The sequence below is a fragment of the Streptomyces sp. NPDC055506 genome (genome assembly GCF_053643595.1).
Window position 1 is genome coordinate 1 of sequence record NZ_JBSHKH010000066.1, and the last position, 43,992, is coordinate 43,992.

At 65.2% G+C, this 43,992-nt stretch carries 38 protein-coding genes and 1 tRNA gene; 5 read left to right on the forward strand and 34 right to left on the reverse strand.

All coding sequences use genetic code 11. The features are described 5' to 3' along the window. Positions 1-9: 9 nt before the first annotated feature. The 7 genes from rho to ACWIF2_RS23935 all read right to left on the reverse strand — a co-directional run bounded on the left by rho (position 10) and on the right by ACWIF2_RS23935 (position 9,419). The gene (rho, locus tag ACWIF2_RS23905; protein ID WP_454362672.1) at positions 10-2,022 is read right to left on the reverse strand and encodes a transcription termination factor Rho; all 2,013 of its coding nucleotides are present in this window, start codon (positions 2,020-2,022) and stop codon (positions 10-12) included. Positions 2,023-2,421: 399 nt separating this feature from the next. Beyond that, positions 2,422-3,351: a homoserine kinase gene (gene thrB, locus ACWIF2_RS23910; protein ID WP_454362673.1), complete on the reverse strand. Its 930-nt coding sequence runs from the start codon at positions 3,349-3,351 to the stop codon at positions 2,422-2,424. A gap of 340 nt (positions 3,352-3,691) precedes the next feature. Continuing rightward, positions 3,692-4,750: a threonine synthase gene (gene thrC / locus ACWIF2_RS23915; protein WP_432966503.1), complete on the reverse strand. Its 1,059-nt coding sequence runs from the start codon at positions 4,748-4,750 to the stop codon at positions 3,692-3,694. A 6-nt stretch (positions 4,751-4,756) separates the two neighbouring features. Further along, on the reverse strand, positions 4,757-6,049 hold the full coding sequence (locus ACWIF2_RS23920) for a homoserine dehydrogenase (protein WP_382583517.1): 1,293 nt from the start codon (positions 6,047-6,049) through the stop codon (positions 4,757-4,759). Between the two features lie 145 nt (positions 6,050-6,194). After that, positions 6,195-7,586, reverse strand: a complete 1,392-nt coding sequence (lysA, locus tag ACWIF2_RS23925) for a diaminopimelate decarboxylase (protein WP_454362674.1) — start codon at positions 7,584-7,586, stop codon at positions 6,195-6,197. A gap of 11 nt (positions 7,587-7,597) precedes the next feature. Beyond that, complete coding sequence (gene nrtL, locus ACWIF2_RS23930) at positions 7,598-8,800, reverse strand: ArgS-related anticodon-binding protein NrtL (RefSeq protein WP_454362675.1); 1,203 nt, start codon at positions 8,798-8,800, stop codon at positions 7,598-7,600. Between the two features lie 106 nt (positions 8,801-8,906). After that, the gene (locus ACWIF2_RS23935; protein WP_454362698.1) at positions 8,907-9,419 is read right to left on the reverse strand and encodes a response regulator; all 513 of its coding nucleotides are present in this window, start codon (positions 9,417-9,419) and stop codon (positions 8,907-8,909) included. A 116-nt stretch (positions 9,420-9,535) separates the two neighbouring features. Here ACWIF2_RS23935 and ACWIF2_RS23940 point away from each other — a divergent pair. Further along, a tRNA-Arg gene (locus ACWIF2_RS23940) sits at positions 9,536-9,607 on the forward strand. A gap of 694 nt (positions 9,608-10,301) precedes the next feature. Here the strand turns inward: ACWIF2_RS23940 and ACWIF2_RS23945 are convergent. The 10 genes from ACWIF2_RS23945 to ACWIF2_RS23990 all read right to left on the reverse strand — a co-directional run bounded on the left by ACWIF2_RS23945 (position 10,302) and on the right by ACWIF2_RS23990 (position 16,649). Next, a complete protein-coding gene (locus ACWIF2_RS23945) occupies positions 10,302-11,675 on the reverse strand; it encodes a tyrosine-type recombinase/integrase (protein WP_454362676.1) in 1,374 nt (457 codons plus the stop codon). Beyond that, a complete protein-coding gene (locus ACWIF2_RS23950) occupies positions 11,672-11,866 on the reverse strand; it encodes a helix-turn-helix transcriptional regulator (protein ID WP_030851903.1) in 195 nt (64 codons plus the stop codon). Before ACWIF2_RS23950 ends, ACWIF2_RS23945 begins: the two co-directional genes overlap by 4 nt. Continuing rightward, on the reverse strand, positions 11,842-13,161 hold the full coding sequence (locus ACWIF2_RS23955; protein ID WP_454362677.1) for a replication initiator: 1,320 nt from the start codon (positions 13,159-13,161) through the stop codon (positions 11,842-11,844). The genes ACWIF2_RS23950 and ACWIF2_RS23955 overlap by 25 nt, the downstream gene beginning before the upstream one ends. Positions 13,162-13,291: 130 nt before the next feature. Beyond that, positions 13,292-13,549, reverse strand: coding sequence for a SpdD protein (locus tag ACWIF2_RS23960; RefSeq protein WP_454362678.1), 258 nt, complete (start codon positions 13,547-13,549; stop codon positions 13,292-13,294). A 26-nt stretch (positions 13,550-13,575) separates the two neighbouring features. Further along, complete coding sequence (locus tag ACWIF2_RS23965; protein ID WP_185013164.1) at positions 13,576-13,770, reverse strand: hypothetical protein; 195 nt, start codon at positions 13,768-13,770, stop codon at positions 13,576-13,578. A gap of 9 nt (positions 13,771-13,779) precedes the next feature. Further along, the gene (locus tag ACWIF2_RS23970) at positions 13,780-13,971 is read right to left on the reverse strand and encodes a mobile element transfer protein (protein ID WP_454362679.1); all 192 of its coding nucleotides are present in this window, start codon (positions 13,969-13,971) and stop codon (positions 13,780-13,782) included. Then, the gene (locus ACWIF2_RS23975) at positions 13,971-14,162 is read right to left on the reverse strand and encodes an RING finger protein (protein ID WP_104783024.1); all 192 of its coding nucleotides are present in this window, start codon (positions 14,160-14,162) and stop codon (positions 13,971-13,973) included. The genes ACWIF2_RS23970 and ACWIF2_RS23975 overlap by 1 nt, the downstream gene beginning before the upstream one ends. 20 nt (positions 14,163-14,182) lie before the next feature. Further along, positions 14,183-14,839 carry a DUF2637 domain-containing protein gene (locus ACWIF2_RS23980; RefSeq protein ID WP_454362680.1) on the reverse strand — a complete coding sequence of 219 codons (657 nt, stop codon included), beginning with the start codon at positions 14,837-14,839 and terminating at the stop codon, positions 14,183-14,185. A gap of 80 nt (positions 14,840-14,919) precedes the next feature. Continuing rightward, positions 14,920-16,293 (reverse strand): FtsK/SpoIIIE domain-containing protein, encoded by a 1,374-nt coding sequence (locus tag ACWIF2_RS23985; protein ID WP_454362681.1) that lies wholly within the window; start codon positions 16,291-16,293, stop codon positions 14,920-14,922. A 5-nt stretch (positions 16,294-16,298) separates the two neighbouring features. Further along, complete coding sequence (locus ACWIF2_RS23990) at positions 16,299-16,649, reverse strand: SCO3933 family regulatory protein (protein WP_454362682.1); 351 nt, start codon at positions 16,647-16,649, stop codon at positions 16,299-16,301. A gap of 353 nt (positions 16,650-17,002) precedes the next feature. Here ACWIF2_RS23990 and ACWIF2_RS23995 point away from each other — a divergent pair, with 353 nt between their 5' ends. Then, entirely contained in the window at positions 17,003-17,233 is a 231-nt protein-coding gene (locus tag ACWIF2_RS23995) for a hypothetical protein (protein ID WP_329327806.1), read from the forward strand. A gap of 14 nt (positions 17,234-17,247) precedes the next feature. On the opposite strand, the gene ACWIF2_RS24000 is transcribed toward ACWIF2_RS23995, so the two are convergent. From ACWIF2_RS24000 to ACWIF2_RS24010, 3 genes are all read right to left on the reverse strand, one after another. Beyond that, on the reverse strand, positions 17,248-17,976 hold the full coding sequence (locus tag ACWIF2_RS24000) for a GntR family transcriptional regulator (RefSeq protein WP_454362683.1): 729 nt from the start codon (positions 17,974-17,976) through the stop codon (positions 17,248-17,250). A gap of 86 nt (positions 17,977-18,062) precedes the next feature. Next, complete coding sequence (locus ACWIF2_RS24005; protein WP_454362684.1) at positions 18,063-18,503, reverse strand: ATP-binding protein; 441 nt, start codon at positions 18,501-18,503, stop codon at positions 18,063-18,065. Between the two features lie 275 nt (positions 18,504-18,778). Continuing rightward, positions 18,779-19,519 (reverse strand): GntR family transcriptional regulator, encoded by a 741-nt coding sequence (locus ACWIF2_RS24010; RefSeq protein ID WP_454362685.1) that lies wholly within the window; start codon positions 19,517-19,519, stop codon positions 18,779-18,781. Between the two features lie 144 nt (positions 19,520-19,663). Here ACWIF2_RS24010 and ACWIF2_RS24015 point away from each other — a divergent pair, with 144 nt between their 5' ends. After that, the gene (locus ACWIF2_RS24015; protein ID WP_454362686.1) at positions 19,664-20,761 is read left to right on the forward strand and encodes a DUF1152 domain-containing protein; all 1,098 of its coding nucleotides are present in this window, start codon (positions 19,664-19,666) and stop codon (positions 20,759-20,761) included. A gap of 441 nt (positions 20,762-21,202) precedes the next feature. Here the strand turns inward: ACWIF2_RS24015 and ACWIF2_RS24020 are convergent, their stop codons facing one another. Next, on the reverse strand, positions 21,203-21,661 hold the full coding sequence (locus ACWIF2_RS24020; RefSeq protein ID WP_354710937.1) for an HNH endonuclease signature motif containing protein: 459 nt from the start codon (positions 21,659-21,661) through the stop codon (positions 21,203-21,205). A 39-nt stretch (positions 21,662-21,700) separates the two neighbouring features. Between ACWIF2_RS24020 and ACWIF2_RS24025 the strand changes: the two genes are divergently transcribed. Continuing rightward, positions 21,701-21,982, forward strand: coding sequence for a hypothetical protein (locus ACWIF2_RS24025; RefSeq protein ID WP_319229909.1), 282 nt, complete (start codon positions 21,701-21,703; stop codon positions 21,980-21,982). Positions 21,983-22,163: 181 nt separating this feature from the next. Here the strand turns inward: ACWIF2_RS24025 and ACWIF2_RS24030 are convergent, their stop codons facing one another. The 10 genes from ACWIF2_RS24030 to dndB form a co-directional block, all read right to left on the reverse strand. Next, a complete protein-coding gene (locus ACWIF2_RS24030; RefSeq protein ID WP_454362687.1) occupies positions 22,164-23,882 on the reverse strand; it encodes a hypothetical protein in 1,719 nt (572 codons plus the stop codon). A gap of 1,075 nt (positions 23,883-24,957) precedes the next feature. Next, entirely contained in the window at positions 24,958-25,425 is a 468-nt protein-coding gene (locus ACWIF2_RS24035; RefSeq protein WP_454362688.1) for a DNA phosphorothioation-associated protein 4, read from the reverse strand. Further along, positions 25,425-27,479: an AAA family ATPase gene (locus tag ACWIF2_RS24040; RefSeq protein ID WP_319229903.1), complete on the reverse strand. Its 2,055-nt coding sequence runs from the start codon at positions 27,477-27,479 to the stop codon at positions 25,425-25,427. The genes ACWIF2_RS24035 and ACWIF2_RS24040 overlap by 1 nt, the downstream gene beginning before the upstream one ends. Continuing rightward, positions 27,476-27,640, reverse strand: a complete 165-nt coding sequence (locus ACWIF2_RS24045; RefSeq protein ID WP_010984359.1) for a hypothetical protein — start codon at positions 27,638-27,640, stop codon at positions 27,476-27,478. The genes ACWIF2_RS24040 and ACWIF2_RS24045 overlap by 4 nt, the downstream gene beginning before the upstream one ends. A 27-nt stretch (positions 27,641-27,667) precedes the next feature. After that, entirely contained in the window at positions 27,668-29,812 is a 2,145-nt protein-coding gene (locus tag ACWIF2_RS24050; protein WP_454362689.1) for a DNA phosphorothioation system restriction enzyme, read from the reverse strand. Beyond that, positions 29,812-31,686, reverse strand: a complete 1,875-nt coding sequence (locus ACWIF2_RS24055; RefSeq protein WP_454362690.1) for an Lsr2 family DNA-binding protein — start codon at positions 31,684-31,686, stop codon at positions 29,812-29,814. The genes ACWIF2_RS24050 and ACWIF2_RS24055 overlap by 1 nt, the downstream gene beginning before the upstream one ends. Positions 31,687-33,170: 1,484 nt before the next feature. Next, entirely contained in the window at positions 33,171-33,551 is a 381-nt protein-coding gene (gene dndE, locus ACWIF2_RS24060; protein ID WP_454362691.1) for a DNA sulfur modification protein DndE, read from the reverse strand. Continuing rightward, positions 33,541-35,568, reverse strand: a complete 2,028-nt coding sequence (gene dndD / locus ACWIF2_RS24065; protein ID WP_454362692.1) for a DNA sulfur modification protein DndD — start codon at positions 35,566-35,568, stop codon at positions 33,541-33,543. The genes dndE and dndD overlap by 11 nt, the downstream gene beginning before the upstream one ends. Beyond that, entirely contained in the window at positions 35,555-37,135 is a 1,581-nt protein-coding gene (gene dndC / locus ACWIF2_RS24070; protein ID WP_454362693.1) for a DNA phosphorothioation system sulfurtransferase DndC, read from the reverse strand. Before dndC ends, dndD begins: the two co-directional genes overlap by 14 nt. Beyond that, positions 37,132-38,271 carry a DNA sulfur modification protein DndB gene (gene dndB / locus ACWIF2_RS24075; protein ID WP_454362694.1) on the reverse strand — a complete coding sequence of 380 codons (1,140 nt, stop codon included), beginning with the start codon at positions 38,269-38,271 and terminating at the stop codon, positions 37,132-37,134. Before dndB ends, dndC begins: the two co-directional genes overlap by 4 nt. A gap of 244 nt (positions 38,272-38,515) precedes the next feature. Here dndB and dndA point away from each other — a divergent pair, with 244 nt between their 5' ends. Continuing rightward, entirely contained in the window at positions 38,516-39,670 is a 1,155-nt protein-coding gene (gene dndA, locus ACWIF2_RS24080) for a cysteine desulfurase DndA (protein ID WP_454362695.1), read from the forward strand. 6 nt (positions 39,671-39,676) lie between these two features. Here the strand turns inward: dndA and ACWIF2_RS24085 are convergent, their stop codons facing one another. From ACWIF2_RS24085 to ACWIF2_RS24095, 3 genes are all read right to left on the reverse strand, one after another. Next, complete coding sequence (locus ACWIF2_RS24085; RefSeq protein ID WP_454362699.1) at positions 39,677-41,113, reverse strand: DNA phosphorothioation-associated putative methyltransferase; 1,437 nt, start codon at positions 41,111-41,113, stop codon at positions 39,677-39,679. A 232-nt stretch (positions 41,114-41,345) separates the two neighbouring features. Continuing rightward, positions 41,346-42,614 carry a restriction endonuclease gene (locus ACWIF2_RS24090; RefSeq protein WP_454362696.1) on the reverse strand — a complete coding sequence of 423 codons (1,269 nt, stop codon included), beginning with the start codon at positions 42,612-42,614 and terminating at the stop codon, positions 41,346-41,348. Between the two features lie 244 nt (positions 42,615-42,858). Continuing rightward, positions 42,859-43,257, reverse strand: coding sequence for a hypothetical protein (locus ACWIF2_RS24095; RefSeq protein ID WP_454362697.1), 399 nt, complete (start codon positions 43,255-43,257; stop codon positions 42,859-42,861). Positions 43,258-43,992 lie beyond the last annotated feature (735 nt).

A 43,992-nucleotide genomic window follows, 5' to 3' on the forward strand; every position in this document is an offset into this window, starting at 1 on the left:
GGACGGTGCCTAGTCGCCGTTGCCCGGCATCGGCGTCGTCTTCTGGATCTGCATCAGGAACTCGGCGTTCGACTTCGTCTGCTTCATCTTGTCCAGGAGCAGCTCGATCGCCTGCTGCTGGTCGAGCGCGTGCAGCACACGGCGCAGCTTCCAGGTGATGGCGAGCTCATCGCTGCCGAGCAGGATCTCTTCCTTGCGGGTACCGGACGCGTCCACGTCCACCGCCGGGAAGATGCGCTTGTCGGCGAGCTTGCGGTCGAGCTTGAGCTCCGCGTTGCCGGTGCCCTTGAACTCCTCGAAGATCACCTCGTCCATGCGGGACCCGGTGTCCACCAGCGCGGTGGCGAGGATGGTCAGCGAGCCGCCGTCCTCGATGTTGCGGGCCGCACCGAAGAAGCGCTTCGGCGGGTACAGGGCGGTCGAGTCGACACCACCGGACAGGATGCGGCCGGAGGCGGGCGCGGCCAGGTTGTAGGCACGGCCCAGACGCGTGATGGAGTCCAGCAGGACGACCACGTCGTGCCCGAGCTCGACCAGTCGCTTGGCGCGCTCGATGGCGAGCTCGGCGACGGTCGTGTGGTCCTCGGCCGGGCGGTCGAAGGTCGAGGAGATGACCTCGCCCTTCACCGACCGCTGCATGTCGGTGACCTCTTCCGGGCGCTCGTCGACCAGGACGACCATCAGGTGGCACTCGGGGTTGTTGTGCGTGATCGCGTTGGCGATCGCCTGCATGATCATGGTCTTGCCGGTCTTCGGCGGGGCCACGATCAGACCGCGCTGGCCCTTACCGATCGGCGACACGAGGTCGATGATGCGGGTGGTCAGCACGCCCGGGTCGGTCTCCAGGCGGAGCCGGTCCTGCGGGTACAGCGGCGTCAGCTTGTTGAACTCCGGCCGCCCGCGCCCGGATTCGGGCGCCATGCCGTTGACGGAGTCCAGACGGACCAGCGCGTTGAACTTCTCGCGGCGCTCGCCCTCCTTCGGCTGACGGACGGCACCGGTGATGTGGTCACCCTTGCGCAGGCCGTTCTTACGGACCTGGGCGAGGGAGACGTACACGTCGTTCGGGCCGGGCAGGTAGCCGGACGTGCGGATGAAGGCGTAGTTGTCGAGGATGTCCAGGATGCCCGCGACGGGGATCAGGACGTCGTCCTCGGTGATCTGCGGCTCCTGCACGTCGTCGCGGCCGCGACGGCCACGGCGGTCACGGTAGCGCCCGCGACGGCCACGGCGGCCGCCCTCGAAGTCGTCGTCATCCTGCTGCTGGCCACGGTCCTGACGACCGCCACCGCCGCCCTGCTGCTGGCCCTGCTGCTGGCCGCGCTGGCCGCCCTGCTGGTCGTCGCCCTTGCCCCGGCCGCCGCGGTCACGGTCCCGGCCGCGGTCACGGCGGTCGCGGCGGCGGCCCTCGCCACCGTCGCCGGAGTCGGACTTGGCGTCGTTCTGGGACTGCTGCGACTGCTGCGCCGGCGCCTCGGCCTTGGCGTCGTTCTTCGCCTCGGCGGTGACCGTCTCGGCGGCGGAGGCCGGGGATCCGGCGTCGGCGGTGGCACGGCGACGGCGGCGCTCGGCGGGCTCGTCGTTGCTGGCGGGCTGGCCGGGAATCTCGATCTGCTGCTGGGCCACGGCCTTCTCGGCCTTGTCGGCGGGGGCCTCGGAGGCCTGCTTCGCGTCCGCCTTCTTCTCCGCCTTCTCGGCGTTGTCCCCCGTACGGGTCCGGGAGGTGGCGCGGCGCTTCGGCTTGGTCTCGGCGGGGGCGTCGGCCTTCGCGGCCGGAGCGGCGCCGCCGGACGCCTGCGCCTCCTTGATGACCTCGATCAGCTGGCTCTTGCGCATACGCGCCGTGCCCTTGATGCCGAGGCCGGATGCGACCTGCTGCAGCTCGGCCAGCACCATGCCCTCGAGGCCGGTACCGCGGCGCCGCCGGGAGCCGGCACCGGTGGCAGGCGCGGAGGCGTCCGTGGCGGGCGCGGCAGCGGTCTCCTCGACACGTGCGCCCATCAGATCGGTGGTGTCGCTCACGAAGGGTCCTTCCCTGGAGCGGACGTCGGCCTGTCTGGCTCGGCGACCGGTTGTGCTGTCCGACTTCGGTCCGTGTGGTGTGAACCGTGCCGGGGCGGTGGTCCGCCTAAGCGGCGGAGGAATCTGGTGATGGCGCTTCCTTGAGCCGTGGCACCCAGTGTCAGTGTCACGCGGCGTGGTCGCACCGGTTCCGGAGCGTGCCCTGCGCCCCGCTCAGTGTTCGCGTACGGCGTACGGTCCGACGTACGAAACACAGTGCGGCTTGGGGGGCTCCCGGAAGAATGTCTGTCCCGGACGGGGACACGAGGCACCTCGCCATGGTGGGGTCGGGTGCAGACTTGAGGTTAACACTACCGGATCCAACAAACATTCCCCCTCTCCAAATCCGGCAACCGAGTGCTAAAAGTCGCCGGGTGCCGCGAGCGGAAGAACGCTCGCGCCCTGTGCGTCGAGGCTCAGCCGGTTCGCGGCCCAGTCCGCGCCCGCCAGGGCCTCGACCTTGTCGGCGGTGCCCTCGTCGGTCAGTGCCATGACCGTCGGTCCGGCGCCGGAGATGACCGCCGGGACACCCTCGGCCCGCAGCCGCTCCACCAGCGCCGCGCTCTCGGGCATGGCGGGGGCGCGGTACTCCTGGTGCAGGCGGTCCTCGGTGGCGGGCAGCAGCAGTTCGGGGCGCCGCGTCAGGGCCTCGACCAGCAGGGCGGCCCGGCCCGCGTTGACGGCGGCGTCGATGTGCGGGACGGAGCGCGGGAGCAGTCCGCGCGCCGTCTCCGTCAGAACCGGCTTTCCTGGCACGAAAACCACCGGAACGATGGAATCGGCGGGCTCCATCCTGATCGCGCGGGCCGCTCCGCCCTCCATCCAGGACAGGGTGAAGCCGCCCAGCAGACACGCCGCGACGTTGTCGGGGTGGCCCTCGATCTCGGTGGCGAGCTCGAGCAGCGCGGTGTCGTCGAGCTTGGCGTCGGCGCCTATGGTCACGGCGCGGGCGGCGACGATCCCGGCGCAGATGGCGGCCGAGGAGGAGCCCAGGCCCCGGCCGTGCGGAATGCGGTTGGCGCAGACGATCTCCAGGCCGCGCGGCTGTCCGCCGAGCAGGTCGAAGGCCGTGCGCAGGGAACGGACGAGGAGGTGCTTCTCGTCGCGCGGGAGCGTCTCGCTGCCCTCACCCGCGATGTCGATGTGCAGCCCGGAGTCGGCCACCCGGACGACGACGTCGTCGTACAAGCCCAGCGCGAGGCCGAGGGCGTCGAAGCCCGGGCCGAGGTTGGCGCTGGTGGCGGGGACGCGCACCCGGACGGCGGCGGCGCGGAACGCTGGACCGGCCATCGCTCGATGACTCTCCTTGAGCTGCGTGATTGTCGAATGACGTTCGATGGACATTCGATGCGTACGAGAACCCTGGGGGCCGCTGCCGACCGGGATGGCCGGCCGCTGTCCCGGCCGCGGAGACGGCGCGGCACCGTGCTCTATGCGGAGGCATATGCGGCGGGCGGGTTCAGTACAGCCTATCGAAAGAAGGTTCTGTGGCGACATAGGGCGCACAGGAGGCGCACGATGCGTGTCGTATGAGCCCTGTGCACCCCCTGTGGGGTACTTCCCCGGGCAAGCGCCGTCTTACGCCGGACCGTGCCGAGCGCTACACCGGCGCTCGGCACGTCCGCGCAGGTCAGGCGAGTCCGAGGCGCTCCGCCGCGGCCGCCGAGTCGACGGGGACGGTGACCGGCTGCGGGGCGCCGGCGACGGCCCAGTCGGGGTCCTTCAGGCCGTTGCCGGTGACGGTGCACACGATCCGCTGCCCCGGGTCGACCTTGCCCTGCTCGGCGGCCTTCAGCAGACCGGCGACGGACGCGGCGGACGCGGGCTCGACGAAGACGCCCTCCTGGGAGGCCAACAGCCGGTAGGCGCGCAGGATCTCACGGTCCGTCACCTCGTCGATGAAGCCGCCGGACTCGTCCCGCGCGGCGATCGCGTGGTTCCACGACGCCGGGTTGCCGATGCGGATGGCGGTGGCGACGGTCGACGGGTCCTTGACGATCTCGCCGCGCACGATCGGGGCGCTGCCGGAGGCCTGGAAGCCCCACATCCGGGGGGTCCGGGCGGAGACGCCGTCGGCGGCGTACTCCTTGTAGCCCTTCCAATAGGCCGTGATGTTGCCCGCGTTGCCCACCGGCAGGACGTGGATGTCGGGCGCGTCGCCGAGCATGTCCACGATCTCGAAGGCGGCCGTCTTCTGGCCCTCGATACGTACCGGGTTGACCGAATTGACCAGCGCGACGGGGTAGTTGTCGCTCAGGGCGCGCGCGAGGGTGAGGCAGTCGTCGAAGTTGCCGTCGACCTGGAGGATCTTCGCGCCGTGCACGAGGGCCTGGCCCATCTTGCCGAGCGCGATCTTGCCCTGCGGCACGAGCACGGCGCAGACCATCCCGGCCCGCACGGCGTACGCGGCGGCGGAGGCCGACGTATTGCCGGTGGAGGCGCAGATGACGGCCTTGGCCCCTTCCTCCTTGGCCCGGGTGATGGCCATGGTCATGCCGCGGTCCTTGAAGGACCCGGTGGGGTTCGCGCCCTCCACCTTCAGGTGGACCTCGCAGCCCGTGCGCTCGGAGAGCACCTGCGCGGGCACGAGCGGTGTGCCGCCCTCGCGGAGCGTCACGACCGGCGTGGTGTCGGATACCGGCAGCCGGTCCCGGTACTCCTCGATGATTCCGCGCCACTGGTGGGTCATTGCTGGTTACTCTCCTTCAACCCGCATGATGCTGGCGACACCACGCACGGTGTCGAGCTTGCGCAACGCCTCGACGGTCCCGGTGAGGGCGGCGTCGGACGCACGGTGCGTGACGACGACGAGGGAGGCCTCGCCGTCCTTCCCCGACTGGCGAACCGTATCGATCGAGACTCCGTGCTCGGCGAACACGGTCGCGACCTGGGCGAGAACACCCGGTTTGTCGGCCACGTCGAGGCTGATGTGGTAGCGCGTGACCACGTCGCCCATCGGCGACACCGGCAGGGCGGCGTAGGCGGACTCGCCCGGTCCGGTCGCGCCGCTGAGCCGGTTGCGGCAGACGGCGACGAGGTCGCCGAGCACGGCGGAGGCGGTCGGGGAACCGCCCGCTCCGGGGCCGTAGAACATGAGCTGCCCGGCGGCGTCGGACTCGACGAACACGGCGTTGTAGGCACCGCGGACGGAGGCCAGTGGGTGGCTCAGCGGGATCATGGCCGGGTGCACGCGCGCGGTGACAGACGCACCGTCAGCGGCCCGCTCACAGATGGCGAGCAGCTTGATGGTGCAGCCCATCTCCCTGGCGGAGGCGAAGTCGGCGGCGGTGACCTCGGTCATGCCCTCGCGGTAGACGTCGTCGAGACGCACGCGCGTATGGAAGGCGATGCCGGCGAGGATGGCGGCCTTGGCGGCGGCGTCGAAGCCCTCGACGTCGGCGGTGGGGTCGGCCTCCGCGTACCCCAGGGCGGTGGCCTCGTCGAGGGCCTCCTGGTAGCCGGCCCCGGTCGAGTCCATCTTGTCGAGGATGAAGTTGGTCGTGCCGTTGACGATGCCCATCACCCGGTTGATCTTGTCGCCGGCGAGGGACTCGCGCAGCGGCCGGATCAGCGGGATGGCACCGGCGACGGCGGCCTCGTAGTAGAGGTCCTTGTCGTGCTGCTCGGCGACGGCGTGCAGGGCGGCCCCGTCCTGGGCGAGCAGCGCCTTGTTGGCGGAGACGACGGAGGCGCCGTGCTCGAAGGCGGTGGTGATGAGGGTCCGGGCGGGCTCGATCCCGCCGATCACCTCCACCACGACATCAATGTCGCCGCGCTTGACGAGGGCGGTGGCGTCGGTGGTGACGAGGTCCTGGTCGATGCCTTCCCTGACCCGGTCGGGACGCCGTACGGCCACGCCCGCGAGCTCCACGGGGGCGCCGATCCTGGCGGCGAGGTCGTCGGCGTGCGTCGTCATGATGCGCGCCACCTCTGAGCCGACCACTCCACAGCCCAGCAGCGCCACCTTCAGCGGACGCGTACGCATCATCCGACCTCGTTTCCTCATACCGTCTACGGTTGCACCAGTCTCACTCACCGGACGGGACTTTCTGCCCTTCGTCCGGATCGTGAGATATCTATTTCATTTGTACGGGGGTGGGAGACAGGAGATCTTCCACCATCCCCGGCGTGGCTCAGCCGACGTCGAGACGCAGCAGATCCTCCTCGGTCTCGCGGCGGACGATCACCCGGGCCTCGCCGTCGTGCACGGTGACGACCGGCGGCCGCAGCACGTGGTTGTAGTTGCTGGCCATGGAACGGCAGTAGGCGCCCGTCGCGGGTACGGCGATGAGGTCACCCGGTGCCAGGTCGGCCGGCAGGAACGCGTCCTTGACCACGATGTCCCCGCTCTCGCAGTGCTTGCCGACGACACGGGCGAGCATCGGCCCGGCGTCGGAGGTGCGGGAGACGAGCGCGACGCTGTACTCGGCGTCGTACAGCGCGGTGCGGATGTTGTCCGACATGCCGCCGTCGACGGAGACGTACGTCCGCAGCCCGTCGAGGGGCTTGATGGTGCCGACCTCGTAGAGCGTGAAGGCGGTCGGACCGACGATGGCGCGGCCCGGCTCCACGGAGATGCGCGGCGTGCGCAGCTTGGCGGCCTCGCACTCCCGCGTGACGATCTCGGTGAGCGCCTTGGCGATCTCGTGCGGCTCGCGCGGGTCGTCGTCGCTGGTGTACGCGATACCGAGCCCCCCGCCGAGGTCGATCTCCGGCAGCTCGACGCCGTGCTCGTCGCGGACGTCCTTGAGCAGCGAGACGACCCGGTGGGCGGCGACCTCGAACCCGGACATGTCGAAGATCTGCGAGCCGATGTGGCTGTGGATGCCGACGAGTTCGAGCCCGTCGAGCTGCAGGGCACGGCGTACGGCCTCGGCGGCCTGCCCGCCGGCCAGCGGAATCCCGAACTTCTGGTCCTCGTGGGCGGTGGCGATGAACTCGTGGGTGTGGGCTTCCACACCCACGGTGATCCGGATCAGGACCTTCTGCCGCTTGCCGAGGCTCTGCGCGATGTGGGCGACCCGGGCGATCTCCTGGAAGGAGTCGAGCACGATGTGGCCCACGCCGGCCTCGACGGCCCTGGTGATCTCGTCGACGGACTTGTTGTTGCCGTGGAAGGCGATGCGGTCTGCGGGCATGCCAGCGGAGAGGGCGGTGGCCAGCTCGCCGCCGGAGCAGACGTCGACGTTCAGCCCTTCCTCGTGCAGCCAGCGCACCACGGCACGGGAGAGGAACGCCTTGCCGGCATAGAAGACGTCGGCGTCGGTCCCGAAGGCGGTGCGCCACGCACGCGCGCGGGCCCGGAAGTCGGCCTCGTCGAGGACGTAGGCGGGGGTACCGAACTCCTCGGCGAGCTCCGTGACGGCGATGCCGCCGACGGTGACGACACCGTCCTCGTCCCGCCTGACGGTCTCGGCCCACACCTTGGGGTCCAGGGCGTTGAGGTCGGTGGGCGGGGCGGAGTAGTGGCCCTCGGGGAGGACATCGGCGTGACGGGGCCCGGCGGGGTGTGCGGAACGGCTCATGTTCGTGTCTTTCAGAGGTGATCGGGTGCGTCGATGCCGAGCAGGGACAGGCCGCCGGCCAGCACCGTCCCGGCGGCTTCGGCGAGCGCGAGCCGGGCACGGTGGGCGGCCGAGGGTTTCTCCTCGCCGAGGGGCAGCACGGCGGAGAGCAGCGGCAGCGTGGCGTCGGCGACGGTGACGAGGTGCCGGGCCAGGCGGTCGGGGGTGTGGTCGGTGGCGGCGGCCGTGAGGACACGTGGGTGGTCGCCGAGTGCGGCGATCAGCGGTGCCGTGTCGGGTGTGTGCGCGGGGCCGGGCTCGGGCCGGAAGCCGAGGTCGTCGGCGTTGCGCAGCAGGGCCCGGGTGCGGGCGTGGGCGTACCGGACGCGGAAGAGGGGGTTGGCCTCCCGCTGGACCAGATGATCGCCGGTGATCCTGGGCCGGTCGTGCGCGGCGGGGTACAGCAGGGCCCAACGGGCGGCGTCCCGGCCGAGGGGAAGGGGGTCGGTGGGGGCGGGGACGGGGCGGATGGTGACGTCGGGGACGGGCCGGAGGGGGTGGGGCCCTGGGGAGGGGTCCGGCACTCGGGAGGGGTCCGGCACTCGGGAGGGGCGGGCCTCCATGCCGCCGGGATCCACACCACCGGCGGCGGAGGAGATACCGCCGGCGTCCGAACCCTCGCTGTCCACGCCCTCGCTGTCCACGCCCTCGTTGCGCACACCCTCGGTGTCCAGGCCGAGGACGGTTCCCCACTCCGGCGCGGGCCGCCCGTCGTAGCTGACGCGGACGGAGTCGCCCTGGCTGCGCAGCAGCCGGGCCGTGGCATCCGCGACCACGACGGCACGGACCTCCGCCGGGCACCGGAGCCGGACGACGTTCCCGCTGGGCCCCGCGGCGTGGCCGTACCGCCGCCCGCGCCGCAGGATCTCTTCGATCAGCGCGACGGAGGCGCCGCTTCCCAGGCTGAGGTTGAGGAATCCGGCACCGGTGACGACGACGTCGGTGATGCGGTGGTCGTCGAGGAGACGCGCCCGCAGGATCTCGGCAACGCACCGGGGCGGCTGCTCCGCCGCACGGGCCAGTCGGAGGGCGATGTTGGTGGCGTAGTCGCCGCAGCCCCCTGGCCCTGGCCTGGTGACCACGGCCCGCTCCGGCACGGCCACGCTGAGCTCGCCCTCGTCGACAGCGCGACGCACGGCGTGCAGCACGGTGCGGGAGAGTTCGACGGGGGTCACGGGCACAAGCGTATGGGAGGAGGGGGGTGGGTATGCGAACCGGTTTAGGGAGGGTCCGGGATGTGGACGGCGGCTTCCCTCAGGAGGCCGAGCGGCCGCTCGTCACCTACGGTACGGCCGGCTGATCGACGGTCTGCGCCCGGGCGGTATCGCCCCCGATGTCGGGGACACCACCGCCCTGCCTCTCCCGACGCCGGGCCCGCTCCATCAACTGCCGCACCATCCCGACCAGTTCGGCGGGCTCGAAGGGTTTGGCGAGGAAGGCGTCGACGCCGACTTCGAGCCCGGCCTCGACCTCGGGCTGGGTGCAGGCGCTGATGATGGCGAGGGGCAGGTCACGGGTCAGCGGATCGGTCCGCAGCCGGGCGGCGGTCCTGAGCCCGTCCAGCCGGGGCATGACGACGTCGAGGGTCACGACATCGGGCCGCACCTGATGAATCACATCAAGACACTCGGCACCATCGGCCGCGGTCACGACCTCCAGCCCCTCCAGCTCGAGGTTGACCCTGATCAACTGCCGGATGACCTTGTTGTCGTCCACAACAAGCACCCGACCCGACGCGCCTGGCACAACTCGAGAGTAGGTCGGCCCCGGCCACCGCGTCCGGGTTTTCCCCACTTCCACCCCGCACGGGCGACCCACACACCCGCCCCCGGCAGCGGAAACCCGTTGATGACCACCCCGAGGGAGCTGGTAGTGTTCTACCCGTCGCCGCGAGCAATCGCGCCGGACACGCCCCCGTAGCTCAGGGGATAGAGCAACGGCCTCCGGAGCCGTGTGCGCAGGTTCGAATCCTGCCGGGGGCACCCTTGATGAGGTGCCTAAAGACCCCGTGACCAGCGAAAATGCTGAGTGCGGGGTCTTTGTGTTTGTGCAGACGTGTGCCGGTCGGAGCGGGCGTATGTCGAGGTCCGTGGACGAGGCGTGGACGGGATCTTGAAGCATCGCCGCAGGTGAGGGCCTAGAGATGGTGCGGGTCTATCAGCCCCATGCGGTCCCCCTGCCCTGGCAAGGGCGGAGATCGCGGACGCCGTGGCGGCGCTGTAGGCGGGACCGCATTGGCAAGGAGGCAAAAGTGCGGGTGAGCGGGCGGCGGACGGGAGCACGCGCAGCAGCCAACTTACCTACTTCATACGACCGTTCGAAGCAGAGGCCATCTTGCCTGCACGAGGGAGGTCAGGAACCTCAGCAATCTGACAAAACGCCGAACTAACAGGTGTGCGACATCTAGACTCCGGACAAGGGCAGCGAGCCACGGACAATTCGGAGGGGAAATGAGCGCGAGCGGGACCCGCACTTGCTCTTGGTGCGGCGAGGGAGGGCACGACAGGCGGTCGTGTGACGTCTCTTCTAACGCTGGGAAGTGCAGCGTGTGTCACTACCGCGGGCATGACAAGCGCAATTGCCCGCGCAAGTGAGGCAGCATCACCGCAGGTAAGGCACGAAACGAGGAAGGCCCCAGACGATATGCCTGGGGCCTCAGTGTTGCGGCGAGACGTCTCACTCGTACTCGCGCAGCAGGTCCTCGATCCGCCGGTTAGCGACGTCCTGCCGTCCGTCGAGGCACTTGGCGTAGCGGGTCAGCAGGACCTCGACGCTGTTGCCGGCGCGCTCGGCCACCTCGGTGGGGTCGACACCGGCGTTGAGCCACGTCGACAGCGCCGAGTGCCTCAGGTCGTACGGCCTACTCGCGAGCGGCGAGGCCGCGACGGCCGGCGGGAGCGCGAGGAGCCGAGCTTCCTGCCACACGCGGTAGTAGGTCGAGGACGGGACGACCGAGCCCTTCTCGCTGAAGAACAGCCGCCCGTCGTCCGCCGTGCCGAAGGTGGCCAGGTGCTCGCGGAGTACGGCGACGAGGTGAGGCGGGATCGGCACCCGCCTCACGTCCTCGGTCGGCCGGTTCTTCAGCCCGCGGTCGTCATGTGTCTCCCCCGAGTCGGTCCACTGCTTGCCGACAGACGGACGGGTCCGGTGGAGCAGCGCCGAGCCCCAGCCCTGCTCGGGAAGCTTCAGGTCCGTCTCGACGAGGCCGACCGCTTCCGCCGGCCGTAAGCCACCGAAGTACATGGCGGCGAACAGACCCACGAGGCGGCGACCACGGGCACGCCGGTACCCACCCACGTAGGAAACCGCCGCCAGGAGGTTCCGTGCCTGCTCCGGATTGGCGACCACCCGCGGGTCGACCTGGTTGGACACCTTCGGCTTCTGCCAGCGGACAGCCGTGATGGGGTTTTCACGCAGCTCCCCCAGGTCGACGGCGTAATTCGCGGCATTGACGAGCGTCCGACGCTTGCGCCGCACGGTCTCCGCCGCTGCCGCCGTGCCGTCGAGCTTGAGCTTCAGCGAGTCGAGGACCGTGCGAGCCGTGGCCGCTTCAGCGAGATCGGCGAGCGGCCGGGATGCCTTGGATACCCAGTGGAGAATGTTCTGCACGTCACCCGGGACTTCCCGGTCCCCGGGCCCTGGCAGCACAAAGGCCCAGTTGCGCAGTGCTCTGCGGATTTCCTCGTCGGACGGTCGTCCGGCGCGTTCGTCGAGGAGTTCCAGCGTCACGCTGGTGAGAGCTTCGTTGATGCCGTCCCGTGTGTTGGGGGCGGCATGAGGCCACTTCATGGCGAGGTACCTGAGAGCGAAGGCGTACCACGACACTGCCGACTTCTTCTCTTCCATCGAGGCCGGAAGTCCCGACTCCGTGTCGAACTCCTCGCCCTCGCGCATCGCACGCATGAGCTTCGTGCGGTAGTGGTCGGCAAGCGCCTTGGTGCGGAATGACTCCGAGAACACATTGCCTGCGACGGACCAGCGGACACCGTACGAAGGCGTCTTGGTGTCCCGCTTACGGACTCCCCAGACCTTCACATCGAGCGACTTCACGCCGCCTCCTCCAGCTGTCGCAGCCACGTGTTGAAGTCACTCCGCCGAACCCGCAGCTCTCCGTTGGGCAGCTTGAATGCGGCCGGCCCGTACCCGAGTTCTCGCCAGCGGTAGAACGTCCGACGGGAGACACCGCCCAGCTCATCCAGGACTTGCCGAACGGTCATCAGCTCGTCGCGACGGGCGTCCATGTCGGTTCTCCTTCCGTTCCGGGGGCGGGTTCGAGGGACGCAGCGAGCCAGGCCTCGCCGTTACTCAGGCCGGTTCCGGCGAAGACCCAGTGGGCGAGGACGAGCGTGGTTTCGCCGTCCTGGGGAACGGCCGTGGGCGCTTGTGCGCGGCGCCATTCGGCGCGGGCGTCACGGAGGGCGCCGAGGGTGGTGGAGTAGCGGCGGGACTTGGTGGAGAAGTGGCCGCGGAAGCCGAGCATGTGGGCCCAGGCGCGTAAGCGGAGGTGTTCGAGGTCCTTGCGGGCACCGAGGGTCCAGGCCGTCCGGATCATGCGCCGGGCGTGGTCGGTGATCCGGGCCTGTGCGAGTTCGGCGAGGAAGCGGATGGGCCGGTCCAGGGTGCCGGTCGCCGTTTCGGCGCCTTTGGTGGCGTACTTGGCGATGTACGCAGCCACGGCCCGGTCGGTCAGCTCATGGCCGCCGTCGAAGCCGGCGGAGCGGATGATGCGTACGTCGAGTTGGCGGCCGAAGGTGAAGGTGTGGGCGCGGCCATCGACGTCGGGTCCGTTGACGTGGGTGGTGGTGACTGCGGCATGGATGGCGTCGGTCAGCAGCTTGGCGGACGCCCAGGCCGGAGGGGCCGTGTCGCCGCCCTCCGGGCCGTCGAGGCGGATGACCGCGTGGAAGTGGACGGCGCCCCGCTTCTGGTACTCGGCGACCTTGGCGAAGGAGACGCGCGCGTGATGCCGAAACGCGCGTTGGGTGAGTCCGGCGCGCTTGGCGATCTCACGTCGCAGGTAGATCGAGAAGCGCCGCCAGAGGGCTCCGGCGTGTGCGTTCCAGAGCACGGCCGCCTCGTAGTCGTATGCGTCCGGGTCGAGGGGCGTGCCGAGGGCCGGGTCTGTGTCGTCGTGCCGGGTGCCGCAGCGGCAGGGCCGCCCGCTGGAGGGGCGGTTGTGGACGGGGCCGAAGCTCGGTGCGGTGAGGGTGGCGAAGACACGCGGGTGTGTGCCGACCTGTTCGGCGGTGCCCTTGCCGCCGCGGAGTCCGGCGGTGATCAGGTGGAAGGTGTCTCGGCGGTAGACCTCCGCGCACGCAGTGCAGCGGTTGGCGCGGCGGTTGTTGCAGCGGACGAGGAGACTTCCGGCGGGCAGGGAGGACGAGTCGAGGTGGTGGAGGACGCGCCCGATCTCTCCGGTTGTCCGGTCGACCGCGTACTCGGTGCGGTGGCCGTCAAGGCGCACGGGGTTGGTGCAGCCGCCCAGGCCGGAGAGTTGGCGGGCCAGCTCGGGCATGGTGCCGAGGGAGGCCAGCATGGAGAGTTCCGCCAGCGGGGGCGGAGTCTGCCGGGTGATGATGGGTCTTCCTTTCGGCCGTTTCGGCGGTTGGGAGGGACGGCCCCGGGGCGGCGGGATGCTTGGCGGCGTTTGCCGCCCCGGCGGCCGGTCAGCGCCTGTTGGCGCCGGTGATGAGTGAGCGCAGGACCGTGGCAGCGATGGCCACGGACACCGCCGAGATGGCGACCGCCGCCAGGAGCGCGGTGAGGACGACGCCGAGGACGACCACGGCGGCGACCGCACCGGCGCCGACCCCCACGAACGGGGCGACCGAGCGGCCGGCGGAGGGAACCGGGGCATGGTCCTGCGGGATGTGGGTGGTGATGCTCGGGACGTGCGGGGTGTCAGGCAGTTTGGGGCGGAACATCGCGGGACTCCTTGTCGGTCGGGGTGTCATTCGTGGGTGCCGTTGACGACGTCGACCCCGGAGCGGGTGCCGGACTCGATGGCCGGGGCGAGGATGGTGTGCGAGAGCCAGAAGCCGAACAGCGCGATCACGACGGCGACCCAGAGGCGGACGCCGAGGAACTTGATCGCGGCCCAGGCGATGACGCCCAGGACGAAGACGAGCGGCAGCGAGACGGTCACGGGAACTCCTCAGCGGACGCGGCAGCAGTGAGTGCGCGCGGCCAGCTCGGCGGCGGCGCGACTGTCGTAGTCAGTGGCGAAGCCGCACCGCGGAGCCGTGCAGGCGGCGGTGTGCTTCTCACGGCCCCGGCCGTCGAAGTAGGTGCCGACCTGGACGGGGCCGATGCGGACGACGCGGCGGAAACGGCGGTTGGCGGACATCAGGGCATCTCCTTGTCGGTCTCACCGGTGAAGTCGGTGACGTGGTCGGCCAGCCAGCGCAAGATCTCGTCGCCCTCGTAGCTGTCGGCGGCGAGGATCACCGGCTCGGCGATCAGCACGGCTTCGGTCAGACGGTTCTGTCGGGTCAGCTCGGCGGCGCGCTTCAGCGCGCGGAGCGTGGACGGGCGCAAGGGAGAGATTCCTCCGGCAGTTAGGTGAGTTGGGTGGTGATGGCTTCGGCGAGCGGCATGGGCACACCGAGCCGGGCGCGAAGGGTCGAGGTGTCGATGTCGGTCCCGGTCCGGGCGCGGTGTTCGTCGGCGACCTTGCGGGCGAGAGTGACGAGCGCGGGCGGTAGCGAGGGCGGAGGCGGCGGAGTCGACTTCGCTGCGGCGGACGGCAGTTCGGGCGCAGCCGAGGGCGGCTCGACGTCCGCGGCGGTCAGTTCCGGCGCCTGTGCCGTCGAAGACGGTTCCGGTGCCGTCGCCGGGCCCGTGCCGGGATTCGTTGCTCCGTGAGCGAGCAGCGTGCCGCCCAGGAAGGCGACCGCGGGCCAGCCGGCGACGAGGATGCGGAGCCAGGCCGGTACGTTCTCCAGGTCGAGCAGACCGGCGGTGGCGACGTTGGCGCCGAGGGACGCGGTCAGCGCGACGAGGAACCAGCACCACCCGGCGGTTTTCGCCTCACCGGAGCGCAGGCGCCGCCAGGCCGCCACCAACAGCAGGTCGACGGAGACCGGATAGGCCCACGCCTTCCAGCCGTCCTGTCCGGCGGCGAGTGCCAGGTCATGCAGGTGAGCGAAGGACAGCGCGGCGGCGATCAGGGCTTGAACGAGTACGGCGTCCACACGGACGGGCAGGGCGCGCACGGCCACTCCTTCCAGTTCCGGGCATGGGTGGGGTAGGGACTTGGCGCGGGACGGCCGCGCCGACCGTGGGAGCGGGTTGGTTACTCGGTGATCGGCTGAGGAGTGGCCAGGGGGCCGGACCCCTTCACCGGCACGGGCGGGACGTGGGGCCGGAACGGCGCGAGCGCCGGAACGTCCGGGGCGAGGTGCGCCGTCTCGCGGCAGGTGGCCGCAGCGTCGGCGAGGGACAGGTACGGCGTGCGGATGCGGGACCAGCCGCCGGACGTGTCTCCGACGACCGCGAGGCCGGGCAACTCGGCCGCGATGGCGCAGGCGGCCATGACAGCCTCAGGGGCGATGTCCCCGAGCGCCATCTTCGCGGACGCCTCGTCGTTCACCCGGTGGCAGACACGGCCGGTGAGCTGAGCCCGGAGCATGGTCGCTCCCTTGCCCAGCTCGGCCCCGAAGCGCTGCCCGCAGACCTCCAGGTAGATGCCGGCCGCGCGGCCGAGCTGGGCGAGCCGGATGAGCTGGGTGACCATCTCGTCCCGTCGCTCCTCCTCCTTCCTCGTGGCGACGAGGAAGAGCTCTGCTACCTCGTCGACGAACAGCACGATGGGAGCCGGGCGTTCGTCCTCCGGCAGGCCCCAGACGTCCGAGGTGATCAGCTCATCCGGGGTGCCGGGCGCGGTGCCCTGCCGCGCTTTGATCAGGTCGTATCGGTCCTCCATTTCCTTGACGAGCACGGGCAGCAGCTCGGCCGCCTGCTCCGGGTCGGTCGCCAGCGCCGAAAGCCGGGGAGCGAACGGCGCCAGCTCCACCCCGCGCTTGCAGTCGATCCCGACCAGGACCACCGGCTGAGCGGCCAGCCCGGCCAGCAGGTTCCGCAGGAACATGGACTTGCCGGACAGCGTGGCCCCGAGCACGAGTTCGTGAGGTACGGCCCGGTAGTCCCGTACGAAGGCGGTTGCGTCCTCACGCAGAGCCACCGGCACGCGGAGCGGACCGACGTCGGCCCGGCGGGGCATCCGCACCTTCCGCAGGACGTCGAAGCCGACGAGCCGCAGTTCCACGACACCGGGCTTGACGTCCCGCACGTACACGGCGTGAACACCCCAGGCATGACGCAGCCGTTCGGCCGAGGCCGCCACGTCCGCCGGTTCCTGGCCCGGAGCCAGCCGCAGCCGAAGCCGCAGACCGGTCGAGGTGGGCCGGATCATGCCCCGGCGAGGAGGCACCGGCCGGACCTCACGGCGAGTCGTGGCCTTGACGGCCAGGGCCCGCCACCGGGGCGGCTCGACCGTCAGGCCGCACGCGTCCATGGTGGAGGTGTACGAGGCCAGCAGCCGAGCCACTGAGACAGGCAACCCGACCGTGGACCAGTACGCCGCCGGATGGGCATGCCGGGCGTAGGCCGCGCCGCCTATCGCAGCGAGCGACCCGCCCAGCTCGGCCCACGTCACCAGGTCGGTCACGACGATCAGCCCGCCTGCTCCATCGGGAAGGCTCCAGGAGCAACGGCGGTCGCCCGGTAGGCGATGCCGTGCCGCTGCTGCCCGTTGAAGACGCTCTCCCACGGCCGGGCGATGAGCCCCGGCAGCGAGACCGGAGCCCCGACGGTCAGGCCGTCCGTCACACCGCTCTCGGGGACGGTGACTTGAATCAGCGACGACTCGCCCTCGTCGATGTAGACGACGCCGACCGTCATCAGCGCCTCACCACTCAGGGCGTCCTTGGCGATCTCACCGGTCTGCCGGTCGCGCACCTTCGGCGCCGGCGCTTCGGTGAGCAGGATCGTGGCGGCCGAGGCGTCAATACGGATTACACGCACAGAGATTCCCCTTCTCGATCAACCAACTCGCCACCTGACAAGTTGACTTAGCAAGTTCGAAGCTACGGATGCCAGGTTGACTTGTCAAGTGACATCGCGGTGGTCAGCGAGCGGCCTTGGAGCCCCCAGCGCACCATGGAGTCAGCAGCAAGGGAGGGCGTGACATGAGCAAGAAGAACCGCGCTCCAGAACCACAGTCATGGGGCCCTCGCACTCCACAAGGGGCAGCACCGCCGCCGGACACCTGGCCGGAACCGCCCCAAGGCTCACCCTCAACTCAGCCTCCAGGGCAGGGCAGTGCGGCACCCCCGCCGAGGAAGCGGCACCGTGTCTTCCTGTGGGTCTTCCTCGCAGTGCAGCTCTTGTTCCTGGCCTGGGTCATAGTGGGCGCCACTGGCGCCAGCGGCACGCCCGAAGAATGCCGCGGCCTGACGGGAGACGACCTAGACCTGTGCAACGACGCGAACGACGTCGGCACCACGATCGGGGTTGGCTTGGTGATCGGGCTTTGGGTGGCCGCGGACTTCATCCTGGCCCTTACATACGTGATCTACCGGCTTGCCAGCCGCCAACCTCGGAGCTGAGGCCCGTTCACCCGTCAGCCGAGGCGGTAAGTGTCTTCAAGTTCCTGTCGGTCAGCAGGAAGCAGCACGTCAGAAACCTGCAACGCCTGCCCTGACGCGTCGCACGCGATGACTAGGACGCTCAGCACGGGTACGCCGTCCGGCAGGCCCAAGAGGCCGGCTTCACCTGCCTCAGGGAGCCGAGCTGAAACCCGTTCCGTGACATGGTCGAACCGGATCTTCTTCCTCGCCTCCAGGTGCTCGCGCACACTGCCAGTGAGGACTTCCGCGCTCGCCAGCTCAGTGCCCTCCACCAAGCCGGCGGGGAAGTACGACGAGACCAGCTCAACCGCTTCGCCTTCCTCCTGGACGAGGAAGCGACGCATGAGAACTTTGGCCTTCTTTGGCAAGCCGAGCGCTGAGGCGACTCGCGCCGGGACAACGACTTCAGCGACTTCCATGAGACGTCCCGAGGTCTGGGACTCGTCGCGCTGCAGAGCCTCTCGCCCCCGCCTGTCCTTCTGCTCGACCACTTCCGGCCGGTCCCGAACGATCGTGCCGTACCCCTGTCGGGACTCCAGCCAGCCATCACGCTTCAGCAGTTCCAGCGCCCGCACGACGGTGGGGCGGGACATCCCGAAGGACTGCACCAGCTGGTTCTCACTGGGCACCCGAGTGCCAGGCGGGTACGTGCCGTCCTCGATGCGACGCTGGATCGTCTGTGCGAGGCGCACGTACTTCGGTGGCTCCACTTCATAAGCCATGAACGCCGCCTGTCGGGATTGGCCAAGTCAACTGGTCAACCAGACTAGCGAATCTTCGATTGTCAATGTAGAAGCGGAGCGAACTCTTACCTTCCGGGCCAGGCATCGGCCACCACGAAGGAGACGACGGTTCCGCCGAAGCGGCTCGGTGCGGCGTGCCACGACTCGGCCAGCGAATCAACCAGGAGCAGTCCACGCCCGTGGGAGTCGTTGGCGTCGGGGTGCCTCAGCCGCACGTTCGCCGGAAAGCCGGGGTTGTGCACGTCGACCCGGAGCGAGGTCCCCTCACGGAACCACTCGACCCATACGAGCCAGGGTTCGTCCGACCGGCCGTAAGCGATGGCATTGGTCACCAGCTCCGAGATCATCAGCGCACAGTCGTCGACGGAGCAGGCCGGGTTGTACGGGGCGATGAATTTGCGGAACCAGCGCCGAGCTCGCGGCACAGACTCAGCGACAGGATGCAAGGTCATCGCACCGAGGCGCGGTGACTCCTCAGACGGGTAGCGGTCGATCGTGTAGGCCATGGGTGCTCACTTCCTGCCGCTGCCGTCGCAGTCGAGGCAGCGCCGCTTCGATGTGGCACGGGTGCGATCGGCGGCGGTGGCAAGCGCCAGGGTCGTTCGTGAGCCGACACGCTTCCAGCCGCGCCCCCGGCAACCCCGGCAAGGTAAGTGCGTGCCCTGATCCGGCCGCTGACTCGTCACACCGCGCCTCCTCCCAGTGAAGTGGCCTTAGCCACTTTCTGGATAGTGGCATTAGCCACTTGGCCGACGCAAGCGATTCGCTGCAACTGGCCCCCTCAGGTGAGGGGGTAGCCCTGCTCGAACGCCCAGCGATGCGGCGGGTAGGTGGCTTCAGCGAACTCCAACGGCCGGTCCTGGAGGTCGAAGACGACGTGGTGCACGATCAGCACGGCGGAGCCGGCAGCAAGTTGAAGGTCCTCGGCCTCTTCCTCAGTCGCCGCACGCGCACACATGCGATCTTCCGCGTAACTCCCCTGCCGTCCCGTCATGTTCTCGACGTACATCAGCGTCCCCTCTTGGATCCGCTCCGGCTCCAGAAGCTTCGGCGCACGCTGACCGACGTCCGGAGCGAACCACGAGGTGGAAAGCGTGATCGGCCCGTCCTGGTTGTTGGTCACCCGCCGACGGTGCACCGCCCGGCGATCCTTGACCAGGCCCAGCGCCTCAGCGACGTGATCCGGCGCCTCCAACCAACCGGCAGAAGTGATCACGGCGTACTCGCCAGGCGTGTAGATCTTCCCGGTCTGCCGAGCGCGCCCGTACAACTCACGTGCCCGCCGGTTGACTTCGAGGCTGCGCACGTACGTGCCCGACCCCTGACGCTTCTCGACGAGCCCTTGATGGCTCAGCGCCTCCAACGACCGCGCGGCCGTGGGCCGGGACACCTTCCAGTCCGCCGCCAACTGCCGTTCGGACGGCACCTCATCACCCGGTCGCAGGTCACCCCGAAGAATCTGATCACGGATGTAGTGCGCGATCTGGAGATACTTCGGCTGAGCCTCCTCGATCTGCGGCATCAGTCCTCCTCACCCAAGGCGAGCCCCAGGCGAGTAGTCGGGCACCCCGCTACCGAGCTGAGGCCTGCTTCTCGATAAAAGTGGCTATGGCCTCTAGCCACTATAGGGTGAGTGGTCAACCCCCTACCCCGTAGGCTGAGCCGCATGACGCGGTTGATCGTCGCAGCAGGAGGAGGGGGCGACGCAGTCGCCGCCGCAATGATTCACGCCGCCCTCTACGGCGACGAGGACCAGGCGGTGATCCTCACGTACGCGTGGGACCGCCTGTTGGTCGACCCGGTTCCGGGTCCCCGAGGGCCAGACAACTTCACCGGCCTCCAACCCCTCACACCAGCAGTCTGGGCAGTGCCGGCCGAGGCCCGCCCCATCGCTCCGGCGGGTTCGACTCTCCCCCGACTCGCGGCAGAGCTCCGGCACACGTTCGCGCTGATCGACGCACGCCACGGGGTCGAGGGTGTCACCCGCCAACTCGAAGAGCTGGTGGACCACTTGTCACCGGCCTCGATCGATCTCCTTGACGTAGGCGGCGACATCCTCGCCCAGGGCGATGAACCGACGCTGAAGAGCCCCCTCGCCGACGCCGTCACACTCGCCGCGTGCTGCCAGGTGAATGCACCCGTCCGCCTCCTGGTGACGGGCCCCGGCCTCGATGGCGAACTCCCTCTCGACGAACTGCGCGGCATGCTCGGTCCTCTAATCCACACCCTCACCGCAAAGGACGTCGAGCCGATCAGCTCGGTCCTGGAATGGCACCCGTCCGAGGCAACCGGGATGCTCGCAGCGACAGCCCGAGGCGTACGCGGCACCTGCGAAATGCGAGACGCCGGCCTCCCGGTGCCCCTCACCGACGAGGGACCGACAGTCTATGAGGTCGACCTGGACGAAGCGCTGACCCGCAACCAGTTCGCCCGCGCCATCCTGGCGACCGCCACCCTGGACGAGGTCGAGGCACACAGCCGCGAAATCTGCGGCTACTCGGAAATCGACTACGAGCGCAACAAGGCCGCATGGCTCAAGGACCAGCCACCGGTGCCGCTCGACCCAGAGGCCGTACTGTCTCAGCTCGACCAGTTCGAAGCCGAGGCACTCAGCCGCGGAGTCAGCCACACGACGTTCCGCCGCCTCACCGAGGCCCTGAACCTCAACGGCTCCTTGCGCGAGGACCTTCGCCAACTGCTCATCAACAGCCGTCCGCAGCAGTACGACGCTCCCTTGTGGCGCATCCCAGCCACTACTGAGTAACAACCTTCTTCACGGGTTCAAGGCGGCTCGCTCCGCTCACCGCGCGCGGCCCGGCCCCCGGCCGGGCCTGCGCTCCTGTCTCCGCCCCGCTCCAGCCCGGCCGGCGCCCGTGCCGTGCTGTCAGCAATCAGCCGCCTGATGCCAGAGAAGGGTTCGTCGCGGCTGGGGCGGTCGGCTCCCCGGCTTTACGGGGCCATGATCACTCGCGCCAAAGCAGCGCCACCCCAAAGCCGCTGCACCGACCGTCGAGCCTTCACCTCAGGTGTCACCCGACCATGACTTCGGTGCCCAACCCGACCTAGGGATTCGCTCCCCTTCGCAGTAGTCGCACCAAAACTGCCCGTCAAGGCTGCCGTGAACCGACGATCGACTTGGAACAGCCAGAGCACGCGGCCTGCCCGTCCGTACCCGAACTACCCCGCGAACCGTCGGAGCTATCGGCTACTTTCGTTGCGGCAAGAACGAAGGCGCGATGAATCGACTGGAAGCCCAAGGGTCGTGCTGACCGCAAACAACCATCAGATTAGTTGGCGTAAGGGCTCCCCCGACGCTAAACGGTGCTACAAAAAGCTCACTGTTGTTCAGACGCGCTGGGCACGTCGCTGCCGCTTCACAACGCCCGCGGGCCGCAATCACTCGCAAGATCCAAAGAGGTTGCGGGAGTGTGACCGCGCCAATCTTAGGATCTGGATGCTTTACAATCCCTGCTGCCCATGCCTTAGCGTCGTAAACACTCCACATTTTACTCTTGGTCAGGTTGCACCATCCGCAAGCTAGGTAGAGGTTATCCTCATCCGTCGCCCCACCCTCCGCGACCGGGATTTTATGGTCCAGCTCAATGCGAAGATGCCTCGCATTCAGCCCTCTAGGGCGAGTAAAGTCAACCAAAGTCAGCGGCATCAACTCCTGTCGCGTTCGACGAAGGAATAGGTCTCGTGCATGCTGCGTGAACTGGTACCCGCACAGATAACATCTTTGATCTGGGGCACCGTTAAACCACACCGCTTGCTTCAAGGCCGCGCTTATCCGCTCACGTCCTACCGCTCTGCGAGCTTCTATCTCACGCCACGCAAAATCTGCAAGTTGAGTAGCCGCCAGTTCAACTTCATCTTGGGGTGCGTGCTGAGCGAGCATTCGCAGCTGGGCGAAAATCTCTACATAAACGTGCCCAATATTACTTCCAGATTCTACATGCCTGGCCAGGTCAACCAAGCCCTCTAGGAACCAACGGCCGACTGTGATGGCATAGTCGGCTTTCAGGAGCCACTCATTTTTGCCCAGCATTCCCGAAGGGGCGCTTAGGCCCGCCACCTCTCGGAGTCCGCTTTCCGTCCATCGAGTAGGTAGCGTATCCGCGAGCACCTTATAGAATTTACTGATCCCGTGAGTGTCCATGTTGGGGCTACGGCTTGAATTTCTTGGGAAGTCCGCTTGCAGGTACTTTCCGATACTCCTGCCAGTTTTGAGCCCAAAGCCTTTTTACAGCCAATTGATCTTTCTTAACGTTCTCAAGCCTCCAATCTCGATTGAAATAGGAGGAGCTTACCCGACCACCCTTGAGCCAGTCATCGATGGTTCGCTCGAAGTCATCCAGATCTACTAGCGACTCCGACTGCGTGTAGAGAAAGTCGAAGTAGTCGGCAGCAAGGATGGTGAGTGAGACTTTATTGAATAGGTTACTTACAGCCGTACTTCCCCAACCATTGTAGGTGTCAACTTCGACAGGGTCACCAAAATGGTCTCGCACACGCGAGAAGAACCTAACGAAGATATCCCGCCAGGGGCCATCGGGGCGCGACCACTCCTCAAACCTCTCCTCATCTGTTCCTGGACTCACAAGGCCGCACTGCGGGAAATATTCCATTTTCCAGGCGCGCGCATAGTCGATCTTCTGATTAAAGGGGCGTCCACCCCGCAGCTCGCGAAAAATCGAAACAAGACCACGCAGTACAGTCCACTGCAGGAGATCGGGGCGATCGCCAGCCATTCCTGTCTGCACGAGACCCCGAAATGGACTGTCCTCTGAGCGGGTCAAATATGCTACGGATTGAGAATCCTCCAGTTTGATCCCTGCACGGCGAAGACGGTCCGCAACTGCAGATAGCTCGGTTCGGCTGAGGCTTGTCGAAACAATGGTCCCGAGTAGCGCCTTACCCATCGGGGTCGCCTTTTGGTTAACGACCACAAATTGAAACACATGCTCGCTCGGACTATCATCCATCAGCAACGAAACCGGAAGCCGGCGGGATTGACTTTCAATCACTTGTTCTGCGGCTAGGTCAGGCGAAGATCCACCTTTCACCGCATCGAGGATCTTCAATTTCCCGTCATTGTTCTTAATGCTTTGACGGGCAGACTCGACAGCTCCTCTTAGCCTGTGCTGCCCATCAACAAGAACGACAGGCTTCAAGTAGGCGAGAAGTGCCGACTTCGTGAAGCCCTGAATTTCCTCAGCGTCCTCGGCGCCTCGCTGCTCTAGTACACGGATGCGGGCGCGCAGCTCAGTATAGAAATCAACCAGGTGCGTTTCCTCTGCGAGCATGACAGAAGCTGTGGCTTCAGAATCCTCTATAGTCGACTCATCCGAGCTTAGACTTTCGTCGATATCTGAGTCTGAATCATCGACGTCGCGATCATCATCGTCGCTATCTGCTGATTCTGCTTCCAGCCTCTCCAAACGCATGATAGAAGCGACGCGCGCCTCGTCTACTACGTCATCCCCAAGACTACTAACGCGTGATTCAAGATGCGCCACGATCCGCTTTAGCATCGTCATCATCGACAACGATGAGTAGTCCTCGTAAGTAATGCTGAGCCGACCGAACGGCGAACCGGGTGAGGTCAGAGAGAAGTGAACTCTCTGACTATCCTGAAGGGCGCCGAGTAGCGGGTTTTGAACCACGTTATTTCTATCGGCGAAAAATTTCATCAATTCTACGATACGCCGAGGATCCTGCTGCCGCTGAAAACCTGCCGTCTCCTCATTTGCCAGCTTCCGGCGCTCTGGAACACCTGCCCACTGTTCAATTTCTATCGCGGAGGCCGAAAAAAGAACTAGAGGCTTACTCTCTGGAGTCTGATGGACAAGAAAAGCATCATATTCTTTGACGATCTCACTCATGCATCCTCGCAGGCTGGTGACCCTGGTAGCTGGGCAGTTGTTGCCACCACACCATACCCAACTCAGGGCGCTGCCGTGGCAATTGAGGTTATACGAACCGCTCGAAGGACCGACTCGCGGGTTTCACCCCCGAACGGAGGTATGAGACTTAGTGACGACCTGACGACCAGCAGTGGATCAAGCGGCCCGCGCCCCTGGCCTCCGTCTCTAGTGAGCCGGAGGCCAGGGTGTCTTCGTCGCTCCCTCAGTAGGCCACCCAGCCGCATGGAGCCGACTGGGGACGAGCGCCTTCACCACAGACGGTGCGAAGTCGTGTGTGAGGTCCGCGTGGCCCATTCGTGGAACGCCGGGAGACTACGCAGCGCCTGCGGGGCTTTGACCAGGTAAAATGCCTGCGACCCACGGGCCTCCGGAGCCACGTGCGATCGAAGCCGCCCCGCTGTGTCAGTCAGATCGACGTACTCAACACCTGGCCCGCGAGTGCAGGGGGTAGCGATGTACGGCCGAAGCGATGAGGCATGGGAGCAGTTGACCGATGCCGGCTTGACTCGGCTTCACTGGACGCGACCATCGGTCGGGACACGCCGTGATCGAGCTCCAGTAAACCGTCCCACGTGCCCCATAGGGCGCTGTGTCTTTCAGAGTTGTAGGCGGTAGCCAGCGCTCGCGAAGCAGATTGAGGAATCCCCCAGTCGCGGCGTCACGGGCCGGAACGATGTGTACCACGCGTACAATCCAGGAGACTCCGGCGCCTCCTCAACCTCAAGCATCTTGGCACCTAACCTTCGGGTCAGCGTCCGCCGTAACCGAGTCATCAGATGCTGTCATTTACGCCCCCCTCCCAAGGCTCCCTCCCCTATGCCGCAGCCGAGGAAGACTGCTCAAGACAAGAGTACGGCGTGAGGTGTGTGGCGTTGCTCCACACACCTCACGCCGAATAAGCCGGGCCCATGAGACGATCAGTCGATTTGGCCGAATCTTCCGCTCTGTCCGTGCTCGTTATCCGGATAGGAGAAGACATCCGGTACTGCACCGGCAGCGCTGCTGCGGTCTGCATTGGGCTCCTATACCGGCCCTACCAGTCTAGGTCTGCGGCTTGCATAAGTGCGGAGACGTCGTTCTGCCGCTCGTCAGGTGCGGTGAGAGCGTCCATGACTAGGGTGCTGATGATGGAGAGGTAGTCGTGTCCGCCGCTGGCGTTAATCTCGCCCTGGATGTAGTTAAGTCCGCCGTTTGCGTACTCCTCGAAGATTTCAACCCGGTCGGGCTGGCACTCGTCAGCGAGGATCTTCGGATCGTTGGGCTCCTCCGCCACGGCGATCATGTCGATGAGTACATCGCCGTATTGACGTCCTTCGATCAGCGCCAGGCGAATGGGCTCGCCAGCTTTGTCGAAGGACTCGCGCTTGCCCTTGTTGCGGCCTAGCACCGCCGCGAACATGAGGACATCCACCATGGCGTTGAACGGGCCATCTTTGCCGGCCAGGGCCGAGATAAGTTCCTCGTGGCCGGCTGGCCTGCGGAAACGGTCTTCGTATGCCATCAGAAGGCCACCTCTTCCAAGATGGTGTGCTCGAAATCGCCGTGCGTGACGTAGGCGACGGCCCGATTGTTGATCTCAATGGTCTCTTGCGCGGCGTCGGTGTTGGGGGTGACAGTGCGCAGCACGTACATACGGGTGGCTGCCCCTTGGAGGTTGTCCATCACTTTGCCGCTCGCCTGGGAGTTGGACAGCAGGGTGACGATCTGCGAGGTGAGCTTCGGCAGTGCCTGAGAGATTTCTTCTTGGTAGGTGAAGTCCAGGCTGCCGAAGGGGGCGTCCATGACGACCGGGTAGATGCCTCCCTCGCCGATGATGTCGTCGTTGTCTTTGGCCTTGCGCTGGTGGATCTGCTTGGCGATCTCCGAGACTGCGCCGACGAAGGACAGACCCAGAACCTGGTTCTCGCCTGTGCTGCGGATGGCGATGCCGGCGGGTGACTTCAGCAAAAGCTCAAAGGAGTCGGTCAGTTCAGGCTCGTAGGACTTGATGAAGATCCTCGAGAAGACCTCCTTGAGCTTCGCATCGAGCTGTTCACGGACCTCTTCGGTTTTAAGTTCCAGCGCTTCGCGGAAGGTGTCCAGCACCTCGTTGACGAGATTGACCTGCCGCTGGACCTTGCGGGATGCTTCGTCCGCTGCCTGCGCGGACCTGAAGAGCCTCTTCATCTTGTCGATCTCGGCTTCGAATTCGAGACGGCGCTCTTCCAGACGGCGGTGCTCTGCGAGTCCGTCGATGCGTTTTTCGTCGTACTCCTTGCGCCGGTGCTCGAGGCGCTGTACGTCTTCAATATTGACGCCCTGCAGCTGACGGTCGATTTCGCTCTTTTCTTCCTCCAGGCTCTTGATCTCATCCTGGCAGTTTTGGATCTCGAATGTGGCCTGCCGCAGGTCGTCGAGGAGCTTTTGGCGTGCCTCACCGAGGTGCTTCATCTGTCCACTGACATACATCCAGCGGGCTTCCACGTCGGCAAGACCAGCGTTGTAGCGGCGCTTGTCCAGCTCGTGATATGCCGCGCTCCCCTGGGGAACAGGGGTGCCGCACATACAGGTGCCTTCCTCGAGGAGGCCCTCGATGAAGTCACGCTGGATGCCGGCGGGCAGTTGACGGCGCTCGCGCATGGCTTCTGCCAGCCCGATCACCGTTTCGTCTATGTGCGACGTGAAGGCAAGAAATCCTCCCTTGGACAGGATCTCACGCTTGCGTGCGTACCGGTCCTGGAGCTGCCCGCCCATCTCGTTGATTTTCCATTCGAGCTTCTTACGAGCGTTTTGCAGAGGCTTGGACTCCGAGTGGCTACGCAGCGCTCGTTCCATCTCCCGGACTTCGCTCTCGTAGCTGCTTATGTCGCGGGAGACTTTCTGCGCACGGCGGGCGGCATCATCACGCTGCTGTTCGAGGCTTTCCTGTTGATCGCGCAGCTGCTGGAGGCGGCTGTCGCCACCCTTGTCGATCTCCTTCGCGAGGCGTCGTGCGGCTGCAGGAAGGTGCTCGGTGATCGCCCGCTCCATCGGTTCAAGATCCATCAGAGTCTTGATGGCACGTTTGACCTCGTCGTTGTTCTCCTCGCTGGTGAACATCTTCTCCATGCGCTCACCGTTGAAGAAGAAGAAGCGACGCAGGCCTTCGGGAAGGATCTTCTCGATGCGATCCTGGCCGTTGGCTACGGGCTTGCTCTCGCCGTTTTTGATCTCGTTGAGGGTGAGTTTGGCTGCGGAGGCTATCTGCTCATCAGTGTTCTTGACGGTGGCCACCTCACGCAGCGCGGTGAAGATCACCCCTGCGTGTTCGAATCTCAGCTCCACCGACGCGCTGACGGGTGTGCCGTGCGGGGTCTCGGCCCATTTGTGGTCATGGATGACGCGGTGCTGCTGCTCGACGTCGGCGGAGAACTTGCCGTACAACGCCCAGGCGAAGGCATTGAGGAGGGTGGTCTTGCCTGCACCGTTGTTGCCGAAGATCAGTACCGCCGGCTTGGAGTCATCGACGGCGAGGTCCAGCGTCTGACGGCCGTAGAACGCGCGAAAGTTGTCAAGGGTCAGCCTCAGGAGTTTCACTTGATCAGTCCCTTCACGGCCGCCACGATCTCGTTGACCACGGTGGTTGAACTTCTGATGTGCAAGTTCTCGCGCTCCAACTCGATGACACGCCTTGCGAGTTTGACGCCCTCGGGTGACAGCTGACTCAGTACGTCCTGCGCAGTTTTCTTCTCGCTCACGTCTACTCCGTTTGGTGATGCAGTGGATCAGGTGTCGAGCAGGCCATATCGCAGGCGTAGTGGACGAAGGAGGTCGAGGGTCTCGGCTTCGTTGTCCGCCAGTTGTGCGAACTCCGTCACGCGGGCCAGCTCGCGGGCCACCATGCTGCGTTCGGTGCGGTCCTGCAGATCGGGCATATCGGATGGGGGGACCACGATGAAGTCGACGATGTCGGCCATGGTCTTGCCGGGTGCCTGTCGCAGTACTCGGCCACGGCGTTGAATGAACTGCCGGGGGTTGGAGGAGCTGGCCAGCAGGTATGCGGTGCGGGCGGCGGGCACATCGACGCCTTCGTCCAGGCAGCGCATGGAGGCGATCACTTGCAGCTTGCGGTCGGCGAACTGCTGCAGGACCTGACGACGTTCGGGTCGCTTGGTCTCGGCGGTGTAGCGAGCGGCGGGCATCTGTAGCTGGTTGCCGACGAGGTCGAGTACCTGATCGATCTGCGCTGGTTCGGGCGCGGCGCCGTCTTCGTAGGACAGGGGGTGCTGTCCCTCTGCGCAGTACAGCAGCTGATACCACTCCTCGCTGCGTTGGCTGATCTCCCGTCGCAGCGCTGGGAGTTTCGCGCGGGCGTGGCCGAGGAGGTTGGCTCGTTTACGCAGCAGGTGGCCCAGAGGGCTATTGTCGTCGGCCTGTTCGGAGAACTGTTGCATCGCGAACAGCCTGCCGATCTTTTCGGTGATCTCTATGTAGAGGTCGGTCTCATCGGCATCCAGTTCCACGATCACGGGCTTATAGGTGTAGCGGCACAGTGCTCCTGCTTTGATGGCGTCGCCGAGGCCCAGCTCGAAGACCACCGGGCCGAAGTAGTCGGTGAGTGCGGTGGTTCCTTCGTCGTCGAACCAGCGTTCCGGGGTGGCAGACAGTCCGAGGCGAAACTGCGCGCTGTCGGGCAGCTTGGAGCGGATGTGCCGGGCGCCGAGGTTGTGTGCCTCGTCAGCAATGAGGAGGAGCTGGCCGCGGTAGCGCTGGAGGATGCTTTGGAAGGCGGTCTCGCCGAAAGTCTTGTTCGTGGTGATGATGACGCCACCGCGGGTGGTGTGCAGCGCCAGCGAATCCAACATTTGGGAGGCGTGGGGGAACCATGAGGCGGTCGACTCGTAGGCGCGTAGGGGGCGCACGCCGAACCACTCGATGTCCATCGCCCACTGGTCGACCAGGTGCTGGTAGGGGGCGATCACGACGGTGAGCAGCGGTTCGCCAGCCTTGTGGAGCATCTTGGTCACCTGGGCGGCGGCGGACAGGGCGGTGAGGGTCTTGCCGGTGCCAGTTGCCATGCGCAGGATGCCGCGGCCTTGCTGGGCAAACCACTGGGTGACAGCCCTCTTCTGGTAGTCGCGCACTCGCAGCTGCGGAGGGATGGTCAGCATGCCGGTGCGGTCTTCGCGGATGACGGTGATCGGTGCGCCCGACGGGGGGATCACTGTGTCGTCGTCGGGGTCAGCTGCGGCGCAGCTGCTGCGCTCGATGATCTGCTTAGCGGCGTCGGTGAAGGGCATGACCCGAAGCAGGGGGGTCTTGTCATGCCACAGGTCGTCGAAGTCTTTGCTGATACGCGAAGCCCGTTCACGGTCTCGCTCGTCCCAGCTACGGAAGACCTCGATGGATTCGAAGTTGCCCACCAGGCCCGACAGAGTCTCATTCGCGCTGCCCTTGAACGCGACGAGGTCATGGCCATCGCGGAAGACGCCGATCTTCTCGTGATACATGCCGACCCGGCTGCCGGCCGTGACGTAGGCGAGCTTCATATCCAGTCGCCCCTCGGCGATGAGCGCGCCGAGCTTGCCCAGTCCGCGTACCGCCCTGACGTCTTCCGTCGCACGCTCCAGGTCACGTAGGGCAGCCTTCTCCATGACGGCGCGGAGCTCGTAGCCCGCTTCAATGTCGGCGATGTCTTCGGCGAGGAGATAGGGCGACGCCACGACGCGCATCGTCCCGGCGCGCCGGGTGAATTCTTCTATGCCCTCGCCGATGACGGCCAGGACAGACGCCGTGAAATACCCGACAGCACGATCATACTCGGTCGATGCCCGCAGAGCCGGTACGTAGAACTCATCGACAACATTGCCGCGGTCACTACGGTACTCTCCCCCAAGACCGGCATCCCGGAGAGCTTCAATAGCGTGCACTAGAAGTCCAATCCGAGATCCCGGGCGAGCTGAACACCCGCACTATTGTCGGCGGGCTCGTCGACCCCGTGCGTGTCCCCTTTGTACCTCCGGCTCTCGAGGTCGGTGAGGCGTTGCACTCGTCCCCCGCGAGCAGTAAAAGGTGCAGAGGAGACCACCTGTCGCAGCGTGGATTCTTTGATGGAAAAAGCTTGCGTCAACACCTCCACGAGCTCGTCACTTTCTATACTGCCACCCGCCTTATCGACTTCTTCTTCCACCAGTTCACGCACGCTGGTGTAAGGGCGCAATTGCCATTCTGCCAGCGCCCAGGAGTCGATATCGCTGCGCGTGAAACGTAGGTCCGCGGCAAGTTGCACCTTCAAGGACCGCTCATTTACGGTGTCGCCCATGCGTGAGGTGAGTTCGCCGGTCGAAAGCGGATGATCAGCTGCCTGGAGTACTTCCAGAGCGCGCTGCTTAAGCGTTTTCCGGACAGGGGCACCCGCGCTAGCCTGTGTGACTTCTTCCCTGTCCACGATCCAGCCATTTTCCCCCAGAGTGGCGTTCAGGATGCGGTGGACAATGTCTTGCACCTGCTGCGGCAGTTCTTCCCCGAGCCGCAAGAGAGAACCGATTGTTATGCCCTGATCATCGGGGTTCAGCAGAGCAGCGAGCGTCGCGAATTCCTCGGCAATCGCGCTATCCGACGAGCTGGAAGGATCATCCCGGGTGAGAGATAGTGGTGGAACCTCTCGCGGGGAGGCAGCATGCGACATGTCGCCGAGTGCTGCAGTATAGGCTTCTTGGATAACTCGCGGAATACGCCCGCGCTCACCTATGGCAAACCCGTTGCTGCGTGCCCATGCGCGAATAGCGACGGCATCTGCCTGCGATGATGTGCCACCAGCCGAAGAAAGCGACTCCGAATCCCCGTCATGATCGTGCATGCCAGACTGTGGCGCATCGTCGAGATTCTTCGCAGGTGGGCGATCGATCGGCGCGGGCTGAGCGTCCCGTCGCGGAAGATCACCGAGTTCGGGGGTGGACATGCCACTGAATTGCAGCTGACCCGATCGGGAAGGAATCCCGCAGAAGTCGAGCCAGGCATCAATGTACGCTGCAACCCATCCCCGTTGACTCAATATTCTCCGAGCAACAGGAAGCGCCATAACCTCATCCGCTTCAAAACCAAGGATGCTCAGAGTTTTCTGCACTTGCTCGCGCACAGAGGGACGACATATCCATTGTTCCTGCACTTCGGCGTGACGCAGGGAGGACAGCAGCGACACGAGACTCACATCGCTACCCGGCAAAAAGCCGCCTAGCCACGGACGACGGAACTGGAGCTGCGCCATAGGCGTCGGCGCATGGGTGACGTGGTCGAAATCCGCCACGGCTGCCCGCAAAGCAGAGGATGTGGCCATGGCAGCATCGAGGCGATGGGATAGCTCGTCGCGCATTTCCTGCAGGCGTTCCAAAGGCATGCGGTGCTGTATCGCCAGTGTGGACAGTTCCTGACGGGCACATCGATGCGAGAGCAGAATACTTTGCTCTACACTGTCCAACTCACTGAACCACTGTGTTACCGCTACACCGTGCGAGCTTTCGTTTGGCAGGGCGACTGCACGCATTACAGCACTCAGGAGTGTGACCACCTCATCGTGCGTCAGGGGAAGGTGCAAACTGAGATCATGCGGTGTTATGCCCCGCAAATCACCCAGCGCAAGAACTCCGAACTCCGCCAATGCTGCATTGGCACCATCGTTTTCCATATCGATGTCTTCGATGACAGTGGTGGCAGGCAAAGCCGTAAAGAGTATTGCGCAGTCTTCGTCCACGAGGTTCCCGCTAGACAGCAGAATGCCGCTGAGCAGGTCAAAGACTTCTTCCATGGAAGCCCGTCTCATCGCCGTCTGCGCCGGACTTTCCTTACTCCACCACTGAGCAGGTCCCCCGAGTCTTTGGAGGTCGATAAGGTCTGGGGCATCGAGATATTCGACCCACGGGAATACACTAATCCACGTGTTAACATGCTCCGACGACTCCGCTGAGAATGCTGACACTTTATGCTCCCACCATGGTTACTTCACTCCCATATCGGATGTGCATTTCACCCGTACGGAAGGTCAGCGGCCCGAGAAGTCGCTCTTCATTGATGACCTCGCGGTATTTCTTGCAGCTTCGCATGCGGCAAACCCCCCGCCCCCGATAGTCCGTTACATCGCCGAGTCCCTCAACGGGGCAAGGGCCAGCCCCCGTCGGCCCGAGTATGAAGGGTGGGTTGTCGCCTGGTTTGGGGCAACGGCGTGAGTGCGATGGATGTCGACCGTACTTGCCGCACCTCGCCATCATGTGCCGACCACGTTCGAAGCTGGGCGTAGGCAGCGGGGCTGCTGCAGCACGGGCGGAGGTCAGACCACACCTGCCGAGCAGTGCACAATCTGCGGGCACCATGTTGGCCGACCAGTGCCGCCCCTATAGGGCCGCCGCCATCACCGGGTACAGGGTGTGCAGTAATCGGCGCGCACGTTCCCACAGCGGCCCGATCCGACCGTGTGCGGTGCAGAGGGTCCTGCAGCATGGAGAGTTGAGTCCTGCCCTTCGCGCGTATCAATCACCGAGGGCGACGCAACGTCACGGTGCGACGAGGCAGTGCGGGCAATGCCACGCTCTGCCTCGCACTTTGCGTCTCGGCAAGCGGAACGTGGCGGTGGGGGCGACCACTTTCCGCCCGGCATCGTAGCGGAACGTGCAGGTGGGATTCTTCGCTTCGATGTATCACGCTTCGACCACTATCCCCTCGGAGGCTGAATCAGGACCTGCTGCACACCGGCCGCTTGGTGGTGTGAACGGTGCCCGCGCTGAATCGCTCTAAGTGACATACCCTTCTAAACATGGCATACCGTCATGTTCTCCTTGAGGGGCTGCCGCCGTCCCGTCGGCATGGATGGCTCCGTGCGGGCCAACTGGTGGCACGGAACGGAGCGTCATGTGCGCACACCCGCTGGCTGCCTGCACAGAGCCGACGTCGCGCTCGGGGGCCGAAAAGGAGCTAAGCGCCCGTTATTGACGTGGAAGCTTGGCCGCCTGCGTGAGCTGCCGACTGGAGCAGGCTCACGGCGAAGCGAAGCGGTCTCGGTGGCGTCGCAGCCGTGTCCATGGCTCGTGCAAAACCTCTCCCCCGCGGTAACTGCGCAGGGCGGGGGATGGTGCAGAGGCTGCGGGGCCGTGCGGTGTTCGGACATGAGTTGTCGGGCATACGAGGGTTCGCACGCCCGACAGAGAGAGGTAAAGGGTCTGTCTTCTCTTTGTGTTTGGGGGCAGTCCAGAGCGGGACGAATGCATCCCCCCCGGCAGGCGCTCGGGGGGAGGAGCGTCAGGAGGGCACGACGGCGCCGATCATTCCTTCGATGGTGGCCATCGCCTTGTCCGCGCCGAGATATCCGATGCCGCGGTGCAGGTGCACGGTCAGCATGCGAGCGACGTTCTCATCGGATGCTTCCTGCCCAACCGCCGCGCAGCGCTGCTTGAGGAGGGCCAGATAGACATCACCGTGCTGGCCGGCGAAGGTCTTCCAGGTCATCTCCACGTTGGAGTCGGTGACGATGTCCTTGACCAGCGGAGTCGAGGCGTCTTTGAGGGACAGCAACAACGCCCAGCGGCACAGTACGTTCCACTGGGTGATGCCGGTGGTGCGCTTGAGGTAGATCAGCCGGTCCTTCGCTGGCTGGGACAGGCGGACGTTGTCAATCGGCATGCTGTGCTCCTGCGTTCCACCAGTAGCCTTCGACCACAGCGGTGGTGAACTCGGTGTCGTCGTGGACGAGGGTGTAGGTCTGGGCGACGGACTTCTTCAAGCGGCCCAGCAGGTACTCGTCGATCTCCTCGTCAGTGGACAGCAGGAGAACCTGGTCGCTGGCGTTGGGGAAGTAGCGGTCGACGAGGTGCTCGCGATGACGGCTGTCGAGGCGGCCCAGCGGGGTGTCGATAACGCTGGGCAGGCGGTTGCCGGCGACCCGCATCAGGCCCCACAGCAGGGAGACGGCCAGGAGCTGGCGCTCGCCGGCGCTCAGACGCGCGGGGTCGATAGGCTCCCCGTCGGCATCGGCGAGGGTGAGGGTGAACTTGTCGGTGTCGATGCGCAGATCGTGCACGAGTCCTTGCTTGCGCATGAGGACCTTGAAGCTCTGCAGGACGGCCACTTCGAGTCGGCTGATGTGCCGCTTGAGGAGTGCGGAGCCGAAGCGTTCGAGAGTGTCGCGGGCCTTTTCAGAGTATTTGATGATCCGCTCGACTTCTTCTGCTTTGACCTTGGTGCGGACGAACTCCTTGTGGGCCCGTTCGAGCAGGGTGGTGACATGCTCGCGGCGTCGCTTGAGGTCCTCCAGCTTGGCCGTGGCGCGGTCGCACGCGGCTTGGCTGCGGCCGACTTCCACGATCTGCTCGTCCCGGGCGACTTGCAGGGCTTCGACCTTGTCCTGGGCGGGGACGCCGGCGAGCTGCCGGTCCAGTTGATCGAGTTGTTCTGTCAGTTCTGAGGCGCTGTGCAGTAGCTGCTGTGAGCGCTCCTGGTCCCGCTGGAGGAGTTCATTCAAGACGGCGAGCTGGGCCAGTGCGTCGTGTGGCAACCGTAGGTCCACCGGCAGTTGGGTCTTGTCGGCACGCTCGGCGCGGTCGGCGGCCAGTTGCTTGAGCACATCGGCGCGGACGGTGTCGGGCACCAGATCCAGCAACCACTGGTCACGCGCTTCGAGTACCTCTAGAACCTGTGCCGATTGCTGGGCTTCGTGCTCCCTTTCGGCCTGCCGGCGCACGTCCTGCAGGAGCGGCTGGGCCATCAGCAGGGGCAGCGGGCCCGCGGCCAGCTGGATCAGTTCGCCGCGCACCTGGGCCAGGCGGGCGGCGGCCTGCTTTTTGTCATTCTCCAGCTCGATGCGCCTAGTGAACAGGTCGCCGCCCTCGTCGGCGAACGCCTTCTCCAGGCTGTCCAGCTTGCGCTGCGCCTTACCGAGTTCGGTGCGGGAGTGGGCGAGTTCCTGATGGGCGATGTCGTACTGGGAGAGCACCGCTTCGCGTTCGGCTTCCTGAGCGCGGATGTTGTCCAGCAGGTGCTGTTCCTCGTCGGACAACTTCTGGCGACGCTGCAAGGCCAGCAAATCGTTGCGCAGTTGCTGGACGGTGCTCACGCCCAGGAGGGAGTGGACGGCGGACTCGATGACGGAAGCGGCCCGTTCGGGGTCGGCCAGTGACTCGATCTTCTCACCGTCGAAGAAGGCCAGGGAGGCGATCTCCAAGGGGAGGAGGGATTCGACGTGGTCGGCCCAGCCCTCACTCAACAGCCGATTGAACTTGTCCTCGGGCGTGACGTTGCGTTGCGTCTTTGCGCGTGCGCCGTAGGTGTCGTCGACGTAGACGTTGAGGAATTCCTTGAGGGTCTTGCCGCTGATGTGCCAGCTGCGGACGACGCGGTAGTAGTGCTCGTGCCCGCCGGTCATGACGGTGAACTCGAGAGTGATGGCAGAGCCGCGGGTGGGGTCGGCCTTGCGGTTGATGCTCTCGCGCAGGTACGCGTCGTAAGCCTTGGTGCCGCGGCCGCTGCAACGGGCGCGGTTGCCGTAGAGCGCCAGCTGGATGGCGTCGAGCAGGGTCGTCTTGCCGCACCCGTTCAACCCGCCGATCAGGATGATCGGCTTGTTCTTCTTAGGGGTGAGATCAAGAGACTGCTTGCCGCGGTAGGCCCCGAATTCTTCGAGGGTGATCTTACGCAGGAGCATCGAGTTCGTTTTCGTCGTCGAAGGTCAGGTTCTCGGCGATGTCGTCACGCCACTTCTTCTTGCGCGTAGCGAATTCCACGGCGTCTTCGTGGTTGTCGTAGTAGCCCTTTTGCACGGCTTGCTCGAGAGCCTGGAAGAGGCCGGACCGGCGAGCCATGGTTCGGTACTTCCGCTCAACGGCGAGGAGTTCGCGGACCATGTTGTAGTGCAGGTCGTCGCCGTCGCAGACCTGCTTGAGGACATCCATCTCGTCGGAGCCCATGACAAGCTGCTCATCTAGCGGGCCACCCGGGAACGGCTCGCCGGTGGCTTCCTGATAGATCTGCGGCAAGCTATCTTCGACCTCATGCTTGTCGAACACCCAGATCCGGCGGATCTCATGGAGTTCGTCGAGCGTGATGAGTTCGATGTTCTGCACGTGCTCGGGGGCGTGGGCGCGGATCCAAGTTTGAGCCTGGAGCAGTTCTTTGAGCCACTCTTCGCGGTAGGACTGCAGGTAGGGCCCGTGGATGGCGCCGTCGTTGAACAGCATCACCTTGCCGTTCATCCGGCGGAAGTCACGGGCCGGCTTGTCCGGGCGCGGGAAGGGTGCCTTGCGGCCGGGCGGGAGGTCGGGGTCTCCGTCCTGGTAGTGGCCGAACGGTGCATCGAGCTTGTTGCGCAGATCCAGCAGGGGGAGCATCCACTCCTTTTCCTCGTCGTTCTGGATCATGGCGGACATGGACTTGTCCTGCTCAACGAGGGTGCAGGTCCAGCAGCCGAAGCGGCTGGAGCCGCAGGAGGGGGTGGTGGAGTCGACCACGAGCGGGCATTCGCCGTCCCCGGAGGCGCCCTGGTACATGGTGAGCAGGTCCTGATTGTTGTAGCCCCAGGGGTTGGGCTTTTGCATCAGGAATTCCCACACGTCGTCGTTAGTCCAGTCCTCAACGGGACTGTAAACGAGGGAGTTGGGCAGGTTGGCGTTGGGTGAGAGGCGGTCGCGCACGCGTCGCTTCTCGTGCTTCTCCATGGCGCGGGCGCGGGCTTGGCTTTCTGCCTTGCGAATTCCCAGTACCATGATCGCTTCGCCGTGGGCAGCGACCACGCTGCGGATGAAGCTGTTCGACGGCTTGATCTTCAGTCGCTCGGTGCACCAGCGGAACTTCGGGCGCGGGGCGGGATAGCCGCGGCCGATCAGGTTCACCCAGAAGGTGTCCTTTATCTCCGGCGTGAGGCGGTGCGGTTCGATCGGCAGGCTCTGTGCCTGTGCCGCGTCCTGCATGGTGCCCAGAGAAGCGGAGACCCAGGCGGCGACGACCGGGTTCTCCACGAGGGTGTCGGTGGAGATGACGTGTACGGCCTTGGTGCGTTGCTCGGCGGGCAGGTCTGCCAGGGCCATCCAAACCAGTTGCAGGACAGCGGTGGAGTCCTTGCCGCCGCTGTAGCCGATGACCCAGGGCACTTGGTCGGCGGTGTAGAGCTCGCGGATCTCCTCGGTGAGCTCGGTGACGACCTCGTCCAGCAAACGCCCGTTGAAGGGCTTGCGGCGTACGGGGGTGAGCCCGAGGTTGAGGGGGATGGTGGTCATGCCTCGCCTCGCAGGTATGCGTCTTCCACGCGTTGTTCTTCCGGGCTCAGCTCCAGGCCCAGATGCTTACGCAGGTAATTAACAGTAAGTGTCATGTTTTGGTGGCTTTTGGAGACGCGACCGCCGACGATGGCACGCCCCTCCCAGTCAGCGTTGCTCCGGCTCCAGTCCACATGCTTCAACGGAGCCAAACGCTTCTTCCACACGGTCGTCTTGGTGGACTCCCGCAGGAGCGAGTTGCCGATACGGCCCAGCGCATGCAGGGCGATGCCGTGACTGTGAATGAAGTCCCGGCGCATCTCCTGAGCGGACAGCTGCTTACCACGCACCATCGCCCACTCGGGCAGCACCGCATCTATGGTCTCCCAGAACGCCTGCGCCAGCCGGCCGGCTTCCTCTTGCTTCAGCTCGAGGCCTTGGAGCAGGGACTGGTTGCCGAAGTACAAGGCGCTGAGGGTGAACAGCTTGCGGGAGCGGGCGGACAGGGTGCTCTTCTCCATCTCCACAAAGCCCTTGAAGATGGCCGAGCGTTCAGTGAGGGTCCGGGTGATCTGTGCGTTGACGTCCCGGTGGTCGTACAGGACGCCGATCGAGCGCGCCGGACGGACGGCGTGCCGATTGAGGTCGGCGAACATCTGCTGAGAGCGCGCGAGTCCCGTGTCGTGGAAGAAGACCACAGCGATGGTCTCGTCCCCCAGTTCGGGGTTCTCCTTCAACGCCAGCTCGATGGCGGCGCGGCGGTGCTGCCCGTCGTTGATGAGGAAACGTGCATCCATGGGGATGCGCAGCTGCCCGGTACGGTGCGCAGCTCCTTCGGCTCCCTGGCTATCGAAGACCATGTCTCCGTCCACGGAGGCGGTCAGGGCGCTGAAGACGTAGTCCTCGGGGTTGTCCAGGATGTAGCGGGCGAGCGCCGGCAGACGTCCCTTGTTCAGGACGCGCTGGGCTCTCAGCTCGGCGGAGAGATCATCTTCGTCGAAGAGGAAGATCTTCGGGATGAGCCGCAACGGGCACATCGACGCATAAAACTCTCGCCCCGCCTGCACCCCACGGATCGCAGGGAAGGTGTACTCAAAGCCATTAGACACTCGCGAGACAGCCCGCCCCGCAGCATTGCTCGCCGCTTCAGTCTGCACCCGTGCACTCTAGCGTGCGCGTACGTGTCCTGAGAAACGTACGCCACTCTGCTCTCGACGTACTCAGGTGCACAAAATGACGTACCACTCCTTCAACCATGCGCCTGCAATCGGCGAACGACACGGGAACAAGCGCCGCGAGGACGATGTTGACGTACTGGGGTGATGGCTCCGCGCGCCGCGGTCTCAGCGTGTACGTTAACCACTTGACGTACGACCGTTATGCAAGCGTGCAAAGAGGCGGGTGAGCGCCGTGGTGGCGTATCTGGATGTGGCGGCGACGACACGGGTGGACCCGCGGGTTGCCGATGTGGTGCTGCACTGGATGACTGAGGACTTCGGCAACGCCGGCAGCCGCACCCACGAGTACGGTGCACGCGCCAAGAAGGCGGTGCAGCAGGCGCGTTCCTTCATCGCCGGCACCGTGGGCGCCAAGACGGAAGAAGTGATCTTCACCAGCGGGGCGACGGAGTCCAACAACATCGCTCTGCTCGGGCTGGCGCCGCACGGCGAGCTCACGGGTCGCAAGCACATCATCACCTCCGCCATCGAGCACAAGGCGGTACTGGAGCCGCTGACGCACCTACGCGATACCCGCGGCTTCGAGGTCGACTTCCTCTCCCCCGGCCCCAGCGGCCGCATCACCGCCGACGCCGTACTGGATCGGCTGCGTCCGGACACCTTGGCGGTGTCGCTGATGCACGTCAACAACGAAACCGGCGTCATCCAGCCGGTCGCCGAACTCGCCGAGAAGCTGCGCGTCACGCCCACCTATCTGCATGTCGACGCCGCTCAGGGCTACGGCAAAGTCCCCGCCGACCTGATGGCGCCCATCGATCTGATCAGCATCTCGGGCCACAAGATCGGCGCCCCGAAGGGCATCGGCGCTCTTATCACCCGCCGGCGGGGATGGGACAGGGTGCCGCTGCAGCCGATCATGTTCGGCGGTGGGCAGGAGCGCAAACTGCGCCCCGGCACTCTCGCGGTGCCATTGATCATGGGCCTGTGCGAGGCCGCGAGGATCTTCACCGAGAGCCGGGAGGCATGGGAGCGGGAGGCGAAGGCGATGCGCGAACGGATCCTTGCTGCGCTCAGCACGACACGCTTCCACCTCAACGGAGACCCCGAGCACAGCGTCCCCCACATCCTCAACGTCAGCTTCGATGAGCTGAATGCCGAAGCACTCATCGTCCGTCTCAAAGACCAGGTCGCCATCGCCACCGGCTCGGCCTGCACCAGCGCGTCTTACACGGCCAGCCACGTCCTTCAGGCGATGGACCTGGACGACGCCGTGGCTGCCAACGGGCTGCGTCTTTCCTGGTTCCCTTCCCAGGCAGCCGATTTCGACCCCCTCCCGCTCGCCGAGACCATTGCCAGCATGCAGCCTCAGGAAGGTTGACCAGCCCTACGCCTCGGAGCGACGCACCAGCCGGTGCCCGCGCAGCTGCCGGCCACACCTGACGAGCTCGGCCTCCCAACCATTCTCGGTTCCGATCAGGTGCGGCCGTTCATACAACCCCGCCCGCATCTCAGACTCGGTCAATCGACGGTATCGCTGCACGTCCGCATCATCTGGTGCCAGAAACTCGTGCTTGCGGTGCAGCAGCGGCCGGTTGGCCGAGCGCTCGTATGAGAGGTGGGAAGCTTCAAGCGTCTGCAGGTCCACCATGTAAGAGGACCGGATCCGCGGATGCGGGTCTTTGTCGAAGTCTGGGTAGTCCAGCCACGAGACCGCTCGCCCTTGGTGCTTGAGCTTGGCCACGGTCCACTGCTCCGGGCGGCCGGCAGCGATCGATGCGCAGTGCTCGTACAAGCGCAATACCGTCGGGATCCGCTCCAGCGCGCGTCGATGCACGTACAGCGCCGTCGGTGTCACCTTGCCCGCAATGGAGGCATTCATGGCATTGCGCACATAGCCGTCGTCGCGGAGCTTCAACAACAGTCGGTCAGCCCGCTGACACGCCTCCTTGTAGGAACTGAAGAACGTGCGCACGTCCTGTTGCAAGCCCACTGGCAGACTCCCGAACGGCCCACGACCGTTGAACAGCTCCACCGCCAGGTAGAGCAACGTGTTCAACGTCGATCGCTTAGCTCCCGCAGTGGCCCGCTCAGGATCAGCACCATCCCGCACCAGGCGCTTGACGTCGCCAGGCCGCAGATGAGCCAAGAGCTCCGCAACGGTCCGCGGCATCTCCTCAATCCGCGGCGGACGTCCCCTGCGCTCGAAGAAGTCCACCACCGCACTCACCGCTGAGGCAGTGTCCTCGGAAGCAAGCCACTCGGCATCCGGGATCACCCGCTGCGCCAGGTAGCTCAGACGGGCGCCCTCATCCCGGAACGCGTAGACGACTCCGGGCGCGGCCGCTACCACCCGCGCGCCGGTCACCTGCTCCACGTACGCCCGAAGCTCACTCGCGGCATATAGATGCTGGAACGTCTGCCGACTCGTCAGTAGACCGTCACCGAACTGCTGACCCTGGACCTTTGACTTCTCCCAGGTCAGCCGGGCTGAGACAACCAACAGCGTCGAGGTCAGCTCCCACGCCTGCTTTAAGGTCTGCCGACGCTCGACCGGATCCTCGATCACGTTCAACACGTAGGTCAGCAACACGACGTCGCTGGCGACCAGCCGGGTATCGGAGCGGTAATACGGATCCCACCCAGCTACCTGGCAGTCCAATTGCTCCAAGGCCCTGACATCGTCACCACGGCCACAGCCGAAGTCGAGGATCGTCCGCTCAGGTACCAACTGGCGGTCCGCTAGCGCCTGACGCGCGGGCACCGACAGCGCCATCCGCCCAATCGCCGTCCGGCGACGCTCACTACCCCACCCTTGCTGCATAACAGACACCTGCGTCCAGGTAACGACACCATCAGCAGGGTAGAAGACATTGGACCGGCATACCCACGCAACGACAAAGCTGCCCCAAAGCGCCAGCAGGCGGCTGTCTGGCAGTGGACGGTTGCCACGCACGCTGGCCAGGCCTTGCGACGGTGAACGTAGCCCGGCTATTAGCACACGCGAGGGGTGCAGCACCTGACGCTCGCCGCCGCCGCGTCTACCACCCCGCGTCCTATCGGGATGCAGCAGGCCTCTTTATGTGACTGAGCCACTTCTCGACCAGTGTCGCTTGAGTAGGGGTAAGCCCCGCCAGGGATCCATCCTGGAGCTTTTTGCGTAGATCCGCCCTTGTGAGAGATCTGGATAGTTCTTCGATTTCCCGGGCACCCACGATACGGCTTAGAAACAGCTCGAGAAGGAAGCTTGAATCAGGATATTCCAGCAATTTCCGACCAGCCAGGGTCAAGTTCATGTGGTCATTCTCAACATCAACTAGCCCCAGGGAAACCAGGACACGCGACCGTCGACGCGCCTCATCGGAGCGTGTGATCGCAGGAAACCGCTCCTGGAATTTGGCGACGTAGTCATCCCAACTCGGCTGACCATCGGCAAGCTCGGTCATAGAGACGATGCAGCCCAAAAGATCCCTACCTCGATCCGATGGCATCTTCTCGATGTAGTAGCGCGGCTGAGCATTCTGAGACGGTTGGGAGGAGCTTCCTTGAATGGGACTCCCAGCCTTGCCTGTAATAGTTGCCAATGCCTCCAAGTCGAGGGAAAGGAGGGAAAGGCGCGACGCTTGGACTCCAATGCCGTGCTCAGTCAGCAAATCAGTCAACAACCGGCCATCGATCAGGTGAATTGGAGTGAGAGCATCATCCAGGGCCTCCTTGGGAGCATCTTTAGTGTACTTTCCGGTGGTCACGATGATCCCTTGCGTACCGGCCCTCAGCGTGCCCCTGAGTTCTCTAACCTCCTTGACGGTCACCGGTTTCGACCAGCGCTTCACTTGAATCGCGGTAGGTACTGTCATAACGCCGCCTGCAACGAGAGTGGCTCGGACGTCAACGCCACCATCCTTAGACCTTCTAGTGACCTTTACGTCTTCGTATCTCATCGCAGTAAACAAGTCAGCTACAATGTGCTCGAAAACTTCCGGAGGAACTTCTCGCAACTGCTTCAGCAGCTGCTCCTTGACTTGCTCATTCTCTTGTTCAATGGCCAGCTCAGCTCGGTTGCCAGGAGGGCGGAGGCGAATAGACCTCCCGGACATCGAAAAGCGCTGTCGATACCCTCGCGCCGAACGAAATCTGTCATCCCTCAACAACGCTTCAAGCAACTGCTCTTGCGCGAGGGTACTGCCGGCGATCTGTTCGTCACCCAATTTCGTGAGAATTCGATCAAACTCCAGAGGGCCCCCACTGTGGTCACGGAGGACTTCGTAGACCTTGTGAGCGGTGAGCTGTCCAGGAGTGGCGAGAACTGTGAAGGCGGAGTCCATCAGAGGTTTGTGTACCTTCTGTCAGATTGTGCGCGTGTTGTCGGTGCGGCCGACGCATGAAGCGACGCGAGCATCAGGAGCAAGCATGACACTGAGGTCTGACAACCCACCGTGGGGTCAGGGGATTTGGCCCCGCACCCATCGGACAGGTGGTGGACGAGCAGTAGCTATCGAGAGGTACCCATCCCCCTGACCGGCTGAAGCAGACGCCCTCCGGAGTCGGGCGCGAGTGACTGTCGAGCGGTCAGACCTTCCGCTGGCTTTCCCAGATCGCGTGGTCTAGCTCCCACGGTGTGCACCTCAAGCGTGCCGCAGCCTCAGTGATGAGTTCGATCGCTTGGACCGTAGTCACCGTGTGCTGCAGCACTGTTTGCAGCCATCGAAGAACCATCCGGTCCGGCTTGATGCGGCTGTCGTCCCCCAAGAGCATCCACAGGTAGGTGAGACGTGCGCCGGAGCCGTGGCCGGTAACCCGCGCGAGGTCACGCTCAACGGCCTTCAGCTTGTCCAAGTCAGCGAGCGACGCGTTGGCTTCAGCGAGGGTTGTAATGCCGTGGGATACCAGGATCTCGGCGTATTGACGGGCAGCAGCCACCTTCAACGGAGCATCGCGGTTTGCCCGTGTGCGCTGCCTGTTCTGCAAGATCTCCGAAGAAAATGCCGCTTCGCCGTGGGTCTGGATGTGCGTAACGAAACCCTGTAGCGGTTACTCGTCGCGGACAGGGAGTTGCGCACTACCTGACAGCGGGTCCGAGATGCCAGCCCAGCCCGCGTAGCGGTGGCAGGTCGGGACCGTGTGCCGCTCGTAGTGAGCGTTGATAGAGAAGACGGCGTCCAGGACACAAAGGGAGGCATGGGCCCACCGACGACCTCGCGGTTTAAGTGCCAGATGCCGCCCAGCGGCAACGACTACTTGCCCTATCTCGTCCATCGATCCCCCATTGATCAAAACCGGAGACAGTGTTGCATACGGCACTGACAAGAGACCCAGGTTCGTTCACACACCGCGAGGGCGCTGACAGGGTTTAAGTGTGCTGTCGAATGGATGTCGAGACTCATCAGAGGGCACTCGTGTTCTTGGCCTCTGCCATCGGTGTCGCGGGCGGGAACTACTGGTTCCTGCTGTGCCCTCGTGACGGGTGCTACGTCCCACGCCTGGCCTGACTTCCAGCGCCAGGCCGTGGACTACCTGTGGACGGGGTGATCTCAGCAGGCGCCCCTAAGCTTTGTGACCTGCGCATTTCCACAAGTCAGAAGCCCCCTCCGGAGCCGTGTGCGCAGGTTCGAATCCTGCCGGGGGCACTTCGCTTCAGCCAACATGATCATGCGGTTGAGCAGCGTAGATGCCTGAGCAGAAGAGCGGGACCCAGTAGTACTG

Excerpts from the sequence above, each read along its gene's own strand:
- ACWIF2_RS23920 (WP_382583517.1), bottom strand. The coding sequence starts at position 6,049 with ATGATGCGTACGCGTCCGCTGAAGGTGGCGCTGCTGGGCTGTGGAGTG.
- dndC (WP_454362693.1), bottom strand. The coding sequence starts at position 37,135 with ATGACCACCATCCCCCTCAACCTCGGGCTCACCCCCGTACGCCGCAAG.
- ACWIF2_RS24000 (WP_454362683.1), bottom strand. The coding sequence starts at position 17,976 with ATGGCTTATGAAGTGGAGCCACCGAAGTACGTGCGCCTCGCACAGACG.
- ACWIF2_RS24090 (WP_454362696.1), bottom strand. The coding sequence starts at position 42,614 with ATGGACTCCGCCTTCACAGTTCTCGCCACTCCTGGACAGCTCACCGCT.
- dndD (WP_454362692.1), bottom strand. The coding sequence starts at position 35,568 with ATGCTCCTGCGTAAGATCACCCTCGAAGAATTCGGGGCCTACCGCGGC.
- ACWIF2_RS24055 (WP_454362690.1), bottom strand. The coding sequence starts at position 31,686 with ATGGAAGAAGTCTTTGACCTGCTCAGCGGCATTCTGCTGTCTAGCGGG.
- ACWIF2_RS23970 (WP_454362679.1), bottom strand. The coding sequence starts at position 13,971 with ATGTCCGCCAACCGCCGTTTCCGCCGCGTCGTCCGCATCGGCCCCGTC.
- ACWIF2_RS23955 (WP_454362677.1), bottom strand. The coding sequence starts at position 13,161 with ATGCTGGCCTCCCTCGGCACCATGCCCGAGCTGGCCCGCCAACTCTCC.
- ACWIF2_RS24010 (WP_454362685.1), bottom strand. The coding sequence starts at position 19,519 with ATGCCGCAGATCGAGGAGGCTCAGCCGAAGTATCTCCAGATCGCGCAC.
- ACWIF2_RS24085 (WP_454362699.1), bottom strand. The coding sequence starts at position 41,113 with ATGCAGCAAGGGTGGGGTAGTGAGCGTCGCCGGACGGCGATTGGGCGG.
- ACWIF2_RS24025 (WP_319229909.1), top strand. The coding sequence starts at position 21,701 with ATGCTGCGTGAACTGGTACCCGCACAGATAACATCTTTGATCTGGGGC.
- ACWIF2_RS24015 (WP_454362686.1), top strand. The coding sequence starts at position 19,664 with ATGACGCGGTTGATCGTCGCAGCAGGAGGAGGGGGCGACGCAGTCGCC.
- lysA (WP_454362674.1), bottom strand. The coding sequence starts at position 7,586 with ATGAGCCGTTCCGCACACCCCGCCGGGCCCCGTCACGCCGATGTCCTC.
- thrB (WP_454362673.1), bottom strand. The coding sequence starts at position 3,351 with ATGGCCGGTCCAGCGTTCCGCGCCGCCGCCGTCCGGGTGCGCGTCCCC.
- thrC (WP_432966503.1), bottom strand. The coding sequence starts at position 4,750 with ATGACCCACCAGTGGCGCGGAATCATCGAGGAGTACCGGGACCGGCTG.
- ACWIF2_RS24035 (WP_454362688.1), bottom strand. The coding sequence starts at position 25,425 with ATGGCATACGAAGACCGTTTCCGCAGGCCAGCCGGCCACGAGGAACTT.
- ACWIF2_RS24020 (WP_354710937.1), bottom strand. The coding sequence starts at position 21,661 with ATGCCGCTGACTTTGGTTGACTTTACTCGCCCTAGAGGGCTGAATGCG.
- ACWIF2_RS23960 (WP_454362678.1), bottom strand. The coding sequence starts at position 13,549 with ATGTTCCGCCCCAAACTGCCTGACACCCCGCACGTCCCGAGCATCACC.
- dndE (WP_454362691.1), bottom strand. The coding sequence starts at position 33,551 with ATGCCGATTGACAACGTCCGCCTGTCCCAGCCAGCGAAGGACCGGCTG.
- ACWIF2_RS24030 (WP_454362687.1), bottom strand. The coding sequence starts at position 23,882 with ATGAGTGAGATCGTCAAAGAATATGATGCTTTTCTTGTCCATCAGACT.
- ACWIF2_RS24005 (WP_454362684.1), bottom strand. The coding sequence starts at position 18,503 with ATGGCCTACACGATCGACCGCTACCCGTCTGAGGAGTCACCGCGCCTC.
- ACWIF2_RS23950 (WP_030851903.1), bottom strand. The coding sequence starts at position 11,866 with ATGGACGCCCGTCGCGACGAGCTGATGACCGTTCGGCAAGTCCTGGAT.